Source organism: Dasania marina DSM 21967, assembly GCF_000373485.1.
Classification (GTDB): domain Bacteria; phylum Pseudomonadota; class Gammaproteobacteria; order Pseudomonadales; family Dasaniaceae; genus Dasania; species Dasania marina.
This window is the reverse complement of sequence record NZ_KB891575.1, coordinates 794,674-852,344: the sequence shown is the minus strand read 5'-3', so window position 1 is coordinate 852,344 and position 57,671 is coordinate 794,674. Positions and strand designations below refer to the sequence as shown.

Sequence of the window (57,671 nt, the reverse complement as noted above, 5' to 3'; positions counted from 1 at the left end):
TAGAACACGCCAATCGCATACTGGACCAATTCCAGCAGGCACGCTTAGCCATGGCAGAGCTATCGGGGTTAACTGTAGGTGAGGTGAAGCTATGCACCTCGGCCATGCTGGGCTCTTATTTTTTACCCGACAAGCTCAGCAAGTTTCGCAACCGCTACCCCGGTATTAAATTGCAACTACTAGGCGAAGGCACCAGCCGTGCGGTGGAGTTACTGGCGCAAGGCGAGATAGACCTAGGCATAGTCAATATGGATACCGTGCCTAACAGCCTGCAGGCCGTCCCTTTAATGCGGGAAGAAATCGTTATCTGCGTCAAAGAGGATGATGAATTTGCCCAACAAGCACATATTCCTTTTGTTGACTTTGCTCAACGCGACTTAGTTATTTACAGCCAAGGCTATTATCTGCGTGAGCAATTAGAAAAACTGGCCAAGCAACAGCACAGCGCACTGCATGTAGGCATAGAGACTAATTTACTGCGGCCGCTATTCAATTTCGTGCGTGAAAACTGCGGCATTAGTGTGTGCTTAAAACAAGTGTTGTACGATGAGCCTGGCTTGGTTGGCATACCCTTTGAAGAGCCTTTCTTTTTAAACTTGGGGCTGGCCTACCATAAAAACCGCTACCTACCCAAAGCCGGGCGGGCACTATTTGATTTTTTACACCAAGATGCCAAACAGACGTAAACGCTGTTTGCCAGACTATATAAAACAGGCTCAAGCCCATATTTATTAAAGGGATTACTTCATGCTAGAACACATCACCCTCATGCTGGCATTGCTAGGCGTATTGTCACTGCTATGCCAATGGCTGGGCTGGGCGCTGCGATTGCCAGCCATACTGCCCTTATTGTTGTGTGGCCTGTTGCTGGGGCCAGGCATAGGCTTTTTAAATCCTGATGCCTTATTGGGCGACCTACTATTCCCCATTATCTCCTTAGGGGTGGCAATAATTCTGTTTGAGGGTGCACTTACCCTCAATTTTAAAGAAATTAAAAATCACGGTGCCATGGTCACTCGGCTAGTCACCTTGGGCACCCTTATTACCTGGCTGTGTATTAGCGTGGCCACCCGCTATTTATTTGATTTCAGCTGGCCGCTGGCCATTTTATTTGGCGCCTTAGTCGTGGTCACCGGCCCCACGGTGATAGTGCCCCTACTCAGAAGCGTGCGTCCCAAAAAAGAACTGGCCAGCATTTTGCGCTGGGAAGGCATAGTGATAGATCCTATCGGCGCCTTATTAGCCGTTCTGGTTTTTGAATTTATGGCCGTCGCCTCTACCCCCGCCACCCATGTATTGCAAGCCTTGGCGTATATGTTAGTGCTGGGCTTTGGCTTGGGAGCCTTTGCCGGCTACGCGGTAGGCCGCCTGCTAAACAGCCGCCTGCTGCCCCATTATTTAAGAAATACTGCCGTGCTCACTATTATGCTGGCGGTTTTTGTAGGCTCTAACACCATACAAGAAGAATCAGGCTTATTATCGGTAACCGTGATGGGCATCTGGCTGGCCAATATGCGCGGCGTTGATATCGATGACATTATCGAGTTTAAAGAAACCTTAACGGTGTTATTAATTTCCGCGCTGTTTATTTTACTGGCCGCACGCTTAGACTCTGCCGCATTATTAAGCTTGGGCTGGGAAGGGCTGGCGCTGCTGGCCGTGGTAATGTTAATTGCGCGCCCCATAAGTATTTGGTGTTGCGGTTATAACACCGGCCTTAGCGCGCCCGACAAATGGTTTTTAAGCTGGGTAGCCCCTAGGGGCATAGTGGCCGCGGCGGTTTCATCACTGTTCGCCATTAAACTAGAGGCGCAGGGCATAGCAAACGCCAATCTAATCGTGCCCTTGGTATTTTTAATTATTATTGGCACCGTGGTCATACAAAGCTTAACCGCCGGCCTATGGGCCAAAACCTTGGGCATAAAAACCGGCTCCCCTCAGGGATTGCTCATCTTTGGCGCCTCGGCCTTTTCGCGCGCGCTGGCAAAAGTGTTAATAAGCAAAAACATTACCGTCATATTAGCGGACAATAACTATGACAATATTAAACGGGCCCGCATGGATGACATCCCCATTTACTTTGGCAACCCCACCTCTGAGCATGCTGAGCTGCAAATTGATTTATCGCAGATTGGCCGCGTTCTTATCATGTCACCCTATCGCCAGCTCAACCCCTTAGTTAACTTTCACTATCAAGATATTTTAGGGGCCGATAAGGTCTTTGGCCTTAATAATGTAGACCCTAATAACAAGCAAGCGAGACATCAGTTTTCTGAATCTTATTTACAGAGGCTGCGCTTATTTGGCGATGCAGTTTCTTACTCTAAGCTAGCCACCCTAATGGCAAAAGGCGCGATCATTAAAAGCACGCAAATCAATGAAAATTACAGCTATGCTGATTTTCGCGCCAGCTACGGCGACAGCGCCCTGCCCCTGCTTTATATAGAAAATGAAAAAGTGCGCATCATTACCGCCGATAACGGCGATAACATACCCGCCCAGGTTGAACTCATCAGCCTACTACCCAGCGAAGCACAGCAGCCTATAAAAGCGCCTGCTGCTACCGCATAAAAACCACTACAGCCACATCCCCAGAGCCGCGGCAGCAATGCCGCCAAGCCTATTTTTACGCCACAATACTAAACGTTCGTACAATTAATAGGCATTGCTGGCAGGTGTTGATACAAGTTATTTACAAACCCATCTTTTATGGCCTCTATTTTTTATTTAAGAAACAGTATGTTACGTTCCACGTCATTCTGTAAGTAACATCAGTTACAGTTATTTAATATCTCTTATTGAACAAACGTATAATATGTGGAATAGTGGGGCATTAAAATACCCACCATAAATACCGGCCTAGCATTAAACAGATGCCTTCGCCCTCGGTGTTTTACTGCTAATAATGACAATGAGGATACTCCACGCTATGAAACAACAGGCTTTCAAGCAAAAACTATTAGCTAGCATCATAGGATTGGTTGCGGCTCACAATGCCAGCGCCAACACCTTAATGCTGGAAGAAATGGTCGTGACCGCACAAAAGCGTGCCCAAACGCTGCAAGAAGTCCCTATAGCCGTATCGGCCTTTAGCGACAACTTTATGGTAAAAACAGGCGTAAAAGATGTCCGCGGTTTAGTGGCCTTAACCCCAGGGTTTGCTGGTGCCACCGAAGATAGCTATATAGATGGCATGTCTATGCGTGGTATTAGCACCAACGACTTTGGCGTGGGCGGTGATCCTTCTATCGCCATGTTCCAAGACGGTTTCTGGATGGGTCGCAACGGTGGCGTGCAATCGGCTTACTTTGATGTTGAGCGTGTAGAAATTGTTAAAGGCCCACAGGCAACCCTATTTGGTCGTAACGCCATTGCCGGTGCTATCAGTGTCACTACCAAAAAACCGATTGAAGAATTTGAAGGTAAAGTCAAATTAGGTTTAGCCGAAAACGATCACATTGATTTAACCACCACCGTCAATATCCCTCTCACTGATAACGTTTACTTTCGTGGCAGTGTCTATGGCGCCAGAGATAATGGCTGGCTAGAAAACTTAGAAGGCGGTGACGATTACGGCTACCACGAAAACAGTGGCACCCGCTTAGCACTACGCTATGCCGGCGAAACCGTTGATGCCACCCTTACCGCTAGCTATGAAGACCGCGAACAAAACTCTTCTCTTTATTGGGACGCCACCGACAACTTAGGCCTAAACACCCCTAAAGATAAAGTGCGCTCAGAGTTGAAAGGCGAAGACGCGTTAGACGACGCTGAAATTGCCAGCATTGTCGCTAATGTGGAAATCGAATTAAACGATAGCGTGACCTTAACCTCTATTACCGGTTGGAAAACATTTAACCACAACTACTTAGAAGATACTGACGGCGGCCCACGCTTTATTGTGCACTATGCCAGCAACACGGAAGATACCTACTACAGCCAAGAGTTTCGCCTAAATGGTGTTACTGAAAACATTACTTGGTTTGCTGGTGTTAGCGCTTATAAAGAAGATATCGATGCCGAGCTAGGTTACGACTACAACGAAGATGAATTGTGTGCGGCTATCTCACGCACCGATGTTGATTACTTTCCCGGTGGCCCGGTAGAAAACTGTAGCGATCCTGCTTTTTATCAAGATTACTGGGGGGTAATGACCGCACCAGCACCCGGCGAAACCTTAGATTTTGTTGCTGAGCACATGCTCAATGAAGTTGAAGCCAACGGCGCTGCACTTTACGGCGATTTAACCTTTCATGTTAACGAAGCGCTAGATGTAACGGTAGGCGCACGTTACACCCAAGACACTAAAAAAATGACGGCCAGCGCTCCAGCCGTTGATGGCTGGTTAGGCAACAACATCAATACCCTAGGCCCTGTTGCAGAATCCTCTGACCAAGATACCTGGGATGAAACCACCTTTCGCCTAGCGGTTAACTACCAGCTTAACGACGACATCTCTTTCTACACAAGCTTTAGCGAAGGTTATAAAAGCGGCGGCTTCAGTAGCTTTGGATTTAATGCCGACACAGGCGAGCCTGACTCATTTGACCCCGAGTTAGTCGACAGCTATGAAGTAGGTGCCAAAACCCAATGGCTAGATAACCGTTTGCACTTTAATGCCGCCTTGTACTACTTCGAATATGAAGATATGCAACTGTCTTACTTTGAGGGCGGCTCAACCTTAGTGGCTAACGTGGGCGCAGCAGAAGTTACCGGTATTGAATTAGATGCCCGTTATTTAATTAGCGAAAACTGGGAAATAACGGCCACGGCGTCTTACCAAGACTCTGAGATAGTTGAAGATAAGTCTCTGGAAGCCATCGGGGCTTGTGTCGATTGTAAAGGTAATCAATTGCCCTTGGCGCCAGAGTCAGGCGCGTCGTTGATTGCTACTTACACCTTGCCTGTTACTAGTGGCGAGTATTATGGATCCGTAGAAACATTGTATTCTTCCGATCAATACAGTGACTTAGATAACCAAAAGCACATTGCCCAAGACAGCTGGACGCAAGTTAACTTACGCCTAGGTTACGAGTCTAACGATGCGTGGACGGCTACCTTATGGGTAGAAAACCTCAACAACGACGAGCACTTTGAGCGCGGCTGGGCAAACTTTGGTTACGGCTTTAATGATTTGCAGACGTGGATATCCAAGCCACGCACTGTAGGCGTAGATCTCAGCATGAGTTTCTAAGCACTAACGGTTATTTAAAGGGTCGCTTGCGGCCCTTTTTTTATGCGCAGCCATTTATGACAGCGCTACCCTAATTGGGGCATGTTCACGAGGCCTACGCTTAGTTAGCCTCTATCACACACAGTACACAACACAAACGCGGTACAATCTTTCAAACAGGAGTATTGCCGATGACTAAGCACCAACCCACAACAAACCTTGGTATTAGCACTGCCGTGGCCGAAGACGGCGAACGCGTCACCGATATCATTGCCAATGCCTTTAGTCATGACCCACTCTGGCGCTGGAGCTTTCCCAAAGATGAAGCCCGCCGATATTTTTTAAACCTCATTGTTAACAGCGCGCTGCGTTATCCCTGCGTTTATACTACCGGTAAATTTGAAGCCGCCGCCGTGTGGATACCGCCCGAGGGCACCGAGTTACTACCCGAACATGAGCAACAGCTACCGGATATTTTCAAAAAATTAGTCGGCGATAGAGCCGATGCCGTAGAAGAACTTTTCAACCACTTTGATAGCGTTCATCCGCGCAGCCCACCGCATTATTATTTAAGCTTACTAGCAACCCATGATGATTATCGAGGCCGCGGCCTAGGCATGGCATTATTACAAGAAAATTTGGATAGGCTGGATGCGATACATATGCCCGCCTATTTAGAGTCCAGCAACCCCGCCAACGACAAACGTTATCAATCCGTAGGGTTTGAACCTACAGGCCGTTACCAAGCACCTAACAACGGCCCGGTGTTTACCGGCATGTGGCGGGAGAAACGCTAAGTCTTCCCCAGTCTCTAGTCTCTAGTCTCTAGTCTCTAGTCTCTAGTCTCTAGTCTCTAGTCTCTAGAAAGCATTACAAAAAATAATTTTTATAGCAATCAGTATCAACGCTATGCCACCTAAGCGTTAGGCTTTGTTCTACTAGGAACTAGGAACTAAAAATCTACAGCCATAACATTTTAAAACCTATAGCTATTAACACTATGCCGCCCAACAACTCGGCTTTACTCTCTAAATACGTACCGGTTTTAGCGCCTACAAAAACACCAAACCAACTAAAAATAAAAGTCACCAAGCCTATTATAAAACAAGCCATAAAAGGATTAACCGCCAACACAGTTAAACTAAAACCTGCCGCCAGTGCATCGATGCTAGTCGCTATGGCCAGCATTAACATCACCCGGTGAGTGATGATGGCAATGTCGTCTTCTATACCTTCGGCAAAAGATTCGTAAATCATCTTGGCGCCGATTAATAACAGTAATAAAAAAGCTATCCACGACGCATAGGTTTGCACCCAACCCAAAACACTCTTACCGCCCATATAACCTAACAGCGGCATTAAGCCCTGAAAAAAACCAAAGTACAGTGCCGACATCAACGCCAAGGTGGTTGTTTTTTTCTGATGTTTTGAACCTAAACCTATAGCCACTGCAAAGGCATCCATACTTAATGCCAAGGCTAAAATAATAACATCTACCACGTCGTAAAAACCTATTGACTAAAGTAGCGCGAACACGCTACTTGTTATTGTTATGGCTGCCATCACACAGCGGTTGATTCGCCGTTTCCTTGCAGCCGCAAAAAAATACCCGTTTACTCTCGTCCGCCACATATTTTATTGGCGTAAATTCTGTGCCTTTATGGGAGCCATCACAAAAAGGCTGGTTGCTGCTCTGCCCACAGGCGCACCAAAAATAAGCCTTAGTTGCGGTAACGTCTACCCCATAAGGTGTATCTGAAACTCTCACTGCTTTGCTCATACTCTATCTCCTTTAGCTTGGCCATCATGGTTTATTCCCCCGCCAATACGTCACAGCGGTACACGGCCTCGGCGCTAGTCTTTAATGTAGCAGCTAAACGCGGCAGTACTTGTTGCATATGCTCAAACAAGCCCCAGGGCGGATTAATCACTATCATGCCCGATGAGGTCATACCGTGGCCTGCAGCGTCAGGGGCTAAGCCCAGCTCAAAACGCTGTATATCTTTAATGCCGGTTGCCAACAAGGATCGCTCTAAACGGTTAATGGCTGGCCTATCCACCACCGGATACCACAGCGCATAAATACCGTTAGCAAATTTTTTATAGGCTTGGGCTATTGCCTCCACCACTTGCTCGTAATCCGATTTTATTTCATAGGAGGGGTCTATTAATATCAGCCCCCGCCGCGACGCCGGCGGCAGGTGTGAGAGCAAGCCTTTCAGGCCATCAGCGCACATCACTTTCGCCCGTTTACTGTAGCGGGTGCTATTAATATTATTACGCAACATGTCAACGTCGCTGGGGTGTAATTCATAGAGCCAGGCATTATCTTTAGCGCGTAAATACTGCATGGCCAATAACGGCGAGCCTGGGTAGTAGCGCAACTCGCCATCGTCATTGCAGGCCGCAACAGCGTTTAAATACGCACTTAGCTCTGGCCACTGCTCGGGCTGTAGTTTGGCTATGCCTTCTTTATATTCACCCAGCTTTTGGGCATGCTCGTTGTCTAGGTCAAACAGGCCCGCGCCGGAATGGCTATCGATATAATCAAAGGGCTTATCTTTTTTAATCAAGTGCTCAAGCACGGCGATTAAAACACTGTGCTTTAAAATATCGGCAAAATTGCCAGCATGAAAGGAATGACGGTAGCTTAACAAAGCAAAATCCTATTTATCCGCGAAAGGTTACACAGGCCTAGACATATTGGCTATGGCAGCCATTATAACGGCTAAGCTTGTATTTGACGCGTCTTTGTTAGGATTACCCTTGAAATATTGCGGCCTGTGACGACCGCTCTTTTCACTAACGGCTGGCGTTTTTCTTTTGTTCATACATTAGCTTATCGGCCTCTGCCATCATCTCCTCTACACTAATCAAATGATCGGCGGAAAAACTGATATGGCCAACGCTGTATTCTATATCGTAGCCGCGTTGCGCTGCTTGATTAACCTCGTCCAAATTAGCTGCTAAACGCTCTAGCACCTGCTGTACAGCTGCATCATCAGTATCGCTAAGCAAAGCCACAAATTCATCGCCACCGATTCTGGCGAATACGTCAGACTCGCGAAACACTTCGCGCATCACATTGGTAAAGGTAATTAATGCTCTGTCACCTTCAGCATGACCATAAGTATCGTTAATAGGTTTAAATTTATCCAAATCGAACAGCATTACAGTGACAGGTAATTTTTTGCGTTTGCATAAATTAACCGTATGCTCCGCCAGCGTCATAAACCCACGCCGATTAGATATCATCGTTAATTCGTCTAGGGTGGCCAATTGTATCGCCGCTATTTCCTGTTCAGCCATGGCAGCTAAGTCAGTCAGCAGCTGGATATCTTCTTCATCTAATTCACGGGGTTCTTTGTCTATTAAACAAAGCGTTCCTAGTTTACTGCCGTTGCTTACTTTTAACGGGCAGCCTGCATAAAAACGAATATTAGGGGCCTCTAATACCAAGGGGTTATCTTTAAAACGTTCATCATCTAGGGCGTTGGGAATAATAAAAGCACCTTCACCCAAAATGGCGTGGCCACAGAAAGAGATGTCACGCGGCGTTTCTTCTGCATCCAAGCCCTGCTTAGACTTAAACCATTGCCTATCGCTATCTACCAAACTCACTAAAGAGATAGGCACACCAAACATACGCTTTGCCATGCGGGTTAAGCGATCAAAGCGCTCTTCGGGTGCTGAATCTAATATCTTAAGTGCCCGTAAGGTCTCTAGGCGCCTCTGCTCATCTTCGGGAATTTCTGGGCTTATCATTATTACATCCTGATAGTAAAAACTTGCGGTTAAGCACCACAGTGTAGCTGACTATAGGTAAACTTCGAACCCATATTCTCACCGCAAAAACACGGTACTTAGATCACAACTAATACCCCTGCTGGGGTGAAATGCCAGCTCATTTGGCAAGATTCACCCTTTTATAAGCACTGGCAAACGCTACACTAGTGAGCTAATACCTACATTGATACGCGCCCTAGGGCAACCACAGCAATAATAAAAGAGGATAGCCCCATGCTCATCGGTAACATGATGGATTTTCAACTCACCATCAACAGCGTTATGCGTCACGGGCGTACCTTATACGGCCAACAAGAAATTGTGTCTGTGACTGCCGACAACCCTTTGCACCGCTACACCTACGAAGATGCCTTTGCCCGTGTTAGCCAGCTAGGCCATGCCTTACAAACGATGGGACTGACCCTAGGTGACAGGGTAGCAACCCTCGCTTGGAATGATTATCGTCACTTAGAGATTTATTACGGTGTCTCTTGTTCAGGTCTAGTGTGCCACACCATCAACCCACGCCTGTTTCCCGAGCAATTGCTTTACATTGTTAACCACGCCGAAGATAAGGTGCTAATGGTTGACCTATTACTCTTCCCCCTAATAGAAAAACTACGCGATAAGATGCCCACGGTTGAGCGCATTATAGTAATGACCGATGAAGCGCATATGCCGCAAACAGAGTTAGAGGTTGAATGCTACGAAACCTTGTTAGCAGGCCGACCCACCGACTTTAGCTTCCCTGAGTTTGATGAAAATACGGCCAGCTCATTGTGTTACACCTCCGGCACCACCGGCGACCCTAAGGGTGTGTTATACAGCCACCGCTCTACCGTTTTACATTCTATGGCTTGTACGTCTTCCGCATCGTTTGGTTTAAATTCTCGCCACACCATGATGCCGGTAGTGCCCATGTTTCATGTTAACGCTTGGTCTATGCCCTACGCCTGTATTATGGCGGGCAGCAAAATTGTTTTCCCGGGCCCCAAAATGGCCGATGGCGCAGTGCTCACGCAATTAATTAACCACGAAAAAGTAACGCTGGCTGCAGGCGTACCCACCATTTGGTTAGCGTTATTAAATTACTTGCGAGAAAATAATCTCACCGTCGATAGTTTACAAGCCGTCACTATCGGCGGTGCGGCCACACCGCGCAGCATGCTAGAAGAGTTTGAACAAACCCATAAGGTAACGGTCAACCCAGCATGGGGCATGACAGAAACCAGCCCACTGGGGACCTTTAATTCGGTGCGGCCGGAAATTGAAAACCTAGCCGCCGAGGAGCTAATGCCCTACCGGCTAAAAGCCGGCCTACCCCCTTACGGCGTAGAACTAAGTATCAGAACCCCCGAAGGCATAGAGCAACCTCGCGATGGCAAAAGCTTTGGTAACCTAGGCATTAAAGGCCCCTGGGTAGCCTCACAATATTATCGCAACGATAACAACATCGTCGACGATAAGGGCTTTATGGATACCGGCGACATCGCCACTATTGATGAATACGGCTATATGCAAATTACCGACCGCTCAAAAGACGTTATTAAATCCGGCGGCGAATGGATTAGCTCTATAGACTTAGAAAACGCTTGCACCAGTCACCCAAAAATTGCCGAAGCTGCCGTGATTGGGGTTTATCATCCCAAGTGGGATGAACGGCCTTTAGTCATAGCGGTTGCTGCAGGTGATGATACATTATCAATAGAAGAACTTAATGCTTATTTAGAAAAGCATGTCGCCAAATGGTGGCTGCCCGATGATGTGATGTATGTCGATGAGTTGCCCCATGCGGCTACGGGCAAGCTAGATAAGAAAGTGTTGCGTGAGCAGTTTAAAGATCACGCCCTGCCCACAGCGTAATAACAACCGCGGCCGGCACGATACTATTTAGCGGTTAATTTCAACACTGTAGGAAATATCTATCGTCGGTTTTAGCATCAAACAAACATGGCAGTATTTTGCTATCGCATTGTCTGCTGCGGTTTTAATTTGCGCTTCGCTAACATTACTGGCCGTTACAGTAAAATGTAGATTCGCCGTTTTGTATAAGCGCGGTTCTTGCTCGGTTAGAGTGTAAGTGACGGTATTAGTTAAAGCCTGCACCTCTACACCTTGTTCTTGCAAACCCATCACCACATCGGTGGCGCTACAACTACCTAAGGCCGATAATAATAACTCCGTGGGGCAAGGCGCTGTTTCATTATCGGCATCTACTGCTAGAGTAAAACCCTTTTCGGTTGTTACGCTAAATTGGCAGTCTTTTTGCCAAGACACGTCAATACTCATTACGACTCCTGTTTATTTTCTAACGTATACACTGCGCCGCTACCATAGCTTATACGGCAACGACACTAAACTCACATTATAATAGCGTGCATCGCCAGTCACCTCTGGCCCCAGCCAATCCGGTTTTGCAAAGGCTTCGTCTTCAGCGCTTAGCTCTATCTCGGCAACACACAAGCCCTGGTTATCGCCGTGAAAAATATCCACCTCCCAAACATGCGGCCCTAAGGGAAACTCGTAACGGGTTTTATCAACAAAAGGGCTTTGGCATAACTCGCTGAGCATGGCTTGCGCGTCGTCCATGGGTATGGGGTATTCAAATTCTGAGCGCACCGCGCCACGAGTTTCACCTTTAAGGGTTAAAAAAGCCTGTTCGCCTTTAACTCTTACCCGCACCGCAGTTTTAGTGGCGGTGGGGATATAACCCTGCTTTATCACTATGCCCTTGCTGGGCAAAGTAAGCTTGCTTAGGTCTATTAAAAATTTACGCTCTATTTCTTTCGCCACTGTTACTCCGCTTTCATTTCCATTTTCACTGCAGGCTAATCTTTTACGCTACGTTTCTTCCAGCGCCTTAATCGTAAACCCTTGGCATTGAGCAGGTTGCCCAACAACATGATGCCGCCGCCTATCAATAGCGATAATTCAAAACCTTCACCGTAAGCAATCACACCGACTATCGCGATTACCGGCAGCCGCAAAAAGTCTATAGTGACGACAGTAGTCACCTCTGCACAGAGCATGGCCCTAGCCAAACAGTAATTCGCCGTTAAGGCGGTAAAACCAATAACCAGTATCCAGACTATTTGCTGGCCGTGAGGCCACAGCCATTGCGGCAATGATAAGGCCAAGCCTATAGGCAATTGCAACAGGCACATATAAAACATAATGGTGAGTGGGTGCTCGGTTTGAGTTAGCGACTTGGTTGCCACATGCGCCACCGCATAACCCACAGCCGCCCCTAACACTATAAATGAGGCGCTATTAACCAAGGCCACACCGGGCTGCACTATCACCACTACCCCCAGCAAGCCTAAGGCCACCGCCAACATTTTTCTAAAGGTGAGTTGCTCTTTTAAAAAAACGGCGGCTATTATCAACACCCAAAAAGGCACAGTAAACTCTAGGGCAAACACCTCTGCCAAAGGTAATAAGCCTATGCTCAAAAACCAACCGTATTGCCCTAAAAACTGAAAACCATTGCGCAGGCAGTGGCGCTTAAGCAACTGCGTTTTAAAATACTGCGGCCTGCCTAAGCGTACAATAAGACTAGCAATCACCAATAAACCTATGGTGCTGCGAAAAAAGAGTATTTGGGCAGTAGCAAGATCACCGCTAAGCTCACGTGCCCCTATTGCCATAAAGCAAAAAGACAGCAATGCGCCTAGCATCCAGGTAAAAACGTTCAAAGAGGGCCTCAACTAGCTGGATGGCGTAGCCATACTGGCAAACGCGTGATGATACCCAATATAACCCTATAATCTAAGCTAATTATTATATTCTTGCTGTACTAACTCAGCCATGGCATGCGCTAGCTCGCTAAATATTTACATGCCTATCTTGCTATTCTTATGCTTAGAGCCGTAACTAGGCCCCATACTGCATTAAAAAATAACACTAGAGCAGGTGTCAGCAAGCCCAACTCTAAACCGGCCATGCCCTTGCCTGCGCTGTATGGGAACACCATAAATAACTGCACCGCCGTAGGTAATAAACTCAGCACTAGGCCCTTATACAATAAACGTGAGCGCAAGAAAGGCAGTACAAATAACAGCCCCCATAAACCGCCCCAGACTAAGCGTTGATATAGCCATGCCGACGTTAAATTGGGCGCTATAGCCACACCCAACATATCATTAATACCTAGCTGGCCGCACTGCCAAACCACTAGGCTATTTACCAAAGCGCCTATGCAGCCGGCGGTGAAAAAGATGTAGAGTTTTTTCATGTCAGAGCCTTAGATTTTGTGCCTTAACTTAAATAGTAGCCTTGGAATAGTTAGCGCGTTTTTAATCATCGCATTAATGACTTAAACAAATATTCGTTTTCACTAGCCCTTGTTAGCAGAGCCAACACTCAACTCATCCCCCACAGCCAGCTCACTGCCTTCGCCTAATATCAAAGCCATATACTCGCCAAACTTAGGGCTGCGCTTTTCATCAGCGGTGCCGTTGATATCTTGCAGCATTTTAAAAGGCTGCATCGCAGCATCACGCTGGCCGGTTTGCTGATCTATGGTGGGAATAATACAACGTTCACACGCTAGCTTTGAAGCCAGCTCACAGTGCGTATTACTGAGCGTACTGATCATATGCTCGCCAAAGGCGGGCAACCCACTAACCACTAGGCTGGGCCTAAAACGATTCATCGGCACCGGTTGCTCACCGGCCATAATAAGCTGTTTATTAAGCTCACTTAAGGAGGCTTCATTCACTACTAGGTAAGGTGCGGCATCGGCAAAGTGCACGTGGTGTTGATTGTTATCATCCTGCAAAGCCGGCTCGTCTTGCAGGCGGCTAAAATCGCCTGCCATACGCACTAAGCGCAGCGGCTGCTCGCTCTGTAAATGTTGCGTTAACCACTGCGACACCAACTCACCTTCATCTATAGTCTCGCAGGCAGCGCCGAATACTTCCGTGCTAATTCTTTCACCCTGCGGCATGGCATAGGAAATAGTAATGGGTGGCGCTCCTGGCAACGATAGTTGCAGGCCCTGCTCGGTTAAATCCGTTGCGATCAACGTGAGTTTTGAATTTTGACGCTGGGTAACAAAAACGTTTTTTTCGTTTACTATCATCCAGTATCTATCATAGGGGATGCCCTGCGGCGTAAGCACGGTATTTTTTAAGGCAACGGGCTTGCAGGATTTAACAGGATAGCAAAATATTCCGGTAATGGTGACGCTGCTAGAAGTCATGATAGGTTCCTCTTTCTTTTACGCGGTTACTAATCTTAATGACATAATAGTCGCTTTATACGTTTTATCGCGCCCTAGACATAGTTTTAAGGATAATAATTTAATCGACCCAAAACACATACAGAAAAGGCATTGCCGTATATGCTGCGTTATAAATACCGGGAATATATTTCTCTCTGGGGAGATGTCTTTTTATAGCCATTACCCAGCTTTTATAATCAGGGCTTACCATTAAAACATCTATGTCACCGGGACTACCTTTTTCATCAACCATAATTTCTATGGAAAACTTAAGCCCTGGCTCATAATTTCTAACACGGTTGAACTGAACGGCATTATCCTGATAGATAATGAGCTGTGGCGACACATAGTTCAAACCGTATTTATCGCGTAGCTGGCCATCATTGAGTGAAACTACGCCATGGCAGGTCGCTTGCTGGCAAAAATAACTCACCGTGAGTTTCATTTTTACATCAACAGGCTTACCGTTAATTGTGGCTGGTTCAATAGAAAAATCATTTAACGCTTCCTCTACCTTTCGCTTATAAGGCATATGCTTCCAGTCAGTAACCATACATTGAGCGGTTTTTAACAAGCCTTCCGTTGTCGCCTTGGCTTCGCAAAACGCAGTAGCTGAAAAGTTAGGGTCTTGTTCGGTGATAGTTAAAGCATCTAATAAGCTGTTGCCGCCATCGGTAAATCGGGCAGGCATGTAAGTGGCTGCGGTAGTAGAGTGGCCAACCAAGGTTTCAGTATAGGCGGCAGTAGATATCGCCAGTAAACAGACCGCCATGATTAAGCGCGCAGTGACATCCTTCATCGTATAGCTTCCTTCTTCTTATTATATTAACGCCTAGTTTTTCACTAACGCGGCTCTATTGCCCCCAAGTGCCTACCTACCGCTAACCACGCGCCTAGTAAACCCAGCATAGACGCCGATAACCACAACAACAACACTTCGCCTATGGCTAAGCCCTGCAAGCTAAATTCGCTTTGGTATAAGCCCGCCAATATCGCAACCGGCGTACTTAGCCACATCACACTTATAGAAATAATTAACCACGCCATTAAGCCACCACCCAGGCCATACCACAGGCCAGTGTATAGAAAAGGCCTGCGCACAAAGGCGTTGGTGGCGCCCACTAATTTAACAATCACAATTTCATCGCGGCGGCTTTCTATGGCCAAGCGTATGGTATTGCCTATCACCAGCAACACCCCTAAGGATAATAATGCGGCTAGGGCTAGCGTCATACGTTTGCCCAGTGCCATCATGCTGTATAAACGCTGCACCCATTCTAAATCGATAACCGCCTGCTCCACCTGCGGTATAGCTTGCAAGGATTCAAACAAGGCCTGGGTGTTGGCGCTGTTATCTTCCACCGGCCGCACCACGATGACCGCCGGTAGGGGATTGTTATCGAGCTGGTTGAGTACATCACCGTAGCCCGATAGTTTTTTAAATTCTTCCAAGGCCTGCACCGCAGAAATATAGTTCACCTCGGCGACATCATCGCGCAGGCGAATTTTGTCGGCCAGTTTGCGGCCGTCTTGGTCGCCAACCGCCTTGTGCAAATACAACGATACTTGTGCAGCGCCGTCCCAGCCTTTACTCACCGCCTCCACATTACTCAGCGCCACAAATAAACCACCGGGCAAGGCCAAGGCTATGCCTATCACTAGCCACGTCATAATACTGGCCATAGGCGCTTTGACTAAACGCATAAAACTATCGCGGGCGATTAAACGGTGGTGGCTAATATAGCTACCCCATTTATCGCCCAGGCTAACCCGGCTTTGACTGGCGCCCTTATCTTTACGGCGAGCCGTATTAGGGTTGTTGCTAGGATTGGCCATGGGCAGCCCCCCCTATGCCAGAGACTATTTGCCCTTGGCGTATGGTCATCATTCTATAAGGCAGCCGGGCGATTAAGCTTAAATCATGGCTGGCAATTAATACGGTTACGCCTACCTGATTAAACTGGGCAAACAGGTTCATAATTTCGGCGGAGAGTTCTGGGTCTAAGTTACCGGTGGGCTCATCGGCTAATAGTATTTTGGGTTTGTTCACCACGGCACGGGCTATGCCCACCCGCTGCTGCTCACCACCCGAGAGAGTGACGGGCATTTTTTTCTCTTTGCTGAGTAAGCCAACTTTGTCTAAAGCCGCGCGTACACGGCGGGCTATATCGCGGGGCTGATAGCCAGCAATAATTAAGGGCAGTGCGACATTATCAAACACGCTACGATCAAATAATAATTGATGGTTTTGAAATACTACGCCTATGTTGCGACGCAGTGCTGGTATATGGCGGCTGTGTAAACCTCTAAGGTTTTGCTCGTCCACTAACACCTGCCCTGAGGTGGGGCGCTCCATCATCATCATCAATTTTAACAAAGTACTTTTCCCGGCACCGCTGTGGCCGGTTAAAAACAGCATTTCGCTTTTCTTTATGTGAAAACTGACATTACGTAGTGCCTCGTGGCCACCTTCGTAACGCTTGCTGACATTATCAAATTGAATCATACGTTGTGTCGTGTCTTTTAATTATTGTTGTAGCCCGAGTAATTATTGTTGTAGTGCTAATCATTTTTGTTGTACCGCAGTGTATGGCCTTTTGCTCTGGGAACTAGCGACTATAGACTATCACTACAACTTACTGCTCCGTAGCAAATAAGGCCTTGATAAAGTCTTCCGCCACAAAGGGGCGCAAGTCATCCACCTGTTCACCCACACCGATAAAACGTATGGGGATATTTAACTGCTTGCTGATCGCAAAAATAATACCGCCCTTGGCCGTGCCGTCTAACTTAGTCAAGGTAATACCGCTAACGCCTACTACCTCCTGAAAGGCTTTGGCTTGCGATAGTGCATTTTGACCGGTGCCCGCATCTAACACTAGCATCACTTCGTGAGGGGCGCTGTCATCCAGCTTGCCCATCACCCGCACCACTTTGCGCAGCTCTTCCATTAAATTATCTTTGTTGTGCAAACGGCCCGCGGTATCGGCAATTAATACATCGATGTTACGCGCCTGTGCCGCTTGCACAGCATCAAAAATAACCGAGGCACTATCGGCACCGGTATGCTGCGCGATGACCGGCACATTATTGCGATCGCCCCACACTTGTAATTGCTCAACCGCCGCCGCTCTAAAGGTATCGCCCGCCGCTAACATCACCGACTTGCCCTCGGCCTGAAATCGTTTGGCCAGTTTTCCTATGGTGGTGGTTTTACCGACACCGTTCACCCCCACCATTAAAATGACGTAGGGGGTTTTGCTGTCGGCTATCACTAAGGGGCTTTCGCTGGGCTGTAATAGCGCTTTTAATTCTTGCTGCAGGGCGGCGTAGAGAGCATCGCCATCGGCCAGCTCTTTTCGTGACACTTGCTGGGTGAGACTGTTGATGATTTCTTGAGTGGCCTCTATGCCTACGTCGGCCATCAATAGGTGAGTCTCTAACTCTTCTAACAAATCATTATCGATTTGTTTTTTACCCAAAAATAAATTGCCTAGGCCTGAGCCCAAGCTACCACTGGTGCGTTTAAGGCCTGCTTTTAAGCGCGAAAATAAACCGGCTTTTTTCTCGGGCTGCTCATCTACTGACGCAGCAACTGGAGACAAGCTGGGCTCTGCCGTAAGCACTTCAGCGCTAGAGCTTATTTCAGTGGCTGGCTCAGCGGCCATCTCAGTGGTAGAGGACTCTAACGGCGTTTCAGATTGCTGCGCTAGCTCTTCAGCAATTGCTGGCTCGGCAGCGGGCTGTTCGGCGGACTGGGATTTGTCTGTTTTAAAACGTTTAAAAAACTTCATGGGCGGGTCTAAACACCAAAATATCATTGCCAAGGCTGTGGATTGCACACCGGGCGCAAGCACAGCCAACAAAATGCTTTACATAGGCCGGCTATCCTACCATTCTTAGCGCCTGAAATAGAGCCTTTAAATACCAACCCCGCTGACACACCACCACTTTTATGGCCAAACAACAAAAACACCACAGCAGCAATCAGCTACGCATTATTGGCGGCCTCTGGCGTGGCCGTAAGCTGAGCTTTCCCTCGCTGGAGGGCCTGCGCCCCACGCCCGACCGAGTCCGCGAAACCCTGTTTAATTGGCTGGCCCCCGAGTTACCGGGCGCACGCTGTTTAGACTTATTTTGTGGCAGCGGCGCGCTGGGTTTAGAGGCCCTATCCCGCGGCGCCGCCAGAGTGGATATGGTGGATAACGCCCGCGAAGCGGTACAGCAATTGCGCAGCAATATGGCACTGCTACAGGCCGACACCTCTCAGGCCAAGCAGGACAATGCCCTCAACTGGTTAAGCCAACGCCAGCTGCCTTACGATATTATTTTTTTAGACCCGCCTTTTCGCAGCGGCCTAGCCCAAGAATGCATCACGGCTTTAGCTCAGCAGCCCTTATTTAAAGACCCAGCTTGGTTGTATTTAGAGATGGGCAGAGATGAAGCGCTGCCCTCCCTGCCCAGCCACTGGCATTTACACCGTGAGAAAACCGCCGGCCAAGTACGCTACCAGTTGTTTCGCATAGAGACCGCAGTCGGTTAGCGGTAGACTGCCGGCTATCCCTTAGCTACCATGCCCTTACTATTACACGCTCACAATCACTCGGCAGCGACCCCATGAAAACCGTTATCTTTCCCGGCACCTTCGACCCCATTACCCTAGGGCATGTGGACTTAATCCAGCGCGCCGCCGCCCTGTTCGATAAGGTAGTGTTAGCCATTGCCCACAGTGAAAAAAAGCAGCCGCTGTTTAACCTAGAGCAGCGCATAGCGCTGTGCCAACAAAGCTTTAGCCACTTGCCCAATGTAGAGGCGCAAGGTTTTAGCGGTTTGTTAGTGGATTTTGCCCAGGCCCATAACAGCCACATAGTGTTGCGCGGCACTCGCAGCATTGCCGACTTTGAATACGAACTACAGCTGGCCAATATGAACCGCGCCCTGCAGCCCGGCTTTGAAACGGTCTTTTTACATGCCCTGCCCGAGTTATCCCATATATCCTCTAGCCTAGTGCGGGAAATTGCCGCCATGGGTGGCGATGTGCAAAGCTTTGTACCCGTGCCGGTGTTTGCCGCCCTGCAAGAAAAGTTTTAAGCCCCCATGTCATTGATCATTACCGACGAATGTATTAACTGCGATGTCTGCGAGCCCGAATGCCCCAACGAGGCTATTTATCAGGGCGAGCTTATCTACGAGATAGACCCCAACCGCTGCACCGAATGCGTGGGCCATTTTGATGTGCCGCAATGCCAGATTGTGTGCCCGGTAGACTGTATCCCCCTAGACCTTAACCACCCCGAGAGCCAAGAGCAGTTGATGGATAAATACATTACGCTGGTGCAGCAAGGCTAGCTCTTAGCTATACCTCTAGGTATAGCTATAGACCTAAGCCCAAATAGCAGGCACAAAAAAAGGCGCCTCAGCGCCTTTTTTAATGATGGGTTGCTGACTATTTATCGGCGTCAGAATCCACTACCTCTTTTTGATAACCTGATTTGGTACAACCCAAGCAGCGTACAAAGGTCGCTTTGGCGGGGCCTAATACCAAGGTGTCGGCGGCGTCGCCTAAGTTACCGCCAGCAGCAGCAAAAGGTGAGCTAATAATAAATACTGCAGTACCCACTATCGTCGCTACCAACAAGAAAGGCCGGGCAATTAATAAATCACCGGTCATTGCTAAGGCCGTTGGCTCTTCTTTAATCGCTTCGCTGTAAGCAACTTGCGGTAAAACCAATACCACGGCAAAACTCAAAACCGCCGCAAAACGTGAAAAAGACTCTAATAGGGCTCGCATTGTTATATCTCCATCGCTTGGTAGCGCCCACTAAATGGGCGCCTGTTATTAGCTGCAAACGTCAAATCTGTAAAAAACTATAGTTGATAAGTAGTTAGAAGCCAAACTTCGTAATTATTCTATGTGGGGCTAATGATAGTCGTTAATCGGCTATAGGTCTCGACTATAGGATAAAAAAAAGGCAAAAAACTAGCCTTAATGTGAATTTGTCGGTGCTTTTACAGGCTTTTTTGGCGCTAACGCTGGCACTGCAGGCAAAACACGGTAGCGCGCTGACCTATTTTGACTTCTTTTAAAGTTTTACCGCAGGCCACACAGGGCTCTCCGCCGCGGCCGTAAACCTGTAACTGCTGCTTAAAATAGCCGGGCTTGCCATCACCGCCGACAAAGTCTTTTAAGGTGGTGCCACCCTGGGCTATGGCCTTGGCCAGCACTAATTTAATTTCTGCCGCTAGGCGCAGATAGCGCGGCTTAGATATTTTACCCGCCTCGGCAGTGGGCCTAATACCGGCATTAAACAAGGCCTCGTTGGCGTAGATATTACCCACGCCCACCACATGAGTATTGTCCATAATAAAGGTTTTAACGGGGCTTTTACGGCCCCGCGAACGCAGGTATAGGCGCTCACCATCAAAGTCATCGGTGAGTGGCTCCGGGCCTAGTTTAGCGAATAGTTTGTGGGCGTTTACGTCGCCGTCACACCAGAGCATACAGCCAAAGCGGCGGGGGTCGGTATAACGTAATACCTTGCCATTGGCGAAGATAATATCGATATGATCATGTTTGGCGACGGCGGTTTTGCTATCCACTATGCGCATAGAGCCCGACATGCCTAGGTGCATAATGGCGCTACCATTGGCTAGGTTGAGTAGTAGGTATTTCGCCCTACGGGTCACCGAGAGCAGCTTTTGCCCCTGCATTAACGCAGGCAAGTCGGCGGGCACCGGCCAACGCAAACGCGGGTTGCGCACCAGCAGCTGCTTAATTTTAACGCCACTGATATGGGGGCTAATGCCACGGCAGGTAGTTTCGACTTCGGGCAGTTCGGGCATTTTAAAGTGGCGGCTCCGCCGCCACAGAGGCAAGCTGCAAGCGGTTAATAAGTTGTGGCTTGAGGCCACAACAGCTTCAAGTTACAAGCGGTAAGTGGCAAGGGGGGTAAAGTTGTGGCTAGCGGCCACAACAGTTTTAAGCTACAAAAGGTAAGCTACAAGCTGTAAGCGGCAAGAAAGAAGCGCTTCTTTATCTTACCTCTTGCAGCTTATAGCTTGCAGCTGTATTTATTGTTCTATAGGCACGGTTTGGCCTTGGGGGTTAACCGACACATAGACTATCTCACACTCGGTCACTTTTATAGGTGTGGGGCTGTTGTGGTAATCAATCCACACTTCCATTTTTACGCGCACCGAGGTGCGGCCGACTTCTACCACTTCGGCATAGCAAGTCACTACCGAGCCTATGCGTACCGAGGTTAAAAAATGCATGCTGTCTATGGCCACGGTTACCACACGGGTGTGCGTGACATTAACCGCTTTAATGGCGCCGGCTATATCCATTTGCGACACTAACCAGCCGGCAAAAATATCGCCCGCAGGGTTGGTATCGGCGGGCATCGCTACCGTTTGTAGCATTAAGTCGCCATTAGGCGTAGGGGCTTGATCATCAAGATCAATCGTTACGTTCATAAATAGTCCGAATAATAGAGGGTGTTAATTTTTCATTATTGTAGGTAACCAAGTGACCAGCTCAGGGTAACAGGCCAGCGCCAATAATAGTAAAAGTTGGATAACAACAAAAGGAATAACGCCGCGGTAGATGTCAGAAGTGTGAACCGACTCCGGCGCCACGCCACGCAAGTAAAATAGAGCAAAACCAAAGGGCGGTGTTAAAAAGGAGGTTTGCAAGTTTACCGCTATCATAATACCTAGCCAAATTGGGTCAACGCCCATATTCAGTAAGATGGGTGCCACAATTGGCACCACCACAAAGGTGATCTCTATAAAGTCGAGTATAAAGCCCAACAGAAATATCACCGCCATCACCACCAGCGTGGCAGCCATGACGCCGCCGGGCATGGTGGCAAACCAATGATGAATTAACTCTTCGCCACCAAAGCCACGAAACACAATGGAGAACACCGCCGCGCCCATTAAAATCATAAATACCATACAGGTGACTTTCACCGTGCCGTCAGCCACCTCGCTAAGACGCTGGCGGCTGAGTTGACCTCTAACAGCCGCTAGTAACGTGGCGCCCAAGGCACCTATCGCCGCCGCCTCAGTAGGCGTCGCCACTCCGGCGAGTATAGAACCCAGCACCACCATAATCAGCAACACCGGCGGCAGTAAGCCCTTGCCCAGCTTGGCCAAATTGATAGCTTGCTTAGGCATGGCGGGGGCAGCCTGGGGTTTGAGCTGGGCATATACAAAAACATAACCCACATACAGCATCACTAATATGACGCCTGGCACTAAAGCCCCGATAAATAAATCCCCCACTGACATCGTTTCGGGGGCATACACCCCTCGGCTAAGCTGTGAGCGCTGATAGGCACTGGAGAGTATATCCCCCAGTAATACTAAGGCGATGGAGGGAGGGATAATCTGCCCCAAGGTACCGGTGGCGCAGATCACCCCGGTGGCCAGCTTAGGGTCGTAACCGCGCTTCAGCATAGTGGGCAGCGACATGAGCCCCATGGTCACCACCGTGGCGCCGACTATGCCGGTGCTAGCCGCCAGCAACATGCCCACGAGCACTACCGAAATACTTAAACCGCCACGCAGGCTGCCAAACAACGCGGCCATATTCTCCAGCAGCTCTTCCGCTATGCGCGACTTCTCTAGCATCACCCCCATCATCACAAACAGCGGCACCGCCATTAAGGTGATATTGTTCATGGTGCCAAACAGCCGATTGGGCAAGGCCGTTAATGCGGTAGGGTCAAACACCCCGCCCATAATGCCGGCACCCGCAAACAACAAGGCAGTACCCGCCAGAGTAAACGCCACCGGGTAGCCCAGCATCAACGCCAGACACACTACTACAAACATCAATAAGGGAAGTAGCTCTATCATGCGCCAACTGCCCGCTTATCGGCTGGACCAGCAGTGATTAGCAGCAAAGCATTGCGCAACACTTCTGCCACGGCCTGCAAGGCTAGGCTAATAGCCATCAGGGGAATCAATGTTTTTAATAGGAATACTGCCGGTAGCCCGCCCGGGTCGGCCGAGCCTTCTTTAATAGACCAAGACTGGCCCACAAACTCCCAGCTACTGAGCACAAAGTAGCCACACAGTGGCAATAAAAAAATCAAGCCGCCCAAGCTGTTAACCCAGGCTTTAGCTCTGGGGCTGAAGTGCCTATAAAAAATATCCACCCGTACATGGCCATCTTGCTGCAAGGTATAGGCCGTGCCCAGCATAAAGACGGTGGCGTGCAAATAGGTCACCAGCTCCTGCATAGCAATAGAACCTAGATTAAACCCATAACGCAGCACCACCACCGCGCTGAGGCTCAGCATCATTACCACGCTTAGCACACTGAGCAAACGACCACTAAGCTGGCTAAAACGGTCTATTGTTTGTTGCAGGGCATAAAGAAAGGTCATGAACACATCATCGAAGGCTATTTATTATAGTGCGCTGTTATGGCGCATCGCTATTATGGCTTGTTATTGTGCGCTGATTATAACCAAGCTACCAGCAACTAGCACGGCCAACTGGCCATACAACAGAGCTATCTGTTAAAGTGAGGCCAAGCATTTAGGCACGTAATCTGCGCATAGCAACGCGTTTAACTCCCCGAAGAGAGAGCATCATGAAAATTATTTTAACATCAGCGCTATTAACCGCCGTTATTTTACTCAGCGCCTGTGACAGCAAATGGCAAAAGCTGGCCGATGATCAATTAGCAGCCAAGTCCAGTGATTGTGCCGCCATTGGCGACCCCAGCTCGGCCATGATTCAGGTTTGTAAAAATGTTGCTCGCGAATGCGAACGACGCCGCGAAAACGGCATTTACGCCTGCTAACGACAACATAGAAACAGTATAGCTAAAGTGTAACAACAGCAGCTCAAGAGAATGATCCATGGCAGTAGATACAGTAATAGGCGGCCAGCCCACCCTAGAATTATTGGCAGGCCAACACCCCAATGGCGACATGGTAGTAGAACGGGTACTGATTAGTCCCCAGCCCGAAGCCCATAGTTATTTATTATTAAAATCCCCTGTATTTGTGCGCGGTATCGCCCGCGGCGATGTGATACGCGCGGATAGCAGCGATAACAGCCAGCCCAAAGGCAGCTTTAAAGTGCTACAACACGGCGGCAATCTCTGCGTGCGGGTGTTCACTAAAGAGGATAACGACAGCTTAGAACAGTCTCTAACTTCCGCCATAGAAAAACTGGGCGGTGATTTGGATATACATGAAAAGCGCGTGCTGGTGTACAGCATTCATGTATCCTGCGGTTTTAACACCATAGAAAAAATAGTTAGCGAACAGTTGCAGCAATACCCGCAAGCCAACTGGCTATACGGCAATGTTTACGACCCCGCAAGCGGCGAGCCCCTTAATTGGTGGCAGGCTATATTGTCCCCTGATTAAAACGTGAGTTACCCACCATGTTAATGCTTATTTCCCCAGCCAAAACCTTGGATTTTGACAGCCCAGCCAAAACCAAGGTGACTAGCCAGCCTGATTTTTTAGCACAGTCCCAGCAGTTGATTACCGCGTTGCGCGACTTAAGCCCCAGCGACGTCTCTGAGCTCATGAGCATTAGTGACAAATTGGGCGAGCTCAACCATCAACGTTTTCACAACTGGCACACCCCCTTTGACAGCGCCAACGCCAAACAAGCGGTGCTGGCCTTTAAAGGCGATGTGTACACCGGCCTAGCGCCCGAAAATTTTGATAGTAAAGCCTTTAACTATGCGCAAAAACATCTGCGCATTTTATCGGGTTTATACGGTTTGCTGCGGCCCTTAGATTTGATTCAAGCCTACCGTTTAGAAATGGGCACTAAGTTTGCCAGCCCGCGCGGCAAAAACCTTTATGAGTTTTGGGGCGATGAAATCACCCTAGCCATTAATGCGCAGCTTAAAAAAATCAATAGCGATGTGATTATCAACCTCGCCTCTAATGAATATTTTAAAGCGGTCAAGCCGAAAGCGCTTAACGCGGAAATTATCACCCCCGTGTTTAAAGACTGTAAAAATGGCAAATATAAAATCATCAGCTTTTATGCCAAAAAAGCCCGCGGCTTAATGAGTGCGTATATTATCGAAAACCAACTTAGTGATGTCGCCGCCCTTAAAAAGTTTAATACTGGCGGCTACCGTTACAATGCCAGCATGTCTACCGCCAGAGAATGGGTATACACCCGCGAAGAACAGCAGTGATTAAGGCTAGCGTATGAAAGGCTTAAAAATACTGGTAGTAGACGACGCCTCGTTTATCCGTGAAATGCTTAAAAAAAACCTGCGCCAATGCTTTCCCGGCTGTGAAGTAAGCGATGCCAGCAATGGCCGCAAAGCCCAGTCCATGATTAAAATTAATCGCTTTGATTTAATTTTATGCGACTGGGAAATGCCAGAGATGAGCGGCGAAGAATTACTACGCTGGGTGCGCGGTAATGAAAGCACTGCCAACCTACCTTTTATTATGGTGACCAGCCGTGGTGAAAAAGATTTTATTATTAAGGCGGTACAGGCTGGCGTTAGCGAATATATAGGCAAACCTTTCTCACCAGACACGCTGTCTAAAAAAGTGAGCAAGACACTCAAAAAGGCTGGCTTTAAGGTGCCCGAAGCCAAAGGCGCACCGGGCTTGGGCGGGGAAAGCCTAGACTTACTCACCGGTGGTAGCAAACCCCTTGCCAGCGCCAAGCCGAAAGCGGCGGCCAGTGACTCCATGAGTGCGTTAATGGGTGGCACAGCGCCAGCAGCACCGGCGCGAAAGAAACCAGCCAAAAAAGCTGCTGTGGTGCGCGGCCAAGCGCAAATTCATTTTGCCGGGTTTAGCAGCCAGTGTGTGATTAATTCTATTACCTTACAGGCCTTAGCCGGCGCGATTAAACGCGAAGAGCAAGTGCCGACTATTTTAGAACCGGTAGTGATTAGCATTATTCAAAACAATGGCGAAGATGTGGCCCGCTTAAACGGCTATGTGCACAGTGTGCAGGCCGCAGAAAATCGTATAGATGCTAATGTATTGAAGCTAGGTATACGTTTTGTTGACGACGACCCGGTAAAACTAGAACAACTGTCGCGTTATATCGCTACTTTTTAGTCTATTCACGTTTGTTAATGCCAAAGACTTAACACGCGCTTAGCCTTCACGGAGTGAACTCCAGCACAAGGAATAGCAATCATGACTTTAGCGTTTTCACAATCTTGCGAAAATAATAAAGAACCGCTTTTATCACTTCTAAAGCCTCTATTTGCGCACAGCACGCGGGTGCTGGAAATAGGCAGTGGCACCGGCCAACATGCGGTGCATTTTGCCGCCGCCATGCCGCAGTTATTATGGCAGCCCAGCGACCGCAGTGATTATGCCGAGGACTTAGCCCTGCGCTGCAGCCAAAGCCAGCTAGCTAATCTACTGCCCCCCATACACTTTGATGTAGCCCAACCCTGGTTGCTAGAACCGGTAGATGCAGTGTTTACCGCCAACTCCTTACATATTATGAGCTGGGGGGAGGTGGAATCTTTTTTTCTAGGGGCAGGCCAACTGCTAGAGTCACAAGGCCTAGCTTGCGTATACGGCCCTTTTAATTACCACGGGAATTACACCAGTGCCAGTAATGCTCAGTTTGACCAGTGGCTACAAAGCCGCGACCCACTAAGCGCTATACGCGACTTTGAAAAAATTAATGCTCTGGCGCAACAGGCTGGCCTATTACTGCAAGCAGACCATGAAATGCCGGCCAATAACCGCTGCCTCGTTTGGAAAAAAACTGCCTAATGTCTAGCCCTCAGCAACAAACCCGCGCGTGGCTAACTGACTTTGTGATTAAGCTTAATCTGTGCCCCTTTGCCAGCAAGGTGCTGGATGAGGGGTCGGTGCGTATCGCCGTATGCAGCAGCACTAATCAGCAAGAGATGGTACAGCAAGTACTCGCCGAGCTAGACCTATTGGTGCAAAGCGATGAAAAAAAACTAAGCACCAGCTTGTTGGTATTTGATCAGGCGCTAGCTGATTTTTATGATTATCTGGATTTTGCCGATTGGGCCCATGACTTACTGCTAGAAGCGGGCCTGGAAGGAGTGGTACAAATAGCCACGTTCCACCCCCAATACCTCTTTGGCGGCGTAGCCGAGGATGATGTTAGCCATTACAGCAACCGCTCCCCCTACCCCATGCTGCACTTTATACGCGAACAGCAATTGGCTGAGGCGATAGCCTTCCACCCCGACCCTGAAGGCATACCCGATGCCAACATCAAACACCTGCAAAGCCTAGGCCTAGCAAAAGTGCTAAGCTTATTGCACAAAACTACCCAATAGCAGCTAGGCTGTGCACAGAAGCAGCAAACGATAACTCAAAGGCACTCCATGAAAAAATTAGCACTGCACTGGCAAATTATTATGGCAATGGTCTTGGCGGTGCTAGCCGGCCTAGCCACCTCTACCGATAGTACGCTACTCGGTATCCCGCTACTGTCAGCCTACAGCTTCATGGGTAGCTTATTTTTAAATGCCTTAAAAATGATTATTGTGCCGCTGATTATGGCCTCTATTATTTGCGGTATTAGCGGCATAGGCAGCAGTAAGCATTTGGGCCGCCTAGGCGGCAAGACCATAGCTTTTTACTTAACCAGTAGCACCTTGGCCATAGTGTTAGGCTTGGCCTTAGTCAATCTAACCACCCCCGGCATTATTGATGGCGAGCCCGCAGGTTCAAGGCTCAACCTCAACACGGATCAACAACAACTGGACGACGTCATCGGCAAAGTTGAGGGCAGCAATATTAGCGACCTCAGCGAAGTATTTTTGCGCATGGTGCCCACTAACGTAGTAGAAGCCGCCGCTGACGGGCAAATGCTGGGATTAATCTTTTTTAGCCTGTTGTTTGGCTTTTTTATGACCCGCATAGACAGCAGCCGTGGCCAGTTGCTGCAAAATGCCTGGCAGGGCGTGTTTGATGTGATGATGCATATCACCATGTGGGTGATGAAGTTTGCACCCTTAGGGGTGTTTGGCCTAGTCGCCAAAACCGTGGCTGCTACCGGCTTTGACGCATTTAAACCGCTGATGATTTTCTTTTTAACGGTCTTTGCCGCGCTGCTCATACACGCCTTTGTGGTGCTGCCGCTAATACTGCGTTTTTTTGCTGGGGTACGGCCGGGCGTGTTTATGAAAAAAATGTCGCCGGTTATGCTAACTGCATTTTCCACCGCCTCTAGCTCAGCCACCCTGCCACTGACCTTAGAAACGGTAGAAAAGGACGTGGGCGTCTCTAACCGCACCACCAGTTTTGTACTGCCTTTGGGTGCCACTATTAATATGGACGGTACCGCCCTCTATGAATGCGTAGCCGCCATGTTTATTGCCCAAGCCTATGGCCTAGACCTGAGCTTTGGTCAGCAATTTATTATCGTCATGGTGGCATTGCTCACATCGATAGGGGTGGCAGGCATACCCGCCGCCAGCTTAGTGGCGATTACCGTTATCCTCGGTGTGATCGGCTTGCCCTTGGAAGGTTTGGGCTTGTTGTTAGTCACCGACCGCATACTGGATATGATGCGTACGGCAGTGAATGTGTTTAGCGACGCCTGCGGCGCGGTAGTGATTGCCAAAAGTGAGGGTGAAACGACGTCTATAGATCGAGTGTAGACGGCCTATAGCCCGCTAACCCCGCCAAAAAAATGGCCGCCTAGCATTGTCTTGGCGGCCTACTCTCATAGTAAAAATCCACTAAAAATCAATAACTTAAGTTTTATTTTTACTGCTGACTTATTGGCCCTGTTGTTGCATTAATCACCTGCAAATAATGTTTTAGCAAAAAAGGTGACATATGTTTAACCAGCAATTAGCCAACCTGCGCACCAGCATAGAATGGGCTCAACGCGACCAAAGCCTAGATATTTTCCGCATGGCTGGGGCACAGCTAGAAAAATTAGAATGCTACGTCTGCTGCCTATCTAGCCAGCAACAACAACAAGCCTATCAAGCGATAGAAAGTATGTTACCCATGGAATGGCCGCTGTGGATGGAAGCCTGTCGTTACGATGATGTGCTGGTACAAGCGCCTTCAGCCACTCTGCATTAAGACTAAGCAAAGCGATGACGCTGCTGAAGTTTAGGCTTGCTGCTTGGCCCAATCTATAGCATCCCCGACTGTATGAAAGGCGCGACAGGGGCAATGCCGTATACACATGGCCTCATATTCATTGATTTGCGCCAGCACGGTGTTAGCAACTACCATCGCCTGCGCTTTCACCTGCGATAACAAATCACTATATTTGATATAAAAACTGGGGTCTGTCGAGTAAGAAGAGTGCCTAAGCTCTATAACCGCATAGCGCTGGTCTTGAAAAAAATCACTGCACAACGCGTAAAACTGCAGTAGTTTTTCCGTATCCAGGTCTTCCCCTTCGAAAATATCGCAGCTTACATAATCTGTAAAAAACTGGAAGTTACCAAAGGGTAGCGAGTACTCTTGTATAGGCAAAATATTTTTAGATACCAACATATTAAGCTAACTTATTTATCAAAGCCCTGACGCTTATCACTACGGATGCTAGTAAAATAGCTCAGCTGTGACTTATTGTTGTTAACAGCGCTAGAGTGATCATTAAGAAGTAGCTAAGCGCACGCCATGTGCGTCCATGTTTAAGTCCTTACAACAGCTTAGCTAAGGGGTAATATACGGCGATAGCGGCGTGCTCGCGTCACCTATATGGGTGATTTTTATTTTTCTGTTTGCATTAAGGCGGCGGCGTAATCCGCTGACAGTTTTTCGAAGTGCCCTATAACGGCCGTCAAATTACTCGCTAACGCAGCCTCACTCAATGCCCCGGCGGCGGCTTGCAGCGCCGTGATACCCGACAGCCCTATGACCCCCAGCAGCTGATGCACCTGTTGTTGTATAACGTTTATATCTTGGGCGCTAATAGCCTTGGCTATCCCCTGTAGCAAACGGTCGAGCTCCTGCTCTAGCTCATTGGCCGATAGCCTTACCAGCGCACGTTCCGTGGGGTCTGCCTGGCTATTGCCTTTAGCGGCCAAGCGATGAATTTTTGCGATTAAATCCTGTTCGTCTATGGGTTTATAACTCACCGTATTGACACCCGCAGCCGCCATCGCCGGCTGTTGCTCAGCTTGTAGGTCGGCCGTCAAAATAATAATCGGGCTATCGCTGTTCATTTGCCCCTTACGCACCGCCTCGCTCACTTGCAGGCCATTGCGTTTAGGCATGTGTAAATCCAGCAATAACACATCAAAGCGCTGCATTTCACAACATAGCAGCGCCTCTTGGCCATCGCTGACCACGCTCACCTCTGCCCCCACTGCACGCAACAGCGTTGCCAGTAGTTGCTGATTAAACTTATTGTCTTCGGCTAAGAGTAACTTCACCCCCGGCAACAGCCGGGGGCTGCTTAATACTTTATCCCGCACTGTTGTTATAGGCCCACCGCTGCGCATAAACGCTGGCGCCGACAGGCTATTGGCTTTATCCAAGACGGCCCATAAACGGCTAGCCGTTAGTGGCTTGCTGACCACCTGCAAGGGACCATAATGCTCATTAAGTGCCCGTAATTCGTGATTGCCATCGTCGGCCGCCGCTACAATAATCGCGCCATTAAAGCCGGCCCTTATGCGCTGCAACAAAGCGCACAGCTGTTCCTTGCTATCACATTGCTGATTCAGCCCTAGCAATAGCACATCCGTTGCAGGCTTGGCCTGTAAATTATCGATTAACTGCGCGGGGCTGGTCGCTACCCGCACATCGCTGCTATAACTCAGTAATTGGTTGCGCCATGAGCGCCGGGTCCAGGGGTTGTGGTCAAATAACACAGCCCGCCATTGTTCATTCGCCGCATAAGGCTCTAGAGCTTGCGCTTGTACGCGGCAGCGAAAACTAAATTCAACCTCTGTGCCCTCACCTTCTTCACTGTCGATACTAATGTCGCCGCCCATTAAGCTGACAAAGTCTTCGGCTATAGACAGCCCTAAACCGGTACCATCGTGGCTGCGGGTACTGCTTTCATCGCATTGAAAAAAAGGATTAAAGAGCCGCTGTAAATCACTGGCCGCAATGCCTATGCCGCTGTCTTTAATAGCCACACTAATCAACGCATCATCGCCCTGCTGCTGTGATAGAGAAACAAACATAATAATGTCGCCACTGTCGGTAAACTTCACGGCATTCGACAGTATATTGTTTAGCACTTTCTGTAGCTTATCGACATCAGCCACTATCGCTAAGGGCACATCAGCATCCATTAACAGGTTTAGCTCTATGGCTTTTTCAAAAGCCGAAACTCGATGTAAGTCCAGCGCAGAGCGCAAACACTCTTCTAGGTTAAAGGCCGTAGGGCTTAACACAAAAGAGCGAGCCCGTAGTTTAGAAAAATCCAGTATGTCATTGATGGTTGATAGCAATACCGAGGAAGAGGTTAAAATAATTTGGCTATACTCTTGCCGCAGCGTAGGCTGTTCGGTGTTAGCCAACAGACGCACAAAACCCATAATACCGGTTAATGGCGTGCGTAACTCATGGCTCATTCTTGCGAGGAAATCATCTTTGGCATGGTTGGCCTCATCAGCTACGATTTTAGCCTCCGCTAAATCTAAATTTTGACTCTCCAAGTCTTTGGTGGCCTTGGCCACTTCTGCTCTTAATATCAACTGCGACTGGCCCACCCGTTGCGCCAGTTTGTTCACCCCTTTCTCCAATTCACCCAGCTCGCCTACGCTCAACTCAGCAACGCGGTGGCTGAAATCTTCTTGCCCGTAGCGGGCCACCGCCGCGGTAATTTCGTTGATAGGCCGCACCACTGAGCGACTAAAGCGAAACGCTAACCACAACGCGACACTGAGCATTAATAGAGCAATCAATACATTATTTTTTAATACCGCCTGCCGATAATCGCGACTTTCACTGAGGTCTACCGTTAACGCGACCCAGCCCAACAACTGATTGCTAATAGCTGCGCTATATTGCTCTGGATCGTCATCAATAAAGGCTCCGCTGGGTTTTACCGATTGTATAAATACCCAATAATCACCCGCTATCGTGTGTTGACCGTCGACAAACGCACTACTGTTGATAACACCGCTAACGCTAGCGCCCTGACCACTGAGTTGTTGCAGGGTGTCATCAAAAAATAAAACCTCGGCAATTTGTGAGTCACGCATAATGGCATCAGCCAAGGTATTTAACGCGTCTCTATCGCCGGCAAACAACGCTAGTTGCGCGGCATCGGCAGCTAGGAATAATAATTTTTCAGCTCTATCTTGGAGGTTATCGGTTTCTCTATTCAACGTGGTATTAATATTGTAAGCCGTTAGTAAACTAATACAAACCAGCGGTATGGCAACCAGCGCCGACACTCTAGCGCTAAGGCTCCACTGGCTAAAGGCGAATAATTTTTTAATCGCCAACATTCTTTGCCTCCTGGCGCTGCAATGCTGTGCTCAGTTGTTGCGCATCTACGGCCATAGACATTTTTTTAGCAATGCGCGCATTAATCGCTAGGCTAAAATGCCCGCCATAACGCGCAGGCGGTAGCCTTTTTGGCGGTCTATTTAACGGTGGGGCATCTAACGGTGACGCCTCTAGCCACTCACTAATTAGCTGGGCCGTATCTTGGCCTATATTGTCGGGGCTGGCATACAGCGATAATAATGCGCCGGCTCTGGTATATTTTTCTGAAAAACCGATCACCGGTGTTTGGTAGCGCATGCTGAGCTGCAATACTAATTTTGCCACTAGGCGGTTAAACAAACTGGTACTGGGCCTAACAATAACCACATCGCTATGTTTCATTAGCGGTTCTATTTGCTTTATTGGATTTTGCTTGAGTAATAATGTCGCGCTATGAATTTCTATATCACTCACCGAGGCCGCGGTCACTAATTGTTGATCGACCACGTCGGCTTGGCTGAGCAGGCCAATTTTATAGGGCTGTTGATCTTGTTTTAATAAGCTGGCCAGTTGTATCAAACGCGCCAGCGGTTGATCCATAAAGACAGCGGTAATCGCTTGATCCGGCAGCGCGGGGGCATGTAGGGCTTGGTAAGCACTGTGAGTAATAAAACTATTAATGACCGGCACACCCGGTAGCTGCTGTATTGCATAATCAGCAGCAGCGGACCCTAATGTCACAATAACAGTGCCGGGTTCTAGCGCTGCGAGAGTGTCCGCTTGTGCCAAAGACAATATCTGCAGCTCGTGCTTAGCCAACACCCCGCTGGCGGCCAAATGCTTTGCTAAGGCGGCGGCAGTGCGCTGATAAGGCGGGGCATCAGAGGAGTTGATAACAATAATTTGTGCACTAGCTAGGCCCACCGGGCTGTAACACAGGCCTACTACGCAGCCTATGGTTAACAGCCAACGCACAACCCCAGTAACGCGATGCAAACTATACCCTATGGCAAACAAGCGCATCAGGAAGGTAATAAGCTCAGCTTTTCCGCTAGCACTACCGCTTCCGTACGGTTGCCGCAATCCAACTCAGCCATAATCGATTTTAAATGGGTTTTAACGGTATTTTCAGAAATAAATAAACTGGCCGCTATCGCTTTATTACTCATGCCCTGAGCCAAACAAGCGAGTATTTCCAGCTGCCTAGTGGTTAAGCTAGCTAACAACGCATCCCGGTGTTGCGGGCTCTCGTCATCGGCGGCTAAGGCTAACTCGGGCGTCACCGTGCCTCCCGCCAATACCTGTTTAAGGGCATCGTGCATAGAAGCAAAGCTGCTGCTTTTGTGTATAAAACCACTTACCCCTAAGTCTAATGCCTTGTGTACATGCTTAGGGTTATCGGATGCCGATAACACCACTACCGGTAATTCTGGATAGGTCTTACACAGTTTTTTTAAGAAACCAAAACCATCGCTGCCAGGCATAAATAAATCCAGTATAGCGAGATCTAGGGGCTGCTCTTTAGCCGCGGTTAATACCGAGCCGGCATTACAGCACTCTATGATATGGGCGTTGGGGAACATCTCCGATAGGGCGGCGATAACACCGGTACGGGTTATCGCATGATCATCAGCTATCACTATTTTCATTTAAAATCCTTCTTCAACATCTATTTTCGCTGAGACTGCCGCTATGGCTAAGCGCCGCTAGATAAGATCCTTCATTAGCTAAGCGCTACCATTGTAGTGAAGCATTGAGATATGCCGCGCGTTCAAAATAATTTAAGGTCTCAAACTCAAAGTTGGTTTCATCCGTTATATTCTCAACTTTTAAATCCAGCCTAAGCTGGGTTTGATTAAAGGCTATCACTTTGCTTAAGGCCACATCGTGTCGATAAAATGACTCGGCAAATTCACCACCGCGCCACTCCACATCTGATTGATGATAACTCATTATCGATGCACTCCAGCCGCCACCAAAATCTTGGGTGATGAGCAGGCTGGCGGTATGCTCGGGTACTCGCTGTTTATCTCTTTTCTCGCCATGGGGTAGCTGTGTCCAATCTTTTACCCGGGTAAACGATACTCGCACATTAGCATACTGTAGTGACACCAAAGTGCTGTTAGTGGGCCGCCACTTTACCTGCATATCGTAGCCGGTCACGCGCCAGTTTTTGCTATTGCTAAAAAAGTGCGCTCTGTTATCAGGGTCGCTAGGGTCGCCTTCATCATAATCAGCACTGGCATCCCAGCCCTGGTGATCTACCCACCACTTAACGTGATCTATACCGCCTTCCATCTCTTCATGGAAAGCGCGCCAGTCTATATCCAGCTTGCCATCAAAAAAACTACCGTAGTAGGCCAACTCAAGCGTCTCTATTTCTTCAGCGTCTAGCTTGTCTTCGGACAGAAGATCGTAATCGACAAAAACGTCATAGGCTCGCTGAACGACTTCTCGGTTAGATTCAAATACCGAGGGTGATCTATACGCTTTAGAGGCACTTACCCGAAAGTTATGCTGAGGCAGCAATTGATAGTGTAGCGATGCCCGCGGTGACAAATGAGACTCATCGGTCTCTTGGTTTTCTGCCATAAAGCCTATATTGGCTAGCCACTTGCGGCTGATCTGCCACTCTATATTGGAGAAGCCGTATAAAATACCGTAATCAATAGTGCCGCCGTGATCGAGATTGCTGGGCGCTTCTATATTTTGAAATTTATAGCCCACACCTGTGAGTACCCGCAGCTGTTTGCTAACATCGTATTGATATTCCAGTTCAGCTTCCCACAACTGCGAGTCTCTTAAACCCCAACCATAATCGAGAAGCACATCGGGCTTACCCGCCAGATACCGATTGAGTTGTTCGGGGCTCCACTCCTCTTCTACCGATAACCACTGCGGTACATGATGTTCAGAGTGACTATCGTAGTATGAAAAATGACCTCGCCATTTTTGCTGGCCCTCATCTCGTAACCAACCCAAGGCCAGCCAATAACTGGTATTTTTATCGTCAGCAAATTCGTCTACATAATCGCCATCGCCTATACCAAAGCGCCCTTCGCTCACTCCCAGCTCCAACGTATAGGTATCTAATAAGCTGGGGGTAAAAGTAGAGTCAAACACGACATGGTCTACCGCCGTGCTGTCATCTAGCACATCAAAACCAGAGTTTTCGCTATGGGCAAAGCGCCATTGACCATAACCGTTAGTCATTTCGAAGTTGCTGCGTATATTGATATTGCGGGTATTTCTTTCACCCACGGTAGTGCGTATATGGGTACCGCTTTCTTCTACAGGACTTTTGGTGGTGATACTGACTGCACCCACCACCGCATTTGAACCATAGGCCGGCACATTGGAGCCGCGCACCACCTCTATCCGTTCTATATCGTCAGGTACTATACCTAAGGAATTCCAAGACACCGTGGGGAAGGTTGGTACATAGACGCTGCGGCCATTAATACGCACCTCTAAACGGCGGGGGTCATCATCGGTTAAATCGTGGCCAGACAAGCCCGGCATAGAGGCATTGATATAAAAACTCATAAAGCCGGGCACTAAACGAAACACCTCAGCTAAACCGTTAGGGGCTAATGCGGCGATGGTTTCGCTGTCGATTACCGTAACGGAAGACGGTGAATAATGCCGCGCCTGCGCCATACGTGCACCCGCGCTGACCACGGGTATATCCACTAATAAATCGCTCTCGTCATAATAAGACGCTGCCGGGTTAGCGGCTATTGCTGCGGTACTCGCTGCGTTTAACAGGGCTAAGGCAATGATAATATGCTTCGTCACTACAACCTCATTTATTATTATCGACTTATACCACAGCTAATGTATCGCTGGCGTTTACGCACAGACGAAGCATTAGGCAAAAAGCCGTTTAGACTATTGTGAAGCTTGACCTTTCCCTAAGACAACGCTGTTAATGTTAGCCGCCGCAATTAACATCCTTACTGCATGGTATTTTGTTTTTATTGCAACAAAATACACAGCACTTAACAATCCGTGATATTACCCTTTAAATCACCTAATTAACACCTAGCCAAACCTTGCTGCTGGCTATTACTACTTGATAAGCCTAGGTTTTATGATTGCCTAGGCTTCGCTATGCAGCTGCCATCGCTTTTCTATAGGCGAAAAAAAACCCTTAATGAGTAAGGGCTTTTTATATTTCACTAGCGCTATGCTGCACTAGGCTTTATTGACACTCTCTTTTAAGGCTTTGCCCGCTTTAAAGCCTACGGTATTGCTGGCAGCTATTTGTAGCTCGGCACCCGTTTGTGGGTTTTTGCCGGTGCGCGCGTTGCGGTGACGTACTTCAAAGGTACCAAAACCAATTAAGGTAACCGACTCTTTGCGGCTTAGGCTCATGGTGATTTGATCGAGTATAGCCGATAACACGTCGTTAGCTTGGCTGGTGGGTAAATCGGCTTTATCGGCAATATAGGCCGCCAAATCGGGTTTGCGCATGTGATGCTCCTTCCTGTTAAGGGAATAATTATTGAAATTATTGTTGGCTTGATATGGCGTAGGCTAGGGGTGTATGGCTCCTCTAACCACCGTTACAAATTAACAGCAAGCCTACAACTTGCTGTCATGACCCTTTAAGCCAAAATGGGGGGCAGCTCCTTTTGTAAACGCATCTTCTCTTTTGTACCCTCGCCTGTCAAAGCAAAACCCAGTAATTGACCGGCGGCATTGCGAAACTCTGCCACGGTATCATTACCGTTTTGCTGTATCTGCCAGCTGCCTTCAGCGCCTAATGGCGCAGGGCTAAGGGCCACTGGGCAGGCCGGGGTTTTCACCATCACTGGCATGGCGGGGTAAATGACATCGCTGGGGCTACCCGCTAAGGTTTGCCCCAAGGCTTTCGCCGCGGCGTTCAGCGGTGCCACATACACCAAGCTGCGGCCATCCACTTCCGCGCAATCCCCTAGGGCATAAACATGAGCCGCCGAGGTTTGCAGTTTGCGATCGGTCACTATGCCACGGTTTACCGTTAAACCGGCAGCCGCGGCCAGCCCGGTGCGGGGGCGCACGCCTACAGCGCTAATCACGAGGTCGGCCTGTAACTCTTGGCCACTTTGGCAAGTAACGGTTACGCCGCCAGCGGTGTTATTATTCACCGCGCTGACTAGGTCGCCGAAGTGGAACACGGCACCCTTGGCTTCCAGTGCACGCTGCACCGCTTTACCCGCTGCCTCGGGCAGTAAGGTGGGTAGGCAGTAAGCCAAAGGATCTACTACTTCTACGGTAAAGCCGCCATTGATTAAGTCATTGGCAAATTCACAACCTATTAAGCCACCGCCGATTAAGACGATCTTTTTGGCCTGGGTTTTCTTAACCGCTTTGCGGAAGTCATCAAAGTCTAATAAGTCATTAATAGAATACACGTGATCCAAAGCATCGCCCTGTACCGGCGGCATAATGGTATCGGCACCCAAGGCCAACACCAGCTTGCCGTAGTGCACCTGGCTATGGCCATCGCCTATGTGTATAAGTTGTTGCGCGGTGTCTATACTATGCACTTTCGTCATAGTCCAGACACTGGCGCGCAGTTGCCTAGCCATAGTGCCGGCATCAGCGGCGACTAAGTCGGCCGCCTCGGTATTGCGGGTATAGCCGGTAGACAGCATGGGCTTGGAGTAGGCACGGCCATCGTCAGAGCTGATCAAAATTAGAGGCGTTTCACTATCATGCTTGCGGAATTCTTTGGCTACGCCATAGCCAGCCATGCCTGTACCTAAAATTATCACTGGCGCAAGCACGTGGTCGGTAGCCGGGTTTTCTTCGTGATGCGGCACTTCTGGCTCGGGTTCGCTAACCGCTATCAACTCAAAATCGTCTTTGCCCACGCCGCAGTCTGGGCACAACCAATCATCGGGTATATCTTCAAACTTGGTACCCGGCGCTATGCCTGAATCAGGGTCGCCCACTTTTTCGTCATAAATCCAGCCACAAACAATACAGACCCACTGTTGCATAACACTACCTTCTTAATTTTTTATACTTCGGTTTTGCCCGCCGCCGCGAGCAACCTTGATAGATTCGATTCGCAATGATGAACAGAGGCCACCATGCCTTAACTGCGGAGTCGACGAGTATAGCACCGGCCCCGTATCGGGTGTAGGGCCGAAGAAATAGAAACGCAATGTTTTTTAACTCAGCAATCACCGCTTCATTGCCTTTTGCTTTCGGTGCTAAAATAAGCCTATCTTTAAGGCTAAAGAGGACTAAAGAGCGCTATAGCCTCAATCTACCGACTCAATATGACTAAGGGATGTCCACGCTTGACCCTACCCGGCCGCACAGAAACAGAAACACACTGGCAAGACTATCACCGCTATACCGCCCATCAGTTGCCTACCGCTATCAGGCTTTGGCTATTGGATAGCGGCTCCTTAACCCAGCGCTTGATCAAAGCCAGCCAGGGGCACTTCAGCGTGCAGGTACTCAAGCAATGCTGGCAACGGCCGCGGGCATCGGAAGTGCAGTTGTTGGCCATGCAGCCCCGCGAACAAGCGATAGTGCGTGAAGTAATATTGCTCTGCCACGGCCAGCCTTGGGTGTTTGCCCGCAGCGTGATACCGGCCTCCTCGCTGCGCGGCCAGCTACGACGGCTACGCAAATTTGATAACAGCTCACTAGGGGCCATGCTATTTAGCGACCCCAGCATGCAACGCCACGCTTTTCAGTTGGCCCGTGTGTCTGGCGACAGCTGGCAACTGCCCGCGCAACTACAGCAAAGCCAGCCGCTGTGGGGCCGGCGCTCGCGCTTTGAGCTGGGAGCCAAGCCGTTAATGGTCAGCGAGTTGTTTTTACAAGCTTTTACCCCGTAAACTGCGACTGTCCCCAATCCTTATCTGCAGCCATAACGAAGCCATACTATGACGCTTGCCCAGTTACGCACACAGCTACCTGACTACCTCGCCCTAATACGCTTTTATAAACCGGTGGGTACTTATTTATTACTGTGGCCAACCCTATGTGCCTTATGGATAGCCGCCCAAGGTCTGCCCGATATAAAACTATTGCTTATTTTTAGCCTAGGCACGTTCTTAATGCGCTCAGCCGGCTGCGTCATTAACGACTATGCCGACAGGCATATCGATGGTCATGTTGAGCGTACCGCTCAGCGCCCCTTGGCCACCGGCCGCATTAGCAGCAAACAAGCGCTGTGCTTTTTTGTGCTGCTATGTGTGCTGGCGTTTATCTTAGTATTGTTTACCAACCTGCTGACCATACAGCTATCCTTCGCCGCGCTGGCGCTGGCCAGTTGCTACCCCTTTATGAAACGCTACACCCATATGCCGCAACTAGTTTTGGGCATGGCCTTTTCCATGGGCATCCCCATGGCTTTTGCGGCGCAAACGCAGAACCTGCCCCCCATCTTATGGCTGCTTTTTATAAGCTCGACATTATGGGCGATGATTTACGACACCTTTTATGCCATGGTGGATAGAGACGATGACTTGAAAATTGGGGTGAAATCCTCCGCTATTTTGTTTGGTGACGACACTAAAATCATCACTGCGCTCTTACAACTATGTATGATTTTTACGCTATTTTTAGCTGGCCAGCAGTTTCATTTGGGTGCTTATTATTATTTAGGCTTAACCGCTGCGGCTGGCTTTTTTATCTACCAGCAACGGCTCATTAAGCAACAGACTCGAGAAGCTTACTTCGCTGCCTTTTTAAATAATAATTGGGTAGGCATGGTAATTTTTATAGGCGTAGTTTTGGATTATGCCCTGCCCCCTTTAATCGCAACAGCTCAATAAGACTGGCTATGGAATTTCGTTATCTGCGCAGTATTAGCGAGATTAGTCACCAACAATGGAATGCCATTAGCGGCACGGACTATCCCTTTAGCCGCCATGAGTTTTTAGCGGCGTTAGAGCTTAGCGGCTCGGTTAGCGCAAAAACCGGCTGGCAACCCCAGCACCTCTGCGTCTATCAGGGCGAGCAACTGCTCGCCGTTATGCCGCTGTATATTAAGCAGCACTCCTATGGCGAGTACATCTTTGACTGGAGTTGGGCCGAGGCCTACCACCGCCACGGCTATAATTATTATCCCAAATTATTAGCCGCCATACCCTTTACGCCCACCACCGGGCCGCGCCTATGCCTGCATCCTAGCTGTGATGCTGACATGGTTCAAGAAGCGGTTAGCCAACAATTAATCAATCATGCTCAGCAGTTACACGCCTCCTCTGTGCATGTGTTATACACCGAACAGGCTGCCGGTTTTAACGCGCCCTTTATGCCGCGTAGCAGTGTGCAATTTCACTGGTTTAATCAGGGTTATAATTGCTTTGATGATTTTTTAGCCCAGTTTAAATCTCGCAAGCGCAAAGCACTGAACAAAGAACGCTTGCGTGTGGCGCAACAGGGTATACGTTTGCAGCGTTTAACCGGCGCACAGATTACCGATGAAATATGGCAGCAGTTTTATGCCTTCTACCAAAGCACCTATGCCAAACGCAGTGGCCACGGAGGTTACTTAAACCGCGACTTTTTTAATCGCATAGCCAGCAATATGGCCGAGCAAATCATGTTAGTGATCGCCATTAAAGATCAAACTATCATCGCCGGGGCGCTAAACTTTTTTGATAGCCACAGCCTTTATGGCCGCTACTGGGGTTGCCATGTAGAGGCGGAGCATTTGCACTTTGAAGCCTGTTACTACCAAGGTATAGAGTTTTGTATAGAGCAGGGCTTACAACGTTTTGATTCAGGCGCACAGGGCGAGCACAAAATACAACGCGGCTTTCAGCCGGTAGACACCTACTCCCAACATTGGATAGCTAGGCCGGATTTTGCCGACGCCATAAAACAATTTTTGCAGCAGGAAACCGCTGAGCTAACACGTTATAAACAGCAGTGCTCAGAACACTTACCGTTTAAAACCGTTTAACTTGATAGCGTACCCATCGAATCAGCTGTTTATTTTTTAGGCTGGCCGCTGGATTTATTTGCAAAGGGCTGTAAAATTCATCCTCTCTCCCTTAATAGCAACACAGGGTTTAAACTAGGCAGAGCAACTGTCTTAGCTTAGGCCAACACACATAGAGGCAATATGGCTAAAAAAATCACTGATTTGGTAAACTTTGCAAGCAGTAGCGCCAAAGTAGAGCGTTACCCTACTGCTGAAGATCGTTTAGTCAAAGGTAATCCCGAGCAAAATAACCAGCTCCACTTTGCCGTAAAGGATAAGTTCTTTGCCGGCGAATGGGGTGCCGATGTAGGCTGCTGGAAAATTAAATACAGCGAAAATGAATACTTTCACATACTCAGCGGCAAATCTATTTTGCGCGATCTAGATGGCAACGAGTTAGTGATGGTTGCCGGCGACAAAATCTGCGTGCCCGCGGGTTTTGAAGGGGAATGGGAAGTGGTAGAGCCTACCCAAAAAATCTATGTAATCTACGAGGAATAAGCCCCTCTTGCTTAGCCGTGATAGCCCTATCACGGCTGGCCTAAAGGCTCACAAAACGTATTATCTTGTGACGCAGCCTGCCAATCAACATTGAGCTTAGTAAAATCTACCTGCCATTTTTTAAACAATGCCTGCAGCACACCGTCTTTATAAAGCTGCGGTAAACGCTGGTCGTAGATTTTGCACAGCTGCTTGCCCCTAGCGTTGTGGCTAAACGCCAAATAAATATTGCGCGTTAGCACCGTCTCCCAACGCAGCTGCGACTGTAAGTCTACAAATTCCTTCCGCAATAAAACTAAGGCTTCATCTTCCGGCTCTAAAAAAACGGCTAAGCGCCGCTGAACAAGCATTTTTAAACCCTGCTCGCTGCGGCGTAACTCCAAGCCTTTTTTTATCCCTAAATACTGATCGTAGTTATAGCCAATAATCCACGCTATTGTATAGCCGATAGCGCTGTCAGCCCCTAGTTTATTACGCTGATAAACCCGCGCCCAATCCAGCGTGCTATCTTTGTGGTAAATAGCCAATACTCGCTCGGTGTTGATAGGGTACTGCGGTGTTAACAGTAGATCATTGCCGCGGTAGGCCTGCGAGTACGTACCTATTACCACGTCGTGATGCTGCTGCACCGTGCCAAGACGCGCCCGCTTAAAGGGTTCAATGGTAAGCTGAACAGCTATACCCACAGGCTCATAAACCGCTTTTATGATTTCAAAGTACAAGCCCGTGCCGTCGGGGTTGACGAAATCAGGCCAATGCTCGGACGCCACCTTAATTATTTTTGGTGAGGGTTCCTCGCTATTAGCCCATAGCGCCGAACTCACTAAAAAACAGCTGAGGTATTGCATCAAGACTACGGTATAAATAAATAACTTCACTACATGGCTCTATACAAAATAAAATGTCTGCGGCAAGGCCTCTATCATCATAGCCTCAACAGAAAACATCATGTTAACACAGCCGTCAACACTGGCGATTCCAGTGAATTCCGCTAGGGTTAATAGTGGTTTTACCTATCACTTTAGAGAATTATATATGGCCAACAAGGGTAACCCTACCGCCTCTGAGCCCAGCAATAAACCGATCAGCCCGGCCAGTATGCTAGCAAAACTAAACCTAGGCGCCACCGTACAGGTATCCAGTTTAGACGGATCGTTAACATACCTCACTCGCCTAATAGGCGTAGACAGCAACAAGGTTTTAATTACTGCGCTACCTACGCCCAAGCAAATGAAAAAAGAAAGCGTGGACGCGGTCTACGATAATATATTTTTTCCTGAAAAAGTTTTTGTGATGCGACTGATAGCACAAGGCTATATTTTTGCCTTTCAATCACAGGTTATCGCCGTTAATTACAGTGGCAGTAAATTATTGCTGAGCAGCTTCCCTAAAAACATACAAAGCCAACCCCTAAGAAGTGATGCTCGCCTACCCTGCGCACTATCCACTAGCTGCCAGTATAAAGAGCAAACATTTGCCGCGGTGATAACTGATATCAGCAAGGGAGGCTGCCAGATACAATTTGACCCCAGCTTGTTCTCAGGCGCTGTGGACACATTAAAAGACCAAACCCTGCAACTGACTCTGCGTTTTCACCCAGGTACTGAAATTGAAAATCTCAACACTAACGTTTCCTCCGTCAACAAAATCACTAACCACGAAGTGACTATAGGGCTAAGTTTTGTTGAGGCTGAGCCCTCGGTTAATCACTACCTAGAGTCTTTACAATTAGGTGAATTGTCTTCTATCTTTTTGTAAAGCGTTTATCGGCTAATTAAAATCTTCCAGCTCGGTAATCGTTTCATCGACGGTTTCAGTGCTCAACTCTGAGTCTACGCCATTATATTCATCGATTTCCTGGGGCTGTATCATATTGGCCGCCTCTATACCTAAATGAAAAGTAGCGAAGCCCGGCATTACTACCTGATTTAAAGCCATGCCTATAACTCGGCCTTTAAACGGCGCAATGATTTCACTACTGACGTTGGTAATGGGATCGGTAACCACCCCTAATATATCACCGGGCTTAACCTGAGCACCTTCGCTAACGCGGCTAAATAAAATACCCCCTTGATCGGCACGTACCCACAGAGTTTGTTTATAAATGGCTTCTGTGGTTTTCCAAAACTTTAAGCTGTGCAGCATATTTTTTTGCTCTAGCAGCGTTTCTATGCCCTTCACCCCATGCTCTACCGCTGCCACTTGTAAACGCATGGACTCGCCAGCCTCCAAAGTTACCGCAGGTATGCCGGCTTTTACCGCCGCCCAACGCAAAGTGCCCGGCGCGCCCTTGCCATGCACAATAACCGTTGCGCCAAACTGTTTGGCCAAAGCTAACACCTCAGGGTTTTTAGTATTGGCGCGCAGCTGTGGCAGATTGGTACGATAAAAAGAGCCAGTATGTAAATCTACCAGCGCATCACAGTGGGCAATCACTTCATTAAAAAAAGAATGGGCCAAACGCGATGCTGAGCTACCGGCAGGATTGCCGGGAAAGTAACGGTTTAAATCACGGCGGTCAGCCAAGTAACGGGAGTTGCGGTGAAAACCCTGTAAATTAACGATGGGCACACCGATGACGGTGCCGGTTAATTTTTCAGGTTTTAAGTTATACAGAACCCGCCTGACGATTTCTATACCGTTGAGTTCATCGCCGTGTATGGCCGCGGTTAAGCACACCACAGGCCCCGGTTTAGCGCCATGCACCACCAATACGGGTGTAGGTACCGCTATGCCTTTAAAGGATTGGTCGGGCGTCCAAGCTAAACGTGTAGCTGTCGCCAGGGGGATTTCCGTATCTAAAATAACCAGAGGCTCATAACCATCGTCCTGCTGCTTTTTAGCAATATTTAATGATAACTCTATCGCCGGTAACATTGCGGTAGCTGTTTCTTGTTGCTGATCAACAACCACAGCGGCGTCAGAGACATTGCCGGCTGACTGAGGGCTGGTTTGCTGAACGAGCTTTGGGGCACTACTATCTTGTGGTTTTTTTATGAGCACAACAGGTGGCGCTGGCGTAGTCGTCGGCTGCGCTGCAGGTTCTGGCTTAACAATAATGCTCGGCTCTTCAACCACCTCTTCTAACTTTGCCGGTTTAGCCACCACTATCGCTTTTTGTTTTTTTCGTGGTGCGGCCTTAGCGCTAGCTTCATCCTCTTTAACGGGTGGCGGGACAATCTCTTCTATAGTTATAGGTTGTGCCAAATCTACAGGTTTGGCTGCCTGCTTAGGTTTTTTGGGTCGCGGCGCTGGCTGTGTGCTATCAATAGTCGGTGACTGAGCACTAGCTTCTGCGCTGCTTTGCTGAGTACTCACGACCGGCGACTCGGCTTGTAGTAAGCCAGTGGTAGCCAAAGCGACAAGGCTAACAGTTATTACAAAAAACGGTTTTTTTAACGATTTTTTTAACATAGTTCCTACAAAGATTAGGTGACAGTTTCTTTTTGCACGGCGCGGTTGAATGCCGGACGTTGTTTACAGCGCTGTAAATAGTCTTGGATATTGTCCGCGGCTAGAGGCTGCTGAAAGGCCTCGGCCCATAGTAAGGTATGCGCAATTAATATATCGGCGGCAGAAAAGTCATCTCCCAATATATAAGGTTTGTCGGCTAGGCCCGCACTTAATAAAGCCAGTGCTTGTTGAAACTCCCAGGCCCCAGTATCGATTACCGCTGGTACTCGCCATTCTTTTGCTAAAGCAAAGCGATGCTTAGCCATAGTCCACAGCGGCTGCTCTAATTCACAGAGTGCAAAATAACACCACTGCTGATACCGCGCTTTTTGTTCACTGGCAGCAGCAGGTATTAATTGACCGTTGCTGTACAGCTCAGCCAAGTGACTTACTATGGCTGCCGACTCTGTCATAACAAAATTATCCAGCTTTATAACCGGCACCTTCCCCGCTGAATTTAGCGCTAAAAAAGATTCACTGCGATGTTCGCCTTTACTAAAATCTATAGGCACAAACTCATAGGCTAATTGTAACTCTTCTAACATCCAGGTTATGCGCATGCTGCGGCTATGTGGCGTACCGTATACTGTAATCATAATAAACTTCCACCCTGTGCTTGCTGGTTTGATTAACCTAGCTGATTGGCCATCACAAAAGAGACTCGATTATCCGCATCTTGTTCCATAAGCTCTTTATCTAAGCGATCAATAAATGTGAGCCGCTTGGCTAAACCTAGGCCGCAGGCCAGCTGTATGGCCAAACCTGGCCTAGCATTTAGCTCTAGTATCATGGGACCTTGATGTTTATCTATCACTATATCGCAGCCTATATATCCCAATCCGGTCATCTCATAACAGCCAGCAGCTAAGCGCATAATTTCTGGCCAATACGGAATACATAACTCACTAAAGTTTTTGCCGGTATCGGGATGTTCGATAATACGTTTACCGTGTTGCACCGCATAAAGACTTTTACCCGTTTGTATATCTATGCCTACCCCTATCGCACCCTGATGCAAATTAGCGCGACCATCAGAAGAGTGCGTGGCGCAACGCAGCATGGCCATAATGGGAAAGCCTTTATAAACTATTATGCGCAGGTCCGGCACACCCTCGTAGGTGTACTCATTAAACACATCATCGTAGTGAATCATCGCCTCTATCATCGCCTTATCGGGCTTGCCGCCCAAACTATAGAGACCACTTAAAATATTATTCACATGTCTACGGATATCGCTTTGTAAAATTTTACTACCGCTGGTTTTAAGAAAAAAATCAAACTCACGATCACTAATTACCAATATACCTTTACCACCACTGCCTCGGGTGGGTTTAATCACAAACTGGTTTAATGGTGCTAACATCTCAGGCAACTTGCGCAACTCATGGTTGCTTTCTATCACCCCTAATAATTCTGGCACGCGTATGCCTGCTGCCAAGGCAGCTGTTTTGGTGAGTAGCTTATTATCAACTATCGGGTATAAATGGCGGGGGTTATGTCTAGCAATATAATTAATATTGCGGCTATTCATGCCTAATAAGCCCAGCGCTTTTAGCTCTTTGGGCCAAACAAACATCATTTATGAGCGCCTCATATAACGAAAGCGTATCAGCTCTGATGCTCGGTAGCCGGTATAGTGGCCCAAAATAATAATCATGCCTAATAGAGTGAACAGCAATTCGGGGAAGTTAAACATCCAATGCTCTATATAGTGATTGGTCATTGCTAGGTAGCAGAGTATCGCCACCGCCAAACTACCGGCTGTTTGTATTAGTACTTCCATGGGGCCATCGTCCTCCCACAGTATCGACATATGCTCTATAGTCCAGGCAATAATTATCATGGGGAAAAAAGTCACTGTTAACGCCTGCTCTACGCCTAACTTAAAACTGACAATGCTGATAAACGACATTAAGCAAACAACAATCACCACCACTGCCGCTATACGCGCTACCAGCAATAAATCCAGCCTACTTAGATACGAACGCACAAACAAACCTATGCTCAGTATTAACAAAAAGATCAGCACACCGTTTAGCAAATGGGTTTGTATAAACGCTATGGCCAGCAATACCGGCATAAAAGTACCCGCCGTGCGTATACCAATGACTACCCGTAAAAAAATCACCATTAATGCGCCTATAGGCACTAATAAGATAAATTTAAAAACGCTTTGCTGCTCTATGGGCAAGCTATAAATGGAGTAATCTAACAGGGCCGCTTGTTCACCACCCATTTGTTCCAAGGCTACCTTGCGGGCGGGCACATCATTCGCCAATACCGAAAAAGTCACTGCCGAATGGCTGCCACCCTCTACGTCTATCATGGACACGTCGCCGCGCTGCCATACCAAGAAGTTATCGGGCAGGCCTTTGACACCCGTTTTCGTGGAAAACACTAACCATTTATTACCATCATAAATTTCTACCAAGGCATCAGAACTCATTCGGTTTCTATCATCTTCCAGATAGATCCCGCGAATGATATGGGCGGGGATTTCAGCCAAAGCCAGCAGGTCTAAAGCTAGGTCTACGGTTTCTTTCTCTAATAGTTTATTGTGTATTAACCTAGCGTCGTTATTGTTTTTGTCATTCATTGCCTTTAACAGCTGAGTGGTAAAACTTTCTTTATCGGCCGAAGACTGCCAGCTGTTGTTAATAATAGAGGCTGCCGCATTGCGCAGAGCCTCTTGTCGCTCACCCTGCCAGTTAGGTTTAGCGCGCAAGATATTGGCGTCCAATTCCGGCAAACCTTCACCTGAAGGACGCTTGTGTACATCTAATTTGTAATACAGCGTTTGTTTACCGCTGGCCATGCGCTTAGTCCATTCGGCGCGCCTATGGCCGGCATTGTCGTATATATTAAAGCCATAGCCTGAGCTGCTAAAAATTTCTTCTATCACTTCCATATTGTTTTGATTGCGTGGCAAGGCCAGCGACACTTTAACCGCGCCCCCTTGTGCATCAAAGCCTACCTTAGCCTCCACTGTCCACACGGTAGCGTACTCGCCGGGGCTAACAGGCATGCTTAGCATTTCGCTCTTATAGGTCATCAACCCTAAACCCATCAAGATGAGCAATAGACCTAATAGGTAAACCTGAGCACGTGGCGACATGGGCAATATTCCTATTTTTTAGCTGTGTATTTTTGGCTAACGTCTACTAAAAAACGGTCTAATAAATAATTTCGCCCTACTAGTACCTGATACAGATAATCGCTTCTATCGGTTAAGGTTAGCTCTATATTTTCATTAACAGTACCCAGTTGCAGGGGCAGCTTAACCACTGGCCTGCGCTCAAAATCAGGGCCGATTTGTTTAATTCGCACAAAGCGTACAATCTTTTTCTCAAAGTATATTTTTTCTTGATTATTGGGGTTGAGCACGGCAAAGCGCACCCATTTTTTACCATCGCGTTCAAACTCAGACAAGTCTTGCGCGTTGAGTGAGGAGGTTTTTGCGCCGGTATCTATACGCGATTTGATAGCAATATCGTTGTTATCTATAGTGACGTATTCCACTCTACCCACAACGACTTTGGCATTGGCTTGCAACTTAGCTTTTTTAACAATGGCCTTTTTTTTGCCCGGGCATTCCTTTTCTACATAGGTAATTACCTCTCTAACTATGGGCTGCTCACAGCTGTGTATTACTTTTTCAGCAGCCAGCGGTGGCTCTGCCTGTTGTTGCTCTTGCTCTTTAACTACCGGCGCCGGTATGGGTTCTGGTTGCAGCTCAAAAAAGCTACACGCGGAAACACATAAGGACAGCAGCAGCAGTTTTAGTAACTGGCTTAGTGCGCTCATATTATAAGTCTCTAGCATTGATATAGGCCTGCTCTGAAATATGGTGATAATTTTTAACGCCATCGGCAAAGGTTTTCCAAGATTGGTACACCTTTTTAGTCATGGCATCTTGTTGAATAATTTCTTGCATATACTGCTCTGTGGCTGTTTTTAACGCCTTGAGTACGTCGTCGGGAAAGCGGCGTATGCTGATGTTAGGGTTTTCACTCAGCGCCACCAAGGCGGCATTATTTCTAGCGGTGTACTCATCTAACATATCTTGATTGGCATAGCGGCCAGCAATTTTAACAATAGCCTGTAAATCTTTGGGCAAGGTCTCAAAGGCGGTCTTATTAATTAAAAACTCCAAATTAGATCCCGGCTCGTGCCAGCCCGGATAGTAATAATATTTTGCCACTTCATGTAAACCAAAGGCCTTATCATTATAGGGCCCCACCCATTCGGTGGCGTCTATTACCCCGGTTTGCAAAGCGGTATAGAGCTCGCCGCCAGGCAAGTTCACCACGGTACCCCCAACACGACTAAATATTTCGCCACCCATACCGGGTATGCGCATTTTTAAACCTTTTATGTCTTCAAGGGAATTAATTTCTTTATTAAACCAACCGCCCATTTGCACGCCGGAGTTGCCCCCAGCCATGGGAATGATATTAAAGGGGGCGTACAGCTCCTGCCACAACTCTAAGCCACCACCGTAGTGCAGCCAGCCGTTCATCTCCTGGGCGTTCATACCAAAGGGGATACTGGTAAAAAACGTAGCCGCCTGCGCTTTGCCCTTCCAGTAGTAAGCGCCTGAGTGACCCATTTGTACCGTGCCCTGCGACACCGCATCAAACACACCCAGCGCAGGTACTAATTCACCGGCACCGTAAACGCGTATTTTTAAGCGGCCGTTGCTGGCCCGTGCTACCGCCTTGGCAAATACCTCTGGGCCATTACCTAAGCCAGGAAAATTTTTCGGCCAAGAGGTAACCAGCTTCCACTCTATCACCTCTTGGGAGGTTTGTTGTTGCTCGGCGCTTTGATCATGCTTGGCAATAATTTTTGAGCTACGCTCTAACACCAGCAACCAACTTACCGCGACTAACAAGGCAACTAAGGTCAGAATAATAAGCGGGCTAAGCTTTCGATTTGTTTTCATATCATTATTAGTCGTAAAGTTAGTTCTTGCTGTTAGCAACTAGTGCTATAAAGCTTCTAAATTCGCATACTGCAGCACCAACCACTTGCTGCCTTCATCATCAAAATTAACCTGCACCCTGGCGCTACTGCCCTGGCCTTCAAAATTCACCACCGTACCACTACCAAATATTTGATGATAAACCATCTGCCCTAAGCTCATACCGGTGCCAGTAATTTCAAATCCGTGGCCATTAACCGCTGGCGCATAACTGGCCGGGCGACTGATGGTGGTATTTAAACGCACCTCTTCCACATACTCTGTGGGTATCTCGCGGATAAAACGCGAGGGCGCATTAAAGTTTTCGTTACCATACATGCGGCGCGACTCCGCATAGCTGATATACAACTTTTGCATGGCGCGGGTAATACCCACATAGCAGAGCCTGCGCTCCTCCTCTATCCCCGAGGCCTCGTCCATGGACATTTTATGGGGGAATAGGTTCTCCTCCATGCCCACTAAGCATACCAGCGGAAATTCCAAGCCCTTCGAAGAGTGCAAAGTCATTAACTGCACACTGTCTTCGTGTTCGTCGGCCTGTTGCTCACCGGCATCCAGCGCCGCTTCATCCAAAAATTGCTGCAGCGGTGACAGCGCTTCGTCGCTAGCCACAAATTGCTTTGCCGCTACCACCAGCTCTTGTAGGTTTTCTACTCGCGCCTGGCCCTTCTCGCCTTTTTCTTTTTTGTGAAAGTCTATTAGCCCCGAGCGTTTAATCACTTCATCGGCTAGATCCTCTAAGCTTAGCTCATCATTGTCGTTACCCAAGGTATCGATTAAGTCGGCAAAGGCCAGCAAGGCATTACTGGCCCTGGCAGGTAATAACTTTTGCTCCACCACCTTGGCCAAGGCCTGCCACATAGAGCTGCCGTGTTCGCGGGCATAGCTGCGCACCACATCCACGGTTTTACCGCCTATGCCGCGAGTGGGCGTGTTAATGGCTCGCTCTATCGCGGTATCGTCGTGGCGATTATTAATTAGCCGCATATAGGCCAAGGCGTTTTTGATTTCTAGGCGGTCGTAGAAGCGCTGGCCACCGTAGATACGGTAGGGCATACCGGCGCGAATTAACGCTTCCTCTAATACCCGCGATTGAGCGTTGGATCGGTATAATATGGCCGACTGCGCGCGTAAACCGCCCTGATTAACCCACTCTTCTATGCGCTCTACCACAAAGCGCGCTTCGTCCTGCTCGTTAAAGGCGGTGTATAAAGAGATCAAATCACCTTCACCACCGTCGGTCCATAGCTCCTTACCTAGACGCTCGGTGTTATTGGCGATAACAGCATTGGCCGCCCCCAGTATGGTAGAGGTGGAGCGATAGTTTTGCTCTAGCCGTATCACTTGGGTGTTGACGAAGTCTTGCGAGAACTGCTGGATATTTTCAATTTTGGCCCCGCGCCAGCCATAGATAGACTGATCGTCATCGCCCACTGCGGCGATAGGGATTTGCTTGCCCGCCAACACCCGCAGCCAGGCGTATTGCACGGCATTGGTATCTTGAAACTCGTCTACTAACAGATGCTGAAAGCGCTGCTGGTAATGCGCCAGTAATTTCGGGTTTTTCAACCATAGCTCGTGGGCGCGTAATAATAGCTCGGCAAAATCCACTACCCCCTGACGCTCGCAGGCCTGCTCGTATTGCTGATACACCGCCAACATGGTTTTTTGATAGAGGTCGTTGCCGTACACCTCCATATGCGCGGCGCGCTTGCCTTCATCTTTTTGGCCGTTAATAAACCACTGTGATTGCTTGGGCGGCCAGCGCGATTCATCCAGCGCCAGCTCTTTGTGTATGCGTTTAACAATGCGCAGCTGATCGTCGGAGTCCAGTATTTGGAAATTTTGCGGCAGCCCCGCCTCTTGCCAATGGGCTTTTAACAAGCGGTGCGCCAGGCCGTGAAAGGTGCCCACCCACATGCTGCGGGTAGGTATAGATAATAACTCATCTATACGCTCGCGCATTTCGCGGGCGGCTTTATTGGTGAAGGTCACCGCCAGTATGGCCTGCGGGGCCATATTCTCGGCCTGTATTAACCAGGCGATGCGGTGCACCAGCACGCGGGTTTTACCACTGCCCGCCCCCGCCAAAATCAGCATATTAGAAGGTGGCGCAGCAACAGCTTGCCGTTGCGCGTCGTTTAAATCATTGAGTATATGAGAAACATCCATGGCGAAGGATTCTACCAGAATTCAATCGCCCGTTATTATGTTATTGCGCACAGGACGGATGAAAAAAAAATGGTTACACTCCCTGTTTTAGGCTGTTCACCTCATAAACGTCTGTAGCCAATACTAAGGGCCACCGTGAAGCCACGTAATATTATTAAAATTATTGAAAACTGTGAGCCCAATTTGCGCAAATCTGAGCGCAAAGTAGCCGATTATGTACTAGCCAACCCCAGCGAGGTCATACACCGCCGCATCGTCGACCTAGCCAGCGCCGCCGATGTCAGCGAGCCCACCGTGGTGCGCTTTTGTCGCGCCATAGGTTGCAGCGGCTTTCAGGATTTTAAGGTATTACTGGCGCAACACATCGCCCACAACTCCCAGTATCAGGAGTTTAGCCTGCACGAATCAGACTCGGCGCGGGAATACACCAACAAGGTCTTTGACTCCACCATAGACACCCTCAAACGGGTGCGCGATAGCATAGACGTATACACCATAGAGCAGGCCGTGGCCGCCTTAATGCTGGCCAGACGGGTAGAGTTTTATGGCTTTGGTGCCTCCAGCCCAGTGGCCACCGATGCTCAACACAAGTTTTTCCGCCTGCAAATTCCATCCTCAGCCTATTCCGACCCCCATATTCAGGCTATGTCGGCGATGTCGCTGACCGATGAGGATGTAGTGGTCGCCATTTCGCAAACGGGCCGTACCCAGATACTGTTAGATGGTATGGCCCTAGTTAAAGAATCGGGCGCTACCATCATAGGCCTAGCCCCCAGTAACACGCCGGTGGCACTGGAATGCGATATCCCACTGCATATAGATGTAGAGGAAGACACCGAAAACTACACCCCGCTACCCTCACGCATCGCCCATATGGCGGTTATAGATATACTGGCCGTGGGCGTATCTAAGGCCAAGGGGCCGGCCATAGGCGAGCACTTGCAGAAGGTTAACCGCGGGTTACAATCATTACGCAAAACAAAATAGGTAACAATCTTACTTACTACCTAATTTATGTATCTACAACCTAAAAACGGCAAAATTAGAACAATAAATATGGTATTAATCCAATTTAATACCTATATTAAGTCGCATGACTACCCCACAGCTCCCTCATATACTCGCGCTTAGCTTTTCCCTACTGCAAGCCCAGCAACTGGCCAGCCTCAAATACCAGCAAGGCCGCTACGCCGCCCAAGCAAGTATTTCCCCCGACTGGCTGGCCAGCCTAATAAGATACAACGATCAGCAGGCCGACTTGCTACTCAGTACACTTACTCTAGACGGCACCGCCTTCAATTATCAACAGGCCATTACCTACTCGCGCAGCCTACATCTGGCCGATCTAAGCGCTACACAGATACAGCAACTGCACCAGCAGCTACACCCCAAGGGCGGGCAATGGCGCAGCCTGAAGTTAACATTACCGCTACGTCACCAAAGTGGCCAACAACTTGTCATCGCCAGCCATAGCAATCCCGTCACCGAGAGCATTGAGCTAGCGCTGCAACAGTTACGCGGGCACATCGCCGCCGAAGTAGAGCCCTTAATCGCCATACCGGTTTTTATCTACGACCTATTGCAGCTGTTCCCCTTTTTAAATGGCAACCGCCGCATCGCACTATTGCTCCTTAGAGAGCTATTAATAGAGCAAGGCCATGAGGTGTTGCAGTATCAAAGTATGGAAGCCTTGATACTGCGCACCGACCCGCAGTTTTATACCCAGCTCTATGCCTGCAGCCGACAACAGGCACCGCTGCAAGACTGGTTAATGTATTGCTGGCAGCTGTTGCAGCAGTGCTATCAAGGCTTTGAACAGGCCTGCGCGCAAAACGGCATCAGCAATAAACGCGGCAGTAAAACCCAATTGATACAACAAACGCTGGCCAGCTTCGAGCGGCCCTTTTCTTTAAGCGAGTTACAGCAGCAACTGCCCAGCATAGGACCAGATATGATACGTAAGGTGGTCCGTGACTGCCGCAAACTAGGCCTACTGCAAAGCACTGGCCGCGGCCGTGCGGCAAAATGGATTTATAACCATGGCGCTGCCGGCGATTAATTAATAGCTTTACTAAAGCCGTAGCTAACCTCCTCGACTCTACTACTTAGCCTTTACAGACCGCCTTATGTATCATCTATAAATAAGGCTACGTTAATCCAATAGAACGCTATCGTCCCTGCTTGGCGGTTACTACATCCTGTTAGCTAGCTGCTGCTGAACATGGAGGTATGAGGAGAAGTCCTTAATGCGCAGCACCTCGCTACCATTTTTAAACAGCAATAAAGTGGGCAGTGTTTTAACGCCATAGCGAACAGAGGCCGCGTTATTTTTATCTATCAACACTTCGCTACTAAGCTGATATTTTTGCTTATAGTCGGCAACGTCGGCAAGCTCGGTCCATAAGCGTGAAACCCATGTCTGTAGGCTCAGTGTGGGATAAGCCACTAGCAATTGCTTCAGCACCTGCTGGCCCTGCACACAGTTTTTACTTTGCTCAGGCCTAGACTCTGCTAAATACCAATCACACCACGTCGCGGTAAAATACAGCGCGCTAAGACCCTGCTGAGCTAGCACTGGCAATGCGCTGCTGTGCTGGCCCTCGACGATATTAACGCGCTCTAGGTAGCTGTCGCTACTAGCCAACATGGCCAGCCGCTGCTTTAGGCGCGCATCCACCTTATGACCCTTGTGTACGACCCGACCTTGACCATCGATTAAGATATGCAAAGGCGTGCCCAGCAAATCAAAGGCCTGACTTAATCGGCCGTCACTATCTTGTACCGTCGGCATGCTCATGCCGTATTTTTCTATCATCGCTAGCACTGCCGCCCTGTCTTCATTTAAATCTATATTGACTGATAAGAATGCAAGGCTGTCGCCATAGTGTTGCGACGCTTCGACAAAGTGCGGCATTTGCTGATTGCAGGGCACGCACCAACTGGCCCAGAATTTTATATACTGCGGCCTTTTACCCAGCAGCTGGGACACCGCTACGGGCTTGCCGTTAATGTCGCTGGCCGGCAAGTTCAGCAGCGCCTGTTCATAGGCCTGCGCGGTAGTGGCTAGCAATAGCCACACGGCAAGCAAGCGGAAAAGGTTTATTACGCATGTCATCTCGCTACTCCTTACAGCTTATTACGATGATTTAAGTATGTGATCAAACTGGCCGACCTTATAAGAGCCCACATCGGCACCAAAACACAGCGCTAAACGATTCCACGTATTGATATTAGTAATGGTAAGGGTTAAATCGACTATGGCTTTATCATCGAACAAGGTTCGTAGCTGTTGTAGCTGCTCTGGGCGCTGCTCCGCCTGCTGCCATTGCGTTAGGGTTTCACACCAGGCTAATGCCGCGCGTTCTTGCGGGGAATAAAACGGCGCTTCCCGCCAGGCACTAAGCGCATACAAACGCTGCTCGGTTTCCGCCAGGGCGCGGCTATCTTTGTTGTGCATGTCTAGGCAATAGGCACAGCCGTTTAATTGCGAAACTCGAATTTTGACTAACTCTATAAGTTTTTCACTCAACCCCTGCTCATCATGTTGCGCACTGAGATAACGCTCCAGCCCTATAAAGGCAGCCATGGCATCGGGGGCCACTTGGTAATAATTCAGTTGTTCTGGCATGAGTAATTCCTCTATCGCTAATGATTCAAATCTGAGTCATAGCCTATGCCTATACGGCTGCCGTGCATTGTATATTTTCGCCATCGTCAGCTTTCTTAGGGGCCGTACTTTTTTCGTACTAGGCTTTTGTTATACTGCTCCCATTGTTCTTTAGGCTCACGGCGATGCACTCATTGTCTCATCTCGGTTTTCAACGCTATGCCCCGCAGCCGGCACTGGCGCCCTATGTGCAATGCTATTGGCAGATTAACCTACGTCAGGCGTCACCGTCACAAACCCCTGAGTTTATGCACCCTGAAGGTGGCAGCGGCATTATTTTTAATTTTGCCGATAGCATAAGCCTCAATAACATCAGCCTAGGCCAGGGCAGCTTCGTCATCGGACCCAACCGCCGCTCCGCACAACTGTGGCTGGCTAATGAAGTCGACACCTTCGGCGTGCGCTTTCACCCCGGCAAGGGTCGCGCCATACTCGCGCTACCGTTAATCGAGCTGCTAGATAGCATGGTCAACCCCGACCAGCTGGCACTGCCTACGCTGGGCGATGAGCTGGCCGAGCAATTAGCGGCGCTAAGCACCGGCCACGCTAGAGTGGCGCACATAGAAAACGTACTGCTGGCACAGCTGGGCCCGCGGCCCGTACTAGACCCTAGATTGGATTATGCCCTGCAGTGGATTAACGCTAACCATGGCCTTAAACCTGTGGCCCAGCTTGGCTCTCAACGTAGCATGCTGCCGTCAACCTCAGCGCTAAGCCAACGGCAACTCGATCGCCTATTTCAGCAGCAACTAGGGTTAAGCCCAAAACAATACAGCCGCCTGCGCCAAGCAGACTATGCCCGGCAATTATTAAAACAGGCTCCCGCCCAGCAAAGCCTTACCGATATCAGCTACCTAGCGGGCTTTTATGACCAAGCCCATTTTATTCACCAGTTTCGCCAAGTAGTTGGTATTACCCCGGGCGACTATAGAGCCATAAAAACCTCATAACACCGCAATGCTTTACGTTACACTAAGCCTCTCATTCATTACCGCTACACAACCTCGCTATGTTTGAACTTAAAACCCTAGGCTTATTTGCCCTTACCGCCCTAGCCGAAATCGCTGGCTGCTACCTGCCCTACCTATGGCTAAAGCAGGGCAAAAGCGCCTTGCTACTCATCCCCGCCGCTATCTGCTTGGCCGCCTTTGCCTGGTTACTATCGCTGCACCCCGAAGCGGCCGGGCGCGTGTATGCCGCCTATGGTGGTGTCTATATAGGTATGGCTATAATCTGGCTGTGGCTGGTAGATGGCATTAACCCCAGCGTCTGGGATATAGTCGGTAGCCTAGTGGCACTGTTGGGCATGGCCATCATCTTTTTTGCCCCCAGGCAGCTATAGTGTTTATCACTCATAGCCATTTAACGTAATAGCCAAGGAATAGTA

60 protein-coding genes (1 of these 60 running past the window's edge) are annotated in these 57,671 nt (G+C 48.7%); 25 read left to right on the top strand and 35 right to left on the bottom strand.

Annotated elements, in window-relative coordinates; all coding sequences use genetic code 11:
- From B067_RS0103970 to B067_RS0103955, 4 genes are all read left to right on the top strand, one after another.
- Positions 1-686 carry the 3' portion of a LysR family transcriptional regulator gene (locus B067_RS0103970; RefSeq protein WP_019528761.1) on the top strand. 193 nt of this gene lie to the left of the window's left edge, so 686 of the gene's 879 nt are visible here — the last part of the coding sequence; the start codon falls outside the window, past its left edge; its stop codon occupies positions 684-686.
- A gap of 61 nt (positions 687-747) precedes the next feature.
- Positions 748-2,571: a cation:proton antiporter gene (locus B067_RS0103965; RefSeq protein WP_019528760.1), complete on the top strand. Its 1,824-nt coding sequence runs from the start codon at positions 748-750 to the stop codon at positions 2,569-2,571.
- A 358-nt stretch (positions 2,572-2,929) separates the two neighbouring features.
- Entirely contained in the window at positions 2,930-5,194 is a 2,265-nt protein-coding gene (locus tag B067_RS0103960) for a TonB-dependent receptor (protein WP_019528759.1), read from the top strand.
- A 170-nt stretch (positions 5,195-5,364) separates the two neighbouring features.
- Positions 5,365-5,970, top strand: a complete 606-nt coding sequence (locus B067_RS0103955; RefSeq protein WP_019528758.1) for a GNAT family N-acetyltransferase — start codon at positions 5,365-5,367, stop codon at positions 5,968-5,970.
- Positions 5,971-6,133: 163 nt separating this feature from the next.
- Here B067_RS0103955 and B067_RS0103950 read toward each other — a convergent pair whose 3' ends face one another.
- The 4 genes from B067_RS0103950 to B067_RS0103935 form a co-directional block, all read right to left on the bottom strand.
- Positions 6,134-6,673, bottom strand: coding sequence for a manganese efflux pump MntP (locus B067_RS0103950; protein ID WP_019528757.1), 540 nt, complete (start codon positions 6,671-6,673; stop codon positions 6,134-6,136).
- Positions 6,674-6,710: 37 nt separating this feature from the next.
- Positions 6,711-6,953, bottom strand: a complete 243-nt coding sequence (locus B067_RS0103945; protein ID WP_019528756.1) for a CDGSH iron-sulfur domain-containing protein — start codon at positions 6,951-6,953, stop codon at positions 6,711-6,713.
- A 31-nt stretch (positions 6,954-6,984) separates the two neighbouring features.
- A complete protein-coding gene (locus B067_RS0103940) occupies positions 6,985-7,830 on the bottom strand; it encodes a 23S rRNA (adenine(2030)-N(6))-methyltransferase RlmJ (RefSeq protein WP_019528755.1) in 846 nt (281 codons plus the stop codon).
- A 145-nt stretch (positions 7,831-7,975) separates the two neighbouring features.
- Positions 7,976-8,938: a sensor domain-containing diguanylate cyclase gene (locus B067_RS0103935; protein ID WP_019528754.1), complete on the bottom strand. Its 963-nt coding sequence runs from the start codon at positions 8,936-8,938 to the stop codon at positions 7,976-7,978.
- Between the two features lie 255 nt (positions 8,939-9,193).
- On the opposite strand from B067_RS0103935, the gene B067_RS0103930 reads away from it, so the two are divergent.
- Complete coding sequence (locus B067_RS0103930; protein ID WP_051083806.1) at positions 9,194-10,822, top strand: long-chain fatty acid--CoA ligase; 1,629 nt, start codon at positions 9,194-9,196, stop codon at positions 10,820-10,822.
- 27 nt (positions 10,823-10,849) lie between these two features.
- Here B067_RS0103930 and B067_RS0103925 read toward each other — a convergent pair whose 3' ends face one another.
- The 9 genes from B067_RS0103925 to ftsY form a co-directional block, all read right to left on the bottom strand.
- Entirely contained in the window at positions 10,850-11,248 is a 399-nt protein-coding gene (locus B067_RS0103925) for an OsmC family protein (RefSeq protein WP_019528752.1), read from the bottom strand.
- A 39-nt stretch (positions 11,249-11,287) separates the two neighbouring features.
- Entirely contained in the window at positions 11,288-11,752 is a 465-nt protein-coding gene (locus B067_RS0103920) for a CYTH domain-containing protein (protein ID WP_019528751.1), read from the bottom strand.
- 35 nt (positions 11,753-11,787) lie between these two features.
- Positions 11,788-12,654, bottom strand: coding sequence for a DMT family transporter (locus tag B067_RS0103915; RefSeq protein WP_026244393.1), 867 nt, complete (start codon positions 12,652-12,654; stop codon positions 11,788-11,790).
- A gap of 146 nt (positions 12,655-12,800) precedes the next feature.
- Entirely contained in the window at positions 12,801-13,193 is a 393-nt protein-coding gene (locus B067_RS0103910) for a hypothetical protein (RefSeq protein ID WP_019528749.1), read from the bottom strand.
- Between the two features lie 102 nt (positions 13,194-13,295).
- Positions 13,296-14,162, bottom strand: coding sequence for an MOSC domain-containing protein (locus B067_RS19615; protein ID WP_019528748.1), 867 nt, complete (start codon positions 14,160-14,162; stop codon positions 13,296-13,298).
- A gap of 100 nt (positions 14,163-14,262) precedes the next feature.
- Positions 14,263-14,982, bottom strand: coding sequence for a hypothetical protein (locus B067_RS0103900; protein ID WP_019528747.1), 720 nt, complete (start codon positions 14,980-14,982; stop codon positions 14,263-14,265).
- 44 nt (positions 14,983-15,026) lie between these two features.
- The gene (gene ftsX / locus B067_RS0103895) at positions 15,027-16,019 is read right to left on the bottom strand and encodes a permease-like cell division protein FtsX (RefSeq protein ID WP_019528746.1); all 993 of its coding nucleotides are present in this window, start codon (positions 16,017-16,019) and stop codon (positions 15,027-15,029) included.
- Positions 16,006-16,689, bottom strand: a complete 684-nt coding sequence (gene ftsE / locus B067_RS0103890; RefSeq protein WP_019528745.1) for a cell division ATP-binding protein FtsE — start codon at positions 16,687-16,689, stop codon at positions 16,006-16,008. The genes ftsX and ftsE overlap by 14 nt, the downstream gene beginning before the upstream one ends.
- Before the next feature lie 130 nt (positions 16,690-16,819).
- Positions 16,820-17,977, bottom strand: coding sequence for a signal recognition particle-docking protein FtsY (gene ftsY, locus B067_RS0103885; RefSeq protein ID WP_035801440.1), 1,158 nt, complete (start codon positions 17,975-17,977; stop codon positions 16,820-16,822).
- 161 nt (positions 17,978-18,138) lie between these two features.
- On the opposite strand from ftsY, the gene rsmD reads away from it, so the two are divergent.
- The 3 genes from rsmD to B067_RS0103870 all read left to right on the top strand — a co-directional run bounded on the left by rsmD (position 18,139) and on the right by B067_RS0103870 (position 19,532).
- Positions 18,139-18,726 (top strand): 16S rRNA (guanine(966)-N(2))-methyltransferase RsmD, encoded by a 588-nt coding sequence (rsmD, locus tag B067_RS0103880; protein WP_019528743.1) that lies wholly within the window; start codon positions 18,139-18,141, stop codon positions 18,724-18,726.
- A gap of 74 nt (positions 18,727-18,800) precedes the next feature.
- Positions 18,801-19,274 carry a pantetheine-phosphate adenylyltransferase gene (coaD, locus tag B067_RS0103875; RefSeq protein WP_019528742.1) on the top strand — a complete coding sequence of 158 codons (474 nt, stop codon included), beginning with the start codon at positions 18,801-18,803 and terminating at the stop codon, positions 19,272-19,274.
- 6 nt (positions 19,275-19,280) lie between these two features.
- Entirely contained in the window at positions 19,281-19,532 is a 252-nt protein-coding gene (locus B067_RS0103870; protein WP_019528741.1) for a YfhL family 4Fe-4S dicluster ferredoxin, read from the top strand.
- A 97-nt stretch (positions 19,533-19,629) separates the two neighbouring features.
- Here the strand turns inward: B067_RS0103870 and B067_RS0103865 are convergent, their stop codons facing one another.
- The 5 genes from B067_RS0103865 to B067_RS19610 all read right to left on the bottom strand — a co-directional run bounded on the left by B067_RS0103865 (position 19,630) and on the right by B067_RS19610 (position 23,581).
- Positions 19,630-19,974, bottom strand: a complete 345-nt coding sequence (locus B067_RS0103865; RefSeq protein WP_019528740.1) for a hypothetical protein — start codon at positions 19,972-19,974, stop codon at positions 19,630-19,632.
- A 236-nt stretch (positions 19,975-20,210) separates the two neighbouring features.
- Positions 20,211-21,026, bottom strand: a complete 816-nt coding sequence (gene mutM, locus B067_RS0103860) for a bifunctional DNA-formamidopyrimidine glycosylase/DNA-(apurinic or apyrimidinic site) lyase (protein ID WP_026244392.1) — start codon at positions 21,024-21,026, stop codon at positions 20,211-20,213.
- 228 nt (positions 21,027-21,254) lie between these two features.
- A complete protein-coding gene (locus B067_RS0103855) occupies positions 21,255-21,659 on the bottom strand; it encodes an acyl-CoA thioesterase (RefSeq protein WP_019528738.1) in 405 nt (134 codons plus the stop codon).
- Positions 21,660-21,683: 24 nt separating this feature from the next.
- Positions 21,684-23,048, bottom strand: coding sequence for a TRAP transporter large permease (locus tag B067_RS0103850; protein ID WP_019528737.1), 1,365 nt, complete (start codon positions 23,046-23,048; stop codon positions 21,684-21,686).
- A complete protein-coding gene (locus B067_RS19610) occupies positions 23,045-23,581 on the bottom strand; it encodes a TRAP transporter small permease subunit (protein WP_019528736.1) in 537 nt (178 codons plus the stop codon). The genes B067_RS0103850 and B067_RS19610 overlap by 4 nt, the downstream gene beginning before the upstream one ends.
- A 209-nt stretch (positions 23,582-23,790) precedes the next feature.
- Between B067_RS19610 and B067_RS0103840 the strand changes: the two genes are divergently transcribed.
- The 8 genes from B067_RS0103840 to B067_RS0103805 all read left to right on the top strand — a co-directional run bounded on the left by B067_RS0103840 (position 23,791) and on the right by B067_RS0103805 (position 29,242).
- A complete protein-coding gene (locus B067_RS0103840) occupies positions 23,791-24,003 on the top strand; it encodes a hypothetical protein (RefSeq protein ID WP_019528735.1) in 213 nt (70 codons plus the stop codon).
- A 58-nt stretch (positions 24,004-24,061) separates the two neighbouring features.
- The gene (locus tag B067_RS0103835) at positions 24,062-24,577 is read left to right on the top strand and encodes a DUF4265 domain-containing protein (RefSeq protein WP_019528734.1); all 516 of its coding nucleotides are present in this window, start codon (positions 24,062-24,064) and stop codon (positions 24,575-24,577) included.
- A 17-nt stretch (positions 24,578-24,594) separates the two neighbouring features.
- Positions 24,595-25,371, top strand: a complete 777-nt coding sequence (gene yaaA, locus B067_RS0103830) for a peroxide stress protein YaaA (protein ID WP_019528733.1) — start codon at positions 24,595-24,597, stop codon at positions 25,369-25,371.
- A 13-nt stretch (positions 25,372-25,384) separates the two neighbouring features.
- Positions 25,385-26,260, top strand: coding sequence for a response regulator (locus B067_RS0103825; RefSeq protein WP_019528732.1), 876 nt, complete (start codon positions 25,385-25,387; stop codon positions 26,258-26,260).
- Between the two features lie 81 nt (positions 26,261-26,341).
- The gene (locus B067_RS0103820) at positions 26,342-26,935 is read left to right on the top strand and encodes a DUF938 domain-containing protein (RefSeq protein ID WP_019528731.1); all 594 of its coding nucleotides are present in this window, start codon (positions 26,342-26,344) and stop codon (positions 26,933-26,935) included.
- Positions 26,935-27,477 carry a DUF1415 domain-containing protein gene (locus B067_RS0103815; protein WP_019528730.1) on the top strand — a complete coding sequence of 181 codons (543 nt, stop codon included), beginning with the start codon at positions 26,935-26,937 and terminating at the stop codon, positions 27,475-27,477. The genes B067_RS0103820 and B067_RS0103815 overlap by 1 nt, the downstream gene beginning before the upstream one ends.
- Before the next feature lie 48 nt (positions 27,478-27,525).
- A complete protein-coding gene (locus B067_RS0103810) occupies positions 27,526-28,806 on the top strand; it encodes a dicarboxylate/amino acid:cation symporter (protein WP_019528729.1) in 1,281 nt (426 codons plus the stop codon).
- Between the two features lie 181 nt (positions 28,807-28,987).
- Positions 28,988-29,242 (top strand): hypothetical protein, encoded by a 255-nt coding sequence (locus B067_RS0103805; protein ID WP_019528728.1) that lies wholly within the window; start codon positions 28,988-28,990, stop codon positions 29,240-29,242.
- Positions 29,243-29,272: 30 nt separating this feature from the next.
- Here B067_RS0103805 and B067_RS0103800 read toward each other — a convergent pair whose 3' ends face one another.
- From B067_RS0103800 to B067_RS0103760, 7 genes are all read right to left on the bottom strand, one after another.
- On the bottom strand, positions 29,273-29,665 hold the full coding sequence (locus B067_RS0103800; RefSeq protein ID WP_019528727.1) for a hypothetical protein: 393 nt from the start codon (positions 29,663-29,665) through the stop codon (positions 29,273-29,275).
- Between the two features lie 218 nt (positions 29,666-29,883).
- A complete protein-coding gene (locus B067_RS0103795; protein ID WP_019528726.1) occupies positions 29,884-32,583 on the bottom strand; it encodes an ATP-binding protein in 2,700 nt (899 codons plus the stop codon).
- Positions 32,570-33,559, bottom strand: a complete 990-nt coding sequence (locus B067_RS0103790) for a type 1 periplasmic-binding domain-containing protein (protein ID WP_169335538.1) — start codon at positions 33,557-33,559, stop codon at positions 32,570-32,572. Before B067_RS0103790 ends, B067_RS0103795 begins: the two co-directional genes overlap by 14 nt.
- Positions 33,560-33,585: 26 nt before the next feature.
- Positions 33,586-34,212 (bottom strand): LuxR C-terminal-related transcriptional regulator, encoded by a 627-nt coding sequence (locus B067_RS0103785; RefSeq protein ID WP_019528724.1) that lies wholly within the window; start codon positions 34,210-34,212, stop codon positions 33,586-33,588.
- Positions 34,213-34,297: 85 nt separating this feature from the next.
- Positions 34,298-36,361, bottom strand: coding sequence for a TonB-dependent receptor plug domain-containing protein (locus B067_RS0103780; RefSeq protein WP_019528723.1), 2,064 nt, complete (start codon positions 36,359-36,361; stop codon positions 34,298-34,300).
- A gap of 399 nt (positions 36,362-36,760) precedes the next feature.
- Positions 36,761-37,039, bottom strand: coding sequence for an HU family DNA-binding protein (locus B067_RS0103770; RefSeq protein WP_019528722.1), 279 nt, complete (start codon positions 37,037-37,039; stop codon positions 36,761-36,763).
- A 134-nt stretch (positions 37,040-37,173) separates the two neighbouring features.
- On the bottom strand, positions 37,174-38,553 hold the full coding sequence (locus B067_RS0103760) for an FAD-dependent oxidoreductase (protein ID WP_019528720.1): 1,380 nt from the start codon (positions 38,551-38,553) through the stop codon (positions 37,174-37,176).
- A gap of 285 nt (positions 38,554-38,838) precedes the next feature.
- Between B067_RS0103760 and B067_RS0103755 the strand changes: the two genes are divergently transcribed.
- The 4 genes from B067_RS0103755 to B067_RS0103740 all read left to right on the top strand — a co-directional run bounded on the left by B067_RS0103755 (position 38,839) and on the right by B067_RS0103740 (position 42,008).
- Entirely contained in the window at positions 38,839-39,408 is a 570-nt protein-coding gene (locus tag B067_RS0103755; protein ID WP_019528719.1) for a chorismate--pyruvate lyase family protein, read from the top strand.
- 48 nt (positions 39,409-39,456) lie between these two features.
- Positions 39,457-40,350, top strand: coding sequence for a 4-hydroxybenzoate octaprenyltransferase (ubiA, locus tag B067_RS0103750; protein ID WP_019528718.1), 894 nt, complete (start codon positions 39,457-39,459; stop codon positions 40,348-40,350).
- Between the two features lie 8 nt (positions 40,351-40,358).
- The gene (locus B067_RS0103745) at positions 40,359-41,486 is read left to right on the top strand and encodes a GNAT family N-acetyltransferase (protein WP_019528717.1); all 1,128 of its coding nucleotides are present in this window, start codon (positions 40,359-40,361) and stop codon (positions 41,484-41,486) included.
- 162 nt (positions 41,487-41,648) lie between these two features.
- Positions 41,649-42,008, top strand: a complete 360-nt coding sequence (locus tag B067_RS0103740) for a cupin domain-containing protein (protein WP_019528716.1) — start codon at positions 41,649-41,651, stop codon at positions 42,006-42,008.
- Between the two features lie 29 nt (positions 42,009-42,037).
- On the opposite strand, the gene B067_RS0103735 is transcribed toward B067_RS0103740, so the two are convergent.
- On the bottom strand, positions 42,038-42,886 hold the full coding sequence (locus tag B067_RS0103735) for a substrate-binding periplasmic protein (RefSeq protein ID WP_019528715.1): 849 nt from the start codon (positions 42,884-42,886) through the stop codon (positions 42,038-42,040).
- 70 nt (positions 42,887-42,956) lie between these two features.
- Between B067_RS0103735 and B067_RS0103730 the strand changes: the two genes are divergently transcribed.
- Positions 42,957-43,766, top strand: coding sequence for a PilZ domain-containing protein (locus B067_RS0103730; protein WP_019528714.1), 810 nt, complete (start codon positions 42,957-42,959; stop codon positions 43,764-43,766).
- A 12-nt stretch (positions 43,767-43,778) separates the two neighbouring features.
- Here the strand turns inward: B067_RS0103730 and B067_RS19605 are convergent, their stop codons facing one another.
- Genes B067_RS19605 through uvrD form a run of 7 tightly spaced genes read right to left on the bottom strand, consistent with a single transcriptional unit; the run spans position 43,779 to position 52,617 of the window.
- A complete protein-coding gene (locus B067_RS19605; protein WP_019528713.1) occupies positions 43,779-45,422 on the bottom strand; it encodes a succinylglutamate desuccinylase/aspartoacylase domain-containing protein in 1,644 nt (547 codons plus the stop codon).
- A gap of 14 nt (positions 45,423-45,436) precedes the next feature.
- Positions 45,437-46,057 (bottom strand): glutathione S-transferase family protein, encoded by a 621-nt coding sequence (locus B067_RS0103720; protein WP_026244389.1) that lies wholly within the window; start codon positions 46,055-46,057, stop codon positions 45,437-45,439.
- A gap of 32 nt (positions 46,058-46,089) precedes the next feature.
- Positions 46,090-47,040, bottom strand: coding sequence for an alpha-L-glutamate ligase-like protein (locus B067_RS0103715; protein WP_019528711.1), 951 nt, complete (start codon positions 47,038-47,040; stop codon positions 46,090-46,092).
- On the bottom strand, positions 47,041-48,576 hold the full coding sequence (locus B067_RS0103710) for an inactive transglutaminase family protein (RefSeq protein WP_019528710.1): 1,536 nt from the start codon (positions 48,574-48,576) through the stop codon (positions 47,041-47,043).
- Positions 48,577-48,587: 11 nt separating this feature from the next.
- Entirely contained in the window at positions 48,588-49,265 is a 678-nt protein-coding gene (locus tag B067_RS21130) for an ATP-dependent zinc protease family protein (protein ID WP_051083805.1), read from the bottom strand.
- Between the two features lies 1 nt (position 49,266).
- Positions 49,267-50,406 (bottom strand): TRAP transporter substrate-binding protein, encoded by a 1,140-nt coding sequence (locus tag B067_RS0103700; protein WP_019528708.1) that lies wholly within the window; start codon positions 50,404-50,406, stop codon positions 49,267-49,269.
- A gap of 45 nt (positions 50,407-50,451) precedes the next feature.
- Positions 50,452-52,617 carry a DNA helicase II gene (gene uvrD, locus B067_RS0103695; protein ID WP_019528707.1) on the bottom strand — a complete coding sequence of 722 codons (2,166 nt, stop codon included), beginning with the start codon at positions 52,615-52,617 and terminating at the stop codon, positions 50,452-50,454.
- A gap of 135 nt (positions 52,618-52,752) precedes the next feature.
- Between uvrD and hexR the strand changes: the two genes are divergently transcribed.
- Entirely contained in the window at positions 52,753-53,604 is an 852-nt protein-coding gene (gene hexR, locus B067_RS0103690; RefSeq protein ID WP_019528706.1) for a transcriptional regulator HexR, read from the top strand.
- Between the two features lie 106 nt (positions 53,605-53,710).
- Complete coding sequence (locus B067_RS0103685) at positions 53,711-54,676, top strand: Fic family protein (protein ID WP_019528705.1); 966 nt, start codon at positions 53,711-53,713, stop codon at positions 54,674-54,676.
- Positions 54,677-54,808: 132 nt separating this feature from the next.
- Here B067_RS0103685 and B067_RS0103680 read toward each other — a convergent pair whose 3' ends face one another.
- Complete coding sequence (locus B067_RS0103680) at positions 54,809-55,732, bottom strand: redoxin domain-containing protein (RefSeq protein WP_019528704.1); 924 nt, start codon at positions 55,730-55,732, stop codon at positions 54,809-54,811.
- Positions 55,733-55,753: 21 nt separating this feature from the next.
- Entirely contained in the window at positions 55,754-56,245 is a 492-nt protein-coding gene (locus tag B067_RS0103675) for a carboxymuconolactone decarboxylase family protein (RefSeq protein WP_019528703.1), read from the bottom strand.
- 164 nt (positions 56,246-56,409) lie between these two features.
- Here B067_RS0103675 and B067_RS0103670 point away from each other — a divergent pair, with 164 nt between their 5' ends.
- On the top strand, positions 56,410-57,234 hold the full coding sequence (locus B067_RS0103670) for an AraC family transcriptional regulator (protein WP_019528702.1): 825 nt from the start codon (positions 56,410-56,412) through the stop codon (positions 57,232-57,234).
- Between the two features lie 59 nt (positions 57,235-57,293).
- Positions 57,294-57,626 carry a YnfA family protein gene (locus B067_RS0103665; protein ID WP_019528701.1) on the top strand — a complete coding sequence of 111 codons (333 nt, stop codon included), beginning with the start codon at positions 57,294-57,296 and terminating at the stop codon, positions 57,624-57,626.
- Positions 57,627-57,671 lie beyond the last annotated feature (45 nt).

Excerpts from the sequence above, each read along its gene's own strand:
- B067_RS0103965 (WP_019528760.1), top strand. The coding sequence starts at position 748 with ATGCTAGAACACATCACCCTCATGCTGGCATTGCTAGGCGTATTGTCA.
- B067_RS0103960 (WP_019528759.1), top strand. The coding sequence starts at position 2,930 with ATGAAACAACAGGCTTTCAAGCAAAAACTATTAGCTAGCATCATAGGA.
- B067_RS0103955 (WP_019528758.1), top strand. The coding sequence starts at position 5,365 with ATGACTAAGCACCAACCCACAACAAACCTTGGTATTAGCACTGCCGTG.
- B067_RS0103945 (WP_019528756.1), bottom strand. The coding sequence starts at position 6,953 with ATGAGCAAAGCAGTGAGAGTTTCAGATACACCTTATGGGGTAGACGTT.
- B067_RS0103935 (WP_019528754.1), bottom strand. The coding sequence starts at position 8,938 with ATGATAAGCCCAGAAATTCCCGAAGATGAGCAGAGGCGCCTAGAGACC.
- B067_RS0103930 (WP_051083806.1), top strand. The coding sequence starts at position 9,194 with ATGCTCATCGGTAACATGATGGATTTTCAACTCACCATCAACAGCGTT.
- B067_RS0103925 (WP_019528752.1), bottom strand. The coding sequence starts at position 11,248 with ATGAGTATTGACGTGTCTTGGCAAAAAGACTGCCAATTTAGCGTAACA.
- B067_RS0103910 (WP_019528749.1), bottom strand. The coding sequence starts at position 13,193 with ATGAAAAAACTCTACATCTTTTTCACCGCCGGCTGCATAGGCGCTTTG.
- B067_RS19615 (WP_019528748.1), bottom strand. The coding sequence starts at position 14,162 with ATGACTTCTAGCAGCGTCACCATTACCGGAATATTTTGCTATCCTGTT.
- B067_RS0103900 (WP_019528747.1), bottom strand. The coding sequence starts at position 14,982 with ATGAAGGATGTCACTGCGCGCTTAATCATGGCGGTCTGTTTACTGGCG.
- ftsX (WP_019528746.1), bottom strand. The coding sequence starts at position 16,019 with ATGGCCAATCCTAGCAACAACCCTAATACGGCTCGCCGTAAAGATAAG.
- ftsE (WP_019528745.1), bottom strand. The coding sequence starts at position 16,689 with ATGATTCAATTTGATAATGTCAGCAAGCGTTACGAAGGTGGCCACGAG.
- ftsY (WP_035801440.1), bottom strand. The coding sequence starts at position 17,977 with ATGAAGTTTTTTAAACGTTTTAAAACAGACAAATCCCAGTCCGCCGAA.
- rsmD (WP_019528743.1), top strand. The coding sequence starts at position 18,139 with ATGGCCAAACAACAAAAACACCACAGCAGCAATCAGCTACGCATTATT.
- coaD (WP_019528742.1), top strand. The coding sequence starts at position 18,801 with ATGAAAACCGTTATCTTTCCCGGCACCTTCGACCCCATTACCCTAGGG.
- B067_RS0103870 (WP_019528741.1), top strand. The coding sequence starts at position 19,281 with ATGTCATTGATCATTACCGACGAATGTATTAACTGCGATGTCTGCGAG.
- B067_RS0103865 (WP_019528740.1), bottom strand. The coding sequence starts at position 19,974 with ATGCGAGCCCTATTAGAGTCTTTTTCACGTTTTGCGGCGGTTTTGAGT.
- mutM (WP_026244392.1), bottom strand. The coding sequence starts at position 21,026 with ATGCCCGAACTGCCCGAAGTCGAAACTACCTGCCGTGGCATTAGCCCC.
- B067_RS0103855 (WP_019528738.1), bottom strand. The coding sequence starts at position 21,659 with ATGAACGTAACGATTGATCTTGATGATCAAGCCCCTACGCCTAATGGC.
- B067_RS0103850 (WP_019528737.1), bottom strand. The coding sequence starts at position 23,048 with ATGATAGAGCTACTTCCCTTATTGATGTTTGTAGTAGTGTGTCTGGCG.
- B067_RS19610 (WP_019528736.1), bottom strand. The coding sequence starts at position 23,581 with ATGACCTTTCTTTATGCCCTGCAACAAACAATAGACCGTTTTAGCCAG.
- B067_RS0103840 (WP_019528735.1), top strand. The coding sequence starts at position 23,791 with ATGAAAATTATTTTAACATCAGCGCTATTAACCGCCGTTATTTTACTC.
- B067_RS0103835 (WP_019528734.1), top strand. The coding sequence starts at position 24,062 with ATGGCAGTAGATACAGTAATAGGCGGCCAGCCCACCCTAGAATTATTG.
- yaaA (WP_019528733.1), top strand. The coding sequence starts at position 24,595 with ATGTTAATGCTTATTTCCCCAGCCAAAACCTTGGATTTTGACAGCCCA.
- B067_RS0103825 (WP_019528732.1), top strand. The coding sequence starts at position 25,385 with ATGAAAGGCTTAAAAATACTGGTAGTAGACGACGCCTCGTTTATCCGT.
- B067_RS0103820 (WP_019528731.1), top strand. The coding sequence starts at position 26,342 with ATGACTTTAGCGTTTTCACAATCTTGCGAAAATAATAAAGAACCGCTT.
- B067_RS0103815 (WP_019528730.1), top strand. The coding sequence starts at position 26,935 with ATGTCTAGCCCTCAGCAACAAACCCGCGCGTGGCTAACTGACTTTGTG.
- B067_RS0103810 (WP_019528729.1), top strand. The coding sequence starts at position 27,526 with ATGAAAAAATTAGCACTGCACTGGCAAATTATTATGGCAATGGTCTTG.
- B067_RS0103805 (WP_019528728.1), top strand. The coding sequence starts at position 28,988 with ATGTTTAACCAGCAATTAGCCAACCTGCGCACCAGCATAGAATGGGCT.
- B067_RS0103800 (WP_019528727.1), bottom strand. The coding sequence starts at position 29,665 with ATGTTGGTATCTAAAAATATTTTGCCTATACAAGAGTACTCGCTACCC.
- B067_RS0103795 (WP_019528726.1), bottom strand. The coding sequence starts at position 32,583 with ATGTTGGCGATTAAAAAATTATTCGCCTTTAGCCAGTGGAGCCTTAGC.
- B067_RS0103785 (WP_019528724.1), bottom strand. The coding sequence starts at position 34,212 with ATGAAAATAGTGATAGCTGATGATCATGCGATAACCCGTACCGGTGTT.
- B067_RS0103770 (WP_019528722.1), bottom strand. The coding sequence starts at position 37,039 with ATGCGCAAACCCGATTTGGCGGCCTATATTGCCGATAAAGCCGATTTA.
- B067_RS0103760 (WP_019528720.1), bottom strand. The coding sequence starts at position 38,553 with ATGCAACAGTGGGTCTGTATTGTTTGTGGCTGGATTTATGACGAAAAA.
- B067_RS0103755 (WP_019528719.1), top strand. The coding sequence starts at position 38,839 with ATGACTAAGGGATGTCCACGCTTGACCCTACCCGGCCGCACAGAAACA.
- ubiA (WP_019528718.1), top strand. The coding sequence starts at position 39,457 with ATGACGCTTGCCCAGTTACGCACACAGCTACCTGACTACCTCGCCCTA.
- B067_RS0103745 (WP_019528717.1), top strand. The coding sequence starts at position 40,359 with ATGGAATTTCGTTATCTGCGCAGTATTAGCGAGATTAGTCACCAACAA.
- B067_RS0103740 (WP_019528716.1), top strand. The coding sequence starts at position 41,649 with ATGGCTAAAAAAATCACTGATTTGGTAAACTTTGCAAGCAGTAGCGCC.
- B067_RS0103730 (WP_019528714.1), top strand. The coding sequence starts at position 42,957 with ATGTTAACACAGCCGTCAACACTGGCGATTCCAGTGAATTCCGCTAGG.
- B067_RS19605 (WP_019528713.1), bottom strand. The coding sequence starts at position 45,422 with ATGTTAAAAAAATCGTTAAAAAAACCGTTTTTTGTAATAACTGTTAGC.
- B067_RS0103720 (WP_026244389.1), bottom strand. The coding sequence starts at position 46,057 with ATGATTACAGTATACGGTACGCCACATAGCCGCAGCATGCGCATAACC.
- B067_RS0103715 (WP_019528711.1), bottom strand. The coding sequence starts at position 47,040 with ATGATGTTTGTTTGGCCCAAAGAGCTAAAAGCGCTGGGCTTATTAGGC.
- B067_RS0103710 (WP_019528710.1), bottom strand. The coding sequence starts at position 48,576 with ATGTCGCCACGTGCTCAGGTTTACCTATTAGGTCTATTGCTCATCTTG.
- B067_RS21130 (WP_051083805.1), bottom strand. The coding sequence starts at position 49,265 with ATGAGCGCACTAAGCCAGTTACTAAAACTGCTGCTGCTGTCCTTATGT.
- B067_RS0103700 (WP_019528708.1), bottom strand. The coding sequence starts at position 50,406 with ATGAAAACAAATCGAAAGCTTAGCCCGCTTATTATTCTGACCTTAGTT.
- uvrD (WP_019528707.1), bottom strand. The coding sequence starts at position 52,617 with ATGGATGTTTCTCATATACTCAATGATTTAAACGACGCGCAACGGCAA.
- B067_RS0103685 (WP_019528705.1), top strand. The coding sequence starts at position 53,711 with ATGACTACCCCACAGCTCCCTCATATACTCGCGCTTAGCTTTTCCCTA.
- B067_RS0103680 (WP_019528704.1), bottom strand. The coding sequence starts at position 55,732 with ATGACATGCGTAATAAACCTTTTCCGCTTGCTTGCCGTGTGGCTATTG.
- B067_RS0103675 (WP_019528703.1), bottom strand. The coding sequence starts at position 56,245 with ATGCCAGAACAACTGAATTATTACCAAGTGGCCCCCGATGCCATGGCT.
- B067_RS0103670 (WP_019528702.1), top strand. The coding sequence starts at position 56,410 with ATGCACTCATTGTCTCATCTCGGTTTTCAACGCTATGCCCCGCAGCCG.
- B067_RS0103665 (WP_019528701.1), top strand. The coding sequence starts at position 57,294 with ATGTTTGAACTTAAAACCCTAGGCTTATTTGCCCTTACCGCCCTAGCC.